Raw genomic sequence first — 53,837 nt, 5'->3', positions numbered from 1 at the left:
GTGTTCGGCGACGAGCTGGGCGGCGGCTCCGCGCCGACCTGCGACCGGGACACGCCGCGGACCAAGGGCGCGGACGCGATCTACGACCTCGTGAACGGCCGGCTGGAGCGGCGCGGCTACTTCAAGATCCCGCGCGAGCAGGAGGAGAACGAGAACTGCGTCGCCCACAACGGCTCGCTCCTCCCGGTGCCGGGCAAGGACATCATGGTCCAGTCGTGGTACCAGGGCGGCGTGTCGATCTGGGACTTCACCGACTCCGCCAACCCCAAGGAGATCGGCTACTTCGACCCGGTGCCGTACGACGGGGTCGCGGGCTCCTGGTCGGCCTACTACTACAACGGCTACATCTACTCCAGCGACATCCGCGGCGGCCTGGACGTCATCGAGATCGACGACCCGCTGACCGACCCGGCCAAGCAGGTCAAGATGGATGACTTCAACGTGCAGACCCAGAAGTCCTACTGAGGTGCCGTGATGCTCCCCGCCCGCCAGTTGGCGTAGGTGGTGACGAAGGAGGAGGCCACCCGGCCGGTCTCGTTGAACGCGCGCCAGGACAGGTCGAAGAAGATCGGCCTGTCGCGCGCGTCCAGCTTCAGTTTCCAGGTGAGCTGGGTGTCGGCGAGCTCGTCGGCGGTCCACCCGCCGGTGATCTCCGAGATCTTCTGCTGGACGATCCGCGGTCCCCTGGTGGTCACCAGGGACCCGGAGTACGTCCGCGCCTCCCCGCTGATCCGCGGCGTCACGCTGATCACGTCGAGCAGGACGCCGACCCCGGCGGTCACGGGGAGCATCTCGGCGAAGTAGAGCGCGTCCGACGTCTCCTTTCCGGTCACCGGCTTGCCGTCGAGATAGACCTTCGGCTTGTCGGCGCTCTCTATGACGATCACCTGCCGGGTGTCGCCGACCGACTCGACCCGCATGTTGAAGTCCGTGGTCATGTCGTCGGTCGCGTCGAAGACGAGCTGGCCTCGGGCCTTGCCGTAGAAGGAGCTCTGGCTCAGGCCGCCCTCGTAGGTGAAGTCGGCCAGCGGCGTCACGATGGTCGCCGCCTCTATGGCCGCGACCAGCTCCGCGGGCTTGGCGGGAGGCGCGCTGACCGCGGGCTCGGGCGTGCCGGATGTGCTCGGCCCCGGCGAGCCGGTGGCGGCGGCCGTGGTGATGTTCGCGCGGCCGGCCGAGCGCGCCCAGAGCAGCGCCCCGGTGACCACCAGACCCGTCGCCGCGAGGCCCGCCCCGGTCAGCACGTTCCTGCGCGCCATCAGGACCCGGGTGGCGGTGATCGTCGGCGCCTCCGGCTCCACCGCGCCGGTAGCCGCCGGCGTGCCCTGTCCCATCGCGCCGGGGGCCGCGAGCGCACTCTGTTCCAGCACTTCGGTGGTCGCCGACGCACCCTGTTCGAGCACTTCGGTGACCGCGAGCGCACCCTGTTCCAGCACGTCGGACTCCCCCGCGCGCCGGTCCTCGCCGAGCAGCTCCAGCAGGACGTCGCGCGCCGTGGGACGGGCGGCGGGGGCCTTGGCCAGGCAGCGTGCCACGATCCCGCGCAGCGGCTCCGGCAGGTCGCCCAGGCCGGGCTCGGCCTGGAGGATCCGGTAGGCGACCGCGGCGATCGTGTCGTCGCCGAACGGCGGCCGTCCCGTGGCCGCGTACGCCATCGTGGAGCCCCAGGCGAACACGTCGCCGGCCGCCCCGACCGGCCCGTCGCCGAACTGCTCGGGCGCCATGTAGGGCGGTGTCCCGGCCATCCCGCCCTTGGTCGCGGTGAGGTCGGCGAGCCGGGCGATGCCGAAGTCGATGACCCGCGGCCCGTCCTTGGCCATCAGCACGTTGCCCGGCTTGAAGTCGCGGTGCACCACGCCCGCCCGATGGATGGCGGTCAGCGCGGTGGCCGTGCTGATGGCCAGCCGGATGAGGTCCGCGCCACGCAGGGGCGCGACGTCGGCCAGGGACGGGCCGTCGATGTACTCGCTCACGACGTAGGGCGGGTCGTAGCCGAGGTCGGCGGTGATCACCCGGGCCGTGCAGAATTCGGCGACCTGCCTGGCGGCGGCGAGCTCCCGCTGGGCCGTACGGTCGATGCCCGCCCTGCCGCCGGCCATCGCCTTGATCGCCACCTGCTCACCATCGGGACCCGTGCCGAGGTAGACGACGCCCTGACCGCCCTGGCCGAGACGGCCGGTGATCAGGTAGTCGCCGAGCCGCGGCGGATCGCCCGGCCGGAGCGCACCGGCAGCCACCTGATCAGGGGTTGAGGTCGGCGGCGGCGTGCTCGGCGAAGATCCGCATCGCCTTCGCGGTGATCGGCCCCGGCGCCACCGGCAGCTCGGTCTCGTCGACCAGCCTGATCGGCTGGATGTCGCGGGTGGTGGAGGTGAGGAACGCCTCCTCGGCGGTGTACAGGGCCGACATCGGTACGTCGGTCTCCTCGCCGCCGCACCATTGGAGCACCAGCGCCCTGGTGACGCCGGCCAGGCAGCCGGACTCGAGCGTCGGCGTCAGCAGCCGCCCGTCGCGGACGATGAAGATGTTGGAGCCGGTGCCCTCGCACAGGTTGCCCGCGAGGTTGCCGAAGATGGCCTCGCCGCCGCCGCGAGCCTTGGCGTAGGCCAGGGCCTTGGCGTTGTCGCCGTAGGAGGTGCTCTTGACGCCGGACAGGGCGCCGAGCTCGTTGCGCGGCCAGGGGACGACGGTGACGTTCGCGGTGCCGGGGAACGGCTTCTGCTCGTCGACGATCACGACCGAGGTGGTGCCCTGGTCACCGCGGTCGGAGCCGAGGGGGCCCGGGCCGCTGGTGTAGGTGACGCGGATGCGGCCGAGCGGCCAGTCGGGGGCGGCGGCCAGGCACTTGCCGATGCCGTCGGCGATGGCCTCGAGGTCGGGCGCGGGCAGGTCCATGCGCTGCGCCGACAGCGCGAGCCGGTCGAGGTGCCTGGTGAGCGCGAACGACTCACCGTGCACGATCTTGATGGTCTCGAAGACGCCGTCGCCGACCATCAACCCGTGGTCGAACACCGAGACGGTCGCGGCCGCGGGGTCGAGCAGCTCCCCGTTGACCCAGACAGGGATAGTCATCTATTTCCTCCTGAGGATGCCAGTGCGATGAGCCTGGACGCCTTCAGCTCGGTCTCGAGCCATTCACGCCGGGGATCGCTGCCCCAGGTTATGCCCGCGCCCGTGCCGAAGCGGATCTCGCCGGCGGAGATCCAGAACGTCCGGATGCCCACGGCCAGCGCCGCCCTGCGACGGTCGGCGTCGACCCAGCCCACTGCTCCACAGTATGGCCCGCGCGGCTCCGGTTCGAGCTCATTGATGATCCGCGACGCGGACGATTTGGGGGCGCCGGTGACCGAGCCGGGCGGGAACGTCGCCGCGAACAGCTCCGGCCAGCCCGCCCCCGGCGCGAGCCTGGCCCGTACGGTCGACACGAGGTGGACCAGCCCGGGATGCTCCTCGACGGCGCAGAGCGACGGCACCTCGACGGAGCCGACGGCGGCGACCCGGCCGAGGTCGTTGCGGACCAGGTCGACGATCATGACGTTCTCGGCGTAGTCCTTCTCCAGCAGGTCGTCCGCGGTCACCCCAGTGCCCTTGATCGGCCTGGACTCGACCAGGTCCCCGTCACGCGACAGGTACAGCTCGGGCGAGGCCGACACCACGCTCAGCCCGGGCACCTGGACGACGGCCGCGTAGGGGGCCGGGTTGCCGACGGCCAGGCGGGCCGCCAGGGCCAGCGGGTCGGCGTCGTGGGGCACCGGCGCGGTCAGGACGCGGCAGAGGTTCGCCTGGTAGACCTCGCCCTGCTCGATGTAGTCGCGGATGGCCTGGACACCGCGCTCGTAGGCGGCCTGATCGAGGGAGCTGTGCCACCGGTCGGGCGCGGGCCCGTGCCAGGCGGTCCTGGGCGTGGGCAGGGGTGCCGGCCGTACGTGGTCGAACCGGGCGCACGTCACCTTGCCCTCGTAGCCGACCACCACCGCCCACCAGCCGTCGCCGTCGAGGGCGGCGAGGTCGGTCGTCAGGTCGCGCAGGCCGGTGGCAAGGAGGTTGCCTACACGGGCGAAGCCGTCGTACACACCTGCCATTCTCCCAGCAATCGGACGAACTCCTGCGCGGACGCCAAAGGCGCCTCGGGCAGGGCCGCGTAGACCTTCCGCGCGGGGGCCAGCCCGCGCAGGGGCCGCAACACCAGATCCGCCGGTACGGCCCGCGCCGCCAGCTCCGGCACCAGCGTCACCCCGAGCCCGGCGGCGACGAACCCAAACTTCCCCGTCCATTCCGCCACCCGCAGCCCGCTGCGCGGCGTGAACCCGGCGGCGGCGCAGGCGGTGACCAGCAACGTCGGCTGCCCGCGCGGCGCGGCCTCGATCCACGTCTCGTCGGCCAGGTCGCGCAGGTCCACGTCAGGCTCCGCGGCCAGCCGGTGCGACCGCGGCAACGCCACCAGCAGCCGGTCCTCGCGCAGCGGCACGACCCGGTCGCATTCGGCGGCCAGCCCCGCGGGGTAGTCGCTGATCACCGCGACGTCCAGCGCTCCCGCCCGCAGCCGCTCGATCAACCGGGCCGTCAGCCCCTCGACCAGCCGCAGGCCGACCTCCGGCCGCCGCTCGGCGAACCGTTTGAGCGTCATGGGCACGAGATCGACGTTGGCCGTGGCGAACGCGCCGACCCGCAGCGTGCCGCCGCTGCCGCCGTGGATCGCGGCCAGTTCCTCACTCGCGCGTTCGAGCCGGTCGAGCACGGCGATGGCGTGCCGGTGCAGCGCCACGCCGGCCGGTGTCAGTCGTACGCCCCTGGCCAGCCGTTCGAAGAGCGGCCCTCCGGTGGCCCGCTCCAGGGCGGCGACGCGCCGGGAGACCGCCGACTGGGTGTATCCGAACAGCTCGGCGGCCGCGGTGAAGGAGCCGCTCCTGGCCACCTCGTCGAAGAGGCGGAGCGCTCCGGTGTCGAAGGCATTCATATCTGTCATGGCTGGTATGCAATCTAGTCGCTGGCGGAATGCCTCGCCTATCGCTTAACTGAACAGGTGATTGCATTTCTAGGACAGGGACGCATGGGCGTCCCGATGGCCCGGCGGCTCATCGAGGCCGGGCACAAGGTGACGACATGGCGGCGCGGGACCGGGGTCACGGTCGCCGAGGCGGTGGCCGGCGCGGAGCTGGTCATCACGATGCTGCGCGACCCGGCCGCCGTGCGCGAGGTGCTGACGGCCGCGCTGCCCGGGCTGCGGCCCGACGCGACGGTGGTGGAGATGTCCACGATCGGCCCGGACGCGATCCAGGAGCTGCGCGCGCTGCTGCCCGCCTCCGTCAGGCTCGTGGACGCGCCCGTGCTGGGCAGCGTCGCTCCAGCGGCCGACGGCACGCTGACCGTGCTGGCGGGCGGCGACCTGTCGGGGCTGCGCGACGTGCTGTCGGTGTTCGGCACGGTACGCGAGTGCGGGCCGCTGGGGGCGGGCGCGGCGATGAAGATCGCCGTCATGAGCGCCCTCGTGCCGGCCCAGGTGCTGATCGCGGAGACGTACGCGTACGGCGAGGCGCACGGGGTGGACCGCGACGCGCTGGCCGACGTGCTGTCGGGCACTCCCCTGGGCGTCCTGGCCGAACGGCTGCGGACGCCCGCCCCCGAGACCCGCTACGCGCTCGGTCTGGCGGCCAAGGACCTGGCCCTGGCGGCCTGGCCGGACGCCGCGCTCGCCGCCGCGGCACGCAAGCGCCTGCAGGAGGCCGAGGCGGCCGGGCTCGGCGACCAGGACGTGACGGCGATCGCCGCGTACGTGGGCGGGCGGGCCGCGCACCGGGCCGTGCCGGTCAACCCCGCGACCGTTCCGGCCACGAACGGCTTCTACTCCCATGCCGTACGGGTCGGCGACATGCTGTACGTCTCCGGGCAGGCGGCCTTCGACTCGCGCGGGGAGGTGGTCGGGGCGGGGGACATGACGGTGCAGGCCGAGCACGTGTTCCAGTGCCTGGCGCGGATCCTCGCCGATCAGGGGGCAGGGTTCGAGGATGTGGTGTTCGTCCGGACGTACCTCACGAACATGGACGATCGTGTCGCGTACGGGCAGGTGCGCCGGAAGTACTTCCCCGGGACGCCGCCCGCGAGCACGACCGTGGAGGTGTCGAAGCTGTTCATGCCCGGGTTGCTGCTGGAGGTGGACGCGATCGTCGCGCTGCCGTAGCGCGGGCCGTCGTACGCGGCTCGCGCTACGCGCCGACGCCCGCGGCCGAGACCGCGGGCGGCGTACGGCGGGCTGAAATATCGCGAAAAATTACGCCAGGGGGCCCGTGACGGACTCGGCGGCGGTGACCACGCCGCCCTCGGCGACCAGGCGGACGGCGGACTCGATCTCCGGTGCCAGGAAGCGGTCGGGCCCGGGGCCCGGGACGGTCTCGCGCAGCGCCCGCACCACCGCGCCGGTGGCCGGGGCGGGCTCCAGCGGGGCGCGCAGGTCGAGGGCGCGGGCGGCGGTGAGCACCTCGACGGCCAGCACCCTGGTGAGGCCGTCGACCGACTTGCGCAGCTTGCGGGCCGCCGACCAGCCCATCGAGACGTGGTCCTCCTGCATGGCCGAGCTGGGGATCGAGTCCACGCTGGCGGGCGCGGCCAGCCGCTTGAGCTCGGAGACGATGGCCGCCTGGGTGTACTGGGCGATCATGTGGCCGGAGTCGACACCGGGATCGTCGGCCAGGAACGCCGGCAGCCCGTGGTTGCGCGCCACGTCCAGGAAGCGGTCGGTGCGACGTTCGGACATCGAGGCCAGGTCGGCGGCGACGATGGCCAGGAAGTCCAGCACGTAGGCGACGGGGGCGCCGTGGAAGTTGCCGTTCGACTCGACGCGGCCGTCGGAGAGCACGGCGGGGTTGTCCACGGCACTGGCCAGCTCCCAGGTGGCCACGTTCGCGGCGTGGGTGATCGTGTCGCGGGCGGCTCCGGCCACCTGGGGAGCGCAGCGCAGGGAGTAGGCGTCCTGGACACGGGTGCACGCGGTCGGGTCGCGGTGACTCGCCATGATGCCCGAGTTATCCAGAATTTTCGTCATATTGGCGGCGGAGAGGGCCTGGCCCGGCTGCGGCCGGAGCGCCTGCAGCTCGGGGGCGAAGACGCGGTCGGTGCCCAGCAGCCCCTCGACGCTCATCGCGGCGCTCACGTCGGCGGTCCTGACGAGCCTGGTCAGGTCGTCGATGGCCAGGATGAGCATGCCGAGCATGCCGTCCGTGCCGTTGATGAGCGCGAGCCCCTCCTTCGCGGCGAGCTCGACGGGCTCGATGCCCGCCTGCTTGAGCGCCTCCTCCGCTGCGGTGATATTTCCGTACTTGTCGCGCACTACGCCCTCACCCATCAACGTGAGCGCCACGTGCGCCAGCGGCGCCAGGTCGCCGGAGCAGCCGAGGCTGCCGTACTCGTGGACGACCGGCGTGATGCCTTCGCTGATGAGCGCGGCCAGCGTCTTCGCGGTGGTCGGCCGGATGCCGGTGTGACCGGTGGCGAGCGTGTGCAGCCGCAGCAGCATGAGCGCGCGCACCACCTCGGTCTCGACCTCGGGGCCGTTGCCCGCGGCGTGACTGCGCACCAGCGAGCGCTGGAGCTGGGCGCGCAGCGCCGGGTCGATGTGCCGCGTGGCCAGCGCCCCGAACCCGGTCGAGATCCCGTAGGAGGGCACCGGGCTCTCGGCCAGCTCGTCGACGCGCTGACGGGCCGCGGAGATCGCGGCCATGGCGTCGTCGGTGAGCCGCACGGCGGCGCCGTGACGGGCCACCCTGATGACGTCGTCGAAGGTGAGGGGTTCAGGACCGACGTTCACGACTCCGTTGTCGCCCATGATGTGACTCTCTCGCTTAGGTAACCGGCGTATGCGATGTTAGCTCCTTACCGGAGAACAGCGCGGCCAGCCCCTCCTTGCCTTCGTCGGTCAGCACCACCGCCCGGGGAACCGTCCCCTGCCGGTACCACCCGCGCTCGAACAGCACGGCGGTCACCGCCGCGCCGAGAGCCCCGCCGAGATGGGCCCGCCGCTCGGTCCAGTCGAGGCATTCGGGGGCGAACCGGCGCCTGGCCTTCCGCACCCCCGCCACGTCCACCCCGAGCCGGCCCAGCAGCCGCTCGCCCTTGTCCGTGACCTCCTGGTTCACCAGGAACCCGCCCTGGACCAGCTGATCGAGCAGCGCCACCCCGGCCCGTCCGGCCAGGTGGTCGTAGCAGGTACGGGCCTCCTCCAGCAGCCTGGCCTGGCGCGACTGGCGCAGGGACCGGATGGGCGGCCGGGCGCTCACCCTGGCCAGCACCTCCAGCACCTCGGCGACCTCGTGCCCGGCCAGACGGTAGTAGCGGTGGCGGCCCTGGCGTACGACATCGACGAGCCGCCCGTCGAGCAGCCGGGACAGGTGCGCGCTCGCGGTGGCGGCGCTCACGCCGGAGAGCCGGGCGAGCTCCCCCGCGGCCAGCGCGCGACCGCCCAGCAGGGCGGTGAGGATGGCCGCCCTGGTCGGATCGGCTATGAGCGCCGCGACGGGCGCGATGTCGGAGTCGTGCGCGATGTATTCGGCGGCCATACCTGACGCTAACCCACGGACACTTCGCCGCCCGTCGAAGCATCGCCTCAGGGGGTGTCCGTCCCGCTCTTCACGGTGCCGCGGGCCAGCGCGAGCCCCAGCACGACCATGCCGAGGCCGAGGACGAAGTGCAGCCAGTTGTCGGCCGTGTTGACCGGCACGAAGTTGGCCGCGCTCGCCTGGTCGACGAACAGGCCGTAGAGCCACAGCAGCAGGTAGATCGCGCCACCGCCGATGAGGAAGTACCGGGCGCCCGACCAGGTGCGCGACAACACGATGCCGGTGATGCCGTAGATCAGGTGGACGATGTTGTGCAGGATGGAGACCTGGAAGATGCCCAGCAGCATCGCGCCGGAGTGGTGGCCGATGAACACCATGGCGCGGTAGCCGGTGGTGATGCCGGGAATGAATCCCAGCACGCCGGCCAGCAGGAACACCACTCCTACGATGAGCGCCGCGACTTGCACGGCCGATCGTGCCGTCCCGGTGTGCGGGGTGTTCATGTTCGAAACCCTCCCCCGGTAGATTCTGGTTTTTCTCCGGCTACCCTCGTTGATGTCACGGAATGCTCTGCGGGCAGCCAAATCTCTCTGGGCTCCCGGGTGGGCCTAACCATAAAGGTCCCGTTGGCAGCAGGAGACGGCGTCGCACTGGTCACCGGAGCGTCCCGCGGCCTGGGCGCCGTGATCGCCCGCAGGCTGGGCGCCGACGGCCATACCGTGGCCGTCAACTACCGCTCCGAGCGCGAGACCGCCCAGCAGGTGGCCGCGAGCATCCGCGCCGCCGGTGGATCCGCCGAGGCGTTCGCCGGCGACGTCACCGACGAGACCTCGACGGCCGAACTGGTCGCCCAGGTCACCGACCGGCTGGGCCCCGTGGAGGTGCTGGTGCTCAACGCGACCGGCCCGCAGCCGAAGGTCGCGTTCGAGGATCTCACCTGGCAGACGCACCTGGACCAGCTCCACTTCTTCGTCAAGAGCCCCACGCTCCTCCTACAGGCTGCGCTGCCGGGCATGAAGGCGCGGGGCGGAGGCCGCGTGATCCAGATCGGCTCGGACATCGTGGACCGCGCCCTGCCTGGCATGTCCGCCTACATCGCCGCGAAAGCCGCCCAGTTCGAGCTCACCCGGGCGTGGGCCCGCGAGCTGGGACCGTACGGCGTCACGGTGAACCTGGTCGCGCCCGGTTTCATCCCCGTCGAACGGCACGCCGAGATCGGCGCGGAGGAGCTCGCGACGTACCGGGCGCACGTCCCGCTCGGCCGGATGGGCACGCCGGACGACGTGGCGGGCGCGGTGTCCTTCCTGGCCTCGGACGCGGCGGCGTTCGTCACCGGCGAACGCATCACCGTCAACGGCGGCCACACCATCGGCTGACCGCCATCGAGGAACCCCGCACAAGCGGCCCCTCTCTTGCGCCGCCCCAGTCAGCGGCTCCACCGTCGCGACCGCACAGGGCCGACCACGCTTAGACGCCGGCCCAACCATTACTCGGCCACGATCGACCACATGACGGACAACCCCACGCTCATCATCACCGAAGCGACAGACAACGCCGCAGCGACGGACAACCCCGCCCTGCTCGTCGCCGAAGCGGTCGGCCGCTGTCTCACCCTCGCCGAAACCTGGCTCGCCTGGGACGGCACCCCCATCGTCACCGACGGCGCGAACCTGTGGACCCCGGCCAAAGCCGTACGCCGCGTCCAGGACCACCTCATCGACCACCTCGCCGAGGTCGAGGCGCTCCTGGCGGGCGCCACCCCGCAGGAGGACCACTGGCACGGCCGCATGGTGACGCTGGACGCCGACTGGGCCCGCTTCACCGAACTCGACCTGGCCGAGGCCCGCTCCCGCTGGACCCGCCTGGGCCAGGCGTACGTGAACCGCTACGCCACGGCCCCGGACGCCTGGGACCTGCCCCGCACCCCCAACTGGACCCTGCGCGAGATCGCCGAGCACGTGGCCGGGATCACCTGGTACGCCGAACAGGTGGGAACACTCCGGTTTGGGGACTCGGCCAGGATTCGCTAGAGTTCTCTCGTCACCGCACACCAGCGGAGACGACGCGGAAGTGGCTCAGTGGTAGAGCATCACCTTGCCAAGGTGAGGGTCGCGGGTTCGAATCCCGTCTTCCGCTCGGAGCTTCCGGCTCGGTGGAGTGGCCGAGAGGCGAGGCAGCGGCCTGCAAAGCCGTCTACACGGGTTCAAATCCCGTCTCCACCTCCAAGGACGATTAGCTCAGCGGGAGAGCGCTTCCCTGACACGGAAGAGGTCACTGGTTCAATCCCAGTATCGTCCACCACACTAGTTTGACAGGCCCCAGCTCACGGCACATGCCGGGAGACTGGGGCTTTTCGCTGTTCGCGGGCCCTGTCAGCCTGCTGACCTCGCACGGAGTTGATCGGCTCTGAGGCGCGGTCAGGCTGGGTCGGGCGCGCAGGCGGTTTCGTGGGGCCGTCCGTCCTCGACCCTCGCGATCGGTTCACCGACGAGGTCTTGCAACGCGCCCTTCAGAGCGGTCCGCAGCGAAGGGGCGAGGTCGGCCAGGAGCCGGTCCTCTATCGCTTCGATGTCACTGCGGGCGGCTTTGAGGGCGCGGCTCCCTTCGGGGGTGACCTCGATGATGCGCGCTCTGCGGTCGGCGGGGTCCGGCCGGCGCCGCACCAGGCCGGCGCCCTCCAGCTCGTCGAGGATGAGGACCAGCTTGCTCTTGTCGACCGACACGGCCTGGGCGAGGACGAGCTGGGTGCGGGCGGGGACCTCGACGATCGCCATCAACACCGTGTAGCCCCACAGCGTCATGCCGTGCTCGCGCACGGCCGCCGTCTCGGCCGTGGCCAGACCCTGCTTCAGCCGCGCGAACAGCCAGTGCAGGTCCTGGTGCAACCAGCTGCCGGGCGAGCCGTCGGGGTCGGGAGAGATGGCCATGGCAGCATGATAGCAAGCCGAGATGTTCTTGACTCACAACTATCTTGCTCTATATTGATTGTGAATCCAGATCATCTTGAATGTGAGGCAAATCTTGTGACGCATCTTCTGCATCTGGACGCCAGCGGACGCAGCGACTCCTTCTCGCGCAGGCTCGGCGGAACCTTCGTGACCGAGTGGCGGGCCACCCATCCCGATGGGAGCTACACCTACCGCGACCTGGTGGCGGACCCGGTGCCGCCCATCGACGAGGACCGCGTCCACCTCGCCACCCAGTCATCCGTGAACGGGGTGCGCGACATCGAGGCCATGGACGAGGTCGCCGCCGGCGCTCCCGAGCTGGCCAGAAGCTGGGCGGCCACCCGCCCGCTGGTGGAGCAGCTGCTCGCGGCCGACGTCCTGCTCCTGGGCGTACCGATGTACAACTTCTCGGTGCCCGCCGCGCTCAAGGCGTGGATCGACCGCGTGACCCTGCCCTGGCTGCCGCTCAAGGGAAAGTCGGCCGTGGTGCTCAGCGCGCGCGGCGGAGGCTACGGGCCGGGCACGCCCCGCGAGCAGTTCGACTTCCAGGAGCCCTACCTGCGCGCCTACTTCTCCGTGCTCGGACTGGACGACGTGGAGTTCGTCCATGCCGAGCTCACCCACGCCACGGTCATGCCCTTCCTCGCGCAGTTCCGCGAGCAGCATGAGGCCTCCCATGCCGCGGCGCTCGACGCGGTGCGCACCCTGGCGACCCGGGTGCGCGCCGAGACACCGTCCTGACCCTCCACCTGATCAGCGAAGACAAAGAGGACAACCATGAACACGGATCTCAACGGCCGCGTGGCCCTGATCACCGGCGCGTCGACCGGGATCGGCGCCGCTACCGCCCGCGCCTACGGGCGTGAAGGCGCCCGCGTGGCGATCACCTATCGCGACCACCCCGACAGCGCGGAGAAGGTGGCCGCCGATGTCGAGGCCGCCGGCGGGCAGGCGTACCTCGTCCGGCTCGACCTTGAGGACCTGCCCACCATCGCTCACGCCGTCGCGAGCGTCGTCGAACACTGGGGCGGGATCGACGTCCTCGTCGCCAATGCCGTGCGCTGGGGCGGTGACGGCCCGCCCGACCCGAGCCTGCGGTTCGAAGACGTGCCACTGCAGGAGTGGGACGCGATGATCAGCGCCAACCTGATCGGAACGGCGGCCTCGGTCCACGCCGTCCTGCCGAGTATGCGCGCCAAGGGCTGGGGCCGCATCGTGCTGATCTCCTCGAGCGTCGCGGAGGAGGGCCTGCCCGGACCCGGCCCGTACGGGACCGCCAAGTCGGGCCTGTACGGCCTCGCCCGCAGCCTGGCCTGGAACGGCGGCCGGGACGGGATCCTGGTCAACGTCGTGGCGCCGGGCTTCACCCTGACCGACAGCCGCCCCGACATCCCGGCGTTCGTCACCGACGCCCTCGCCGCCGCCACCCCCACGCACCGGCTCTCCCACGCAGGCGACGTGGCCAACCTCATCGTCTTCCTGGGCTCGGGAGCCAACGGCAACCTCACCGGCGAGGTGATCCGGGACGGCTCCGCCGCCGCACGCGCACCACACATCGGCGGATAGCACCTGGCACCACGTGAATCCGCTCCCCGTCCGGCTGCGCGGGCAGGGAGCGGACCTGTCGGCTCCTCCAGTGGAGAGGCCGCTGCGTTGCCCCAGTTTGGCAGCGCAAAGACAGAAACTTGACGATTAGTCAACACGGTTGTCATGACCGCTTCATATCCTCGATGAGATGGATAAGCCGACAGGGATCGCCGGGTCGGTTGTGCTCGCCGCCCTCACCTTGACCGCTTCCGCCGTCGGCCTGAGCGGCACCGCGATATTGACCCGCGACGACGTGCCCGAAAACCCGCCGATCACCGCGTCCATCTCCGGCTCGGGTTCGAGCGCGCAGAAGGGCGCGATGGACGCCTGGCGCGCCGAGTTCCAGCGGGTCCACCCCGACCTTCGGGTGGACTACCAGGCCAACGGGTCAGGCGCCGGCATCCGCGACTTCATCGCGGGCACCACGGCGTTCGCCGGCTCAGATGTCGCGATGCAACCCCGCGAACAGGCGCTGGCCGACAGGCGCTGCGGCAGCCGCGCGGTGCACCTGCCGATGCTGGTCGGCCCCATCGCCTTGGCCTACAACCTGCCGTCCACGCCAGATCTGAAGCTCTCGCCCGCCACCCTGACCGGCATCTTCAGCGGGCGGATCACCACCTGGGACGCCTCGGAGATCGCGGCCGACAACCGCGGCAGGCGCCTGCCGCACGTCGGCATCCGGCTCGTCCACCGCTCCGACGAGTCGGGCACGACCCACAACTTCACCACCTATCTCAAGGCGGCGGGCGGCTGGCCGTACCAGCCATCGAGGAAGTGGCCCGCGCCCGGGCAGGGTGTCGGGGGCTCCTCTGGAATCACCCAGGCCGTCCAGCGCACCACCGGTTCCATCGGGTACGTGGAGTACGGGTTCGCCAGCAATGCCCGCCTGAACACCGCCAAGGTGCGCAACGCCGCCGGCCAGTTCGTCGCGCTCTCTCCCCAAAGTGCGACCAGAGCCCTGGAAGGCGCCCGGATCGTCGGCGAGAATGGCGATCTGGTGGTGGAGTTCGACTACCTGACCAGAAGCAGGGACGCCTACCCCATCATCATGATCACCTACGAGATCACCTGCTCCAAGAACTCCGACCCGCTGGTGCGCACCTTCCTGCGCTACACCGCGGGCGACGGCGGCCAGTCCTACCTGTCCTTGTACGGCTACGCCCCGCTCCCGCACGATCTCCTCGCCAAGGTACGCGCACGGCTCGGCGTCCCAAGCTGAACGAAGGAGCCGAGGCCGACATCAAGAAGGTGTTCGCCCTGATCTCCGGCCGCGTCTGAGCGGTCGGGTTCGCCTCCCGTGGCGCCGGTCGTCGGCCGGCCAGCGGCCGGTCGCCTCGCGGACGCCGCGTGCGCCGGCGCGTTGAACGGCCGCCTTCACCAGGCCGAAGACGGCGCCCTGCAGCATGGCGGACACCAGCACCTGCCGCCAGGTGTAGTCCGGGTCGTCGGCGTCAGGAGTCGCATCCTCCCGCGCGATGATCTTCCACGCCTGCTTGAACAGCAGGCCGGCGATCAGCCCGCCCAGCACGCCGAACAGCAGTGACAGCGGTTTGTACAGCAGCGTCATCGCACCTCATCCCGTTTCCACCCCCCTGCCCCGCAAAGCCCGCAGCATGCACCCGCGACATTGATGAGATGCACTCATGTTTGGGCCTTGTTGCCGGGGCGTAGGCGGCGGATGCTGACGGCAGGCCCCCCAGCCGCGTGAGGTGTCCATGATGCGCCGCCGATCCATCGCCGTCGTCCTCCTCCTGCTGACCGCCTCGCTGATCTCTCCGGGGGGCAGATCGTCAGCGGCATCCGATGTACGCGGGTTCGTCGACGCGCACAGTCACCTGTTCTCGTACGAGGCGTTCGGCGGCATGCTGCTGTGCGGCAAGCCGTTCGACCCCGCCGGCATCGCCCAGGCCCTGACGGACTGCCCTGACCACTATCCCCACGGCGAGCTGGCTTGGTTCGAGAACTTCACCCGGACCGGCTCCCCCACCGGCACCCACGACCCGGTGGGCTGGCCCACGTTCCGCGACTGGCCGGCGCACGACTCGCTGACCCACCAGCAGGCGTACTACACGTGGGTGGAGCGGGCCTGGCGCGGCGGGCTCCGGATCATGGTCAACGACCTGGTGGCCAACCGCCAGCTGTGCGCGATCTACCCGCTGCGGAAGAACTCCTGCGACGAGATGGCCACGCTCAGGCTGGAGGCGCAGCGGGCCACCGAGCTGCAGGAGTACATCGACGCCCAGTACGGCGGGCCCGGACAGGGCTGGTTCAGGATCGTGCGCGACCCGGCCGAGGCCAGGCGGACGGTCGAGGCGGGCAAGCTCGCCGTCGTCCTGGGCGTCGAGACCTCCGAGCCGTTCGGCTGCCGCCAGATCCTCGGCCTCCCGCAGTGCACCCGGGCGCAGATCGACCGCGGGCTGGACGAGATGTACGCGCTCGGCGTGCGGAGCATGTTCGTCTGCCACAAGTACGACAACGCCCTGTGCGGGGTGCGCTTCGACTCCGGCACCCAGGGCGCCATCGTCAACCTGGGCAACCTGCTCAGCACCGGCTCCTTCTGGCAGGCGCGCACCTGCACCGGACCCGAGCACGACAATCCCATCGATCCCGGCGGCGTGCTGCCCGACCAGCTCGCCGGGCTGCTGCCTCCGGGGGTCTCGCTGCCGGTCTATCCCCCCGCGCCGCACTGCAACACCAAAGGGCTGACCGCCCTGGGCGAGTACATGGTCCAGGGAATGATCCGCCGGGGCATGCTGGTGGAGATCGACCACATGAGCGCGAAGGCCGCCGGCCGTACGCTCACCCTCCTCGAAGCGGCCGGCTACCCGGGCGTGATCTCCTCCCACAGCTGGGCAGACCCGAGCTACTTCGACCGGATCTACGCCCTTGGGGGGATGATCACCCAGTACGGGCACAACGCGCAGGACTTCGTCACGGAGTGGCGCCGCACCCAGCCGCTCAGGCAGGCGCACCAGATCCCCGGGTACGGCTACGGCCTGGACGTCAACGGCCTGGGCAAGCTCCCCGGACCCCGCGCCGGCAACTCCGCGAACCCGGTGACCTACCCCTTCACCTCCTTCGACGGGAGCGTGACCCTGGACCGGCAGCGCACCGGCGACCGGGTCTGGGACGTCAACACGGACGGCGTCGCCAACTACGGCCTGGTGCCCGACTGGATCGAGGACATGCGGGTCATCGCCGGCCCGGACATCGTCCGGGACCTGGCCGCGGGCGCCGAGTCCTACCTGCGCACGTGGGCAGCCGCCACAGCCAGGCGCGCCCCATGACGGGGCGATCATCTTAGAGTGGTGGCCATGGACGCTGCCGTGCGGGTGACCATGACGGGCTCTGGCAACGCCTTCGGCGACGGTGGCCTGCTGCAGACCTGCCTGCACGTGCGGGCCGCGGGCCGTGACGGGGCGCTGCTCATCGACTGCGGAGCCACCGCCTTGACCGGTCTCAAACGCCTCGGGCACGAGCCGAACGACGTGTCGGTCGTGGCGATCTCCCACTTGCATGGCGACCATTTCGGCGGGCTGCCGTTCCTGATCCTGGACGGCCAGTTCAGGCGGCGGCTCCGGCCGTTGCACCTGGTGGGGCCGCCCGGTCTGGCCGCCCGCCTCGAACAGGCCATGGAGGTGTTCTTCCCGGGCTCGGCGTCGGTCGCCAGGCGGTTCGCGGTCGAGGTTCACGAGGTGGCGCCCGGATCGGCGGCGCACGTCGAGGGATACGAGGTCCGAGCGTTCGAAGCCGACCATGCGGCCGGCGCAGTCGCGCTGGCGCTGCGCGTCGGCGTCGCCGGCCGGACGATCGCGTACAGCGGTGACGGAGCCTGGACCGACACCCTGATCGACGTCGCCGACGGCGCGCACCTGTTCGTCTGCGAGGCGTACACCTTCGACCGGGCCGTGCCCTACCACCTGCACCTGCCGGACCTCATCGCCCACCTCGACCGGCTGCGCTGCGAGCGGCTGGTGCTCACGCACGCCGGCCCGCAGGTGCTGGGCAGACGTGCGGACCTGACGCTCGAGCTCGCCGAGGACGGCCTGGTCGTGGAGGTGTAGCCGGAGACTCAGGGCATCTTGTATTCCGCGGCCTTGCCGCAGTAGCTGACCCCGATCGGCGAGCTGCTGAACCGGCACACCTGGACGACCACGCGATCCATGGCGGTGACTCCCGCCGGATCCGACAGCGTGAAGGAGAGCGGGACCTGGGCGTCGTCCGCCTTGTAGGTCTCCGAGTCGACGAGGGTGGTGCCGTTGTAGGCGTTGAAGACGGCAGTGGAGTACATGCCGTCCCGGGTGCAGGGCGAGAGGTTGGCGTCGTCGGACAGGTACCCGTCGACCTTGACGGTCGGCCGGATCACGGGCCCCGTCAGCCAGTCCAGCGTCCCCTCTGTGATCCCGCGAAAGCATGAGTCGCCGGAGTCGGCGTAGAACGTCACCGCCGCCTGGGCCGACGCCACGGGCTGCACCGCCAGCAGACCTGCGGCGACCACGGCGCCCAGCGTCAGGAAAACAGATAAACGCATGAAATTTGACCTTCCCTGTTGATGGTGGATCCGGGCCTTCATCGTGAACGACAGACCTGCGATGCGCCACCCGCCCAGCCGGAGATCAGCTCGAAGCGACCTCTTGACAGGTGGCCTGGCCAGTGGAAGTCTGCGTCCAAGAAATTGGTCAGGCCACCTGGCAACTGCTCCTGTCTGGGGGATACGTGACGGCAGCCATACCCATGCGGGACTCGCTGGGCGAAGTGCTGGTTCCAGCGGACGCTCTGTACGGGGCGCACACGGCCCGCGCCGCGGAGAACTTCGCGATCCCCGGCCCCCGGCTGTGCGATCACCCCGAGCTGGTCCACGCGGTGGTGCACGTCAAGATCGCGGCGGCGCGCGCCAACGCCGAGCTGGGTGCAGTGGATCAGGCGGTCGCGGACGCGATCGTCGCCGCCGGGATGGAGGTGCTGGCCGGGCGGCACGACCGGCACTTCGTGCTCCCCATCCTGCAAGGCGGGGGTGGCACCTCGACGCACATGAACGTCAACGAGGTCCTGGCGCGCCGGGCGAGCCAGATCCTGCGAAACGCCGAGATCCACCCCAACGACCACGTGAACCGGGGTCAGTCCACCAACGACGTCATGCCGACGGCCATCGGGATCGCGGTCCACCCGGCCGCCATGGACGCGGTGGACGCGCTGAACCGGCTGCGGGAGGTGCTGCTCGCCAAGGCCCACGAGTACGACGAGCTCCAGCACCTGGGCCGTACCTGCCTGCAGGACGCGGTGCCGCTCCCGGTGAGCGCGGTGCACCGGTCCCAGGCGTACGGCATCGGCCAGGCGGTGGAGAATCTCGTCCTGACCGCGGAGCGGCTCCTCGCGGTCCCGCTGGGCGGGACGGCGGTGGGCACGGGGCTCGGCGCCGAGGACGGCTTCGCGGACCTGGCGGTACGGAACCTGGCCGCGGCCCTGGGAACGCCGGTACGCCGCGCGGAGGACCCGTACTACGGGCTGGCATCGCTGGAGTCGCTGGCGGCCGTGACGGAGGCGATGAGCCGGGCCGGCCGAGTCGTCGCCCGGGTCGCCACCGATCTGCGACTCCTGGCCTCCGGGCCGGACGGCGGCATCGGCGAGGTGATCCTGCCCAGCATGCAGGCGGGTAGTTCGATCATGCCAGGCAAGATCAATCCGGTCATCCCTGAGCTGGCGATGCAGACCGCCTTCCAACTGGCCGGCGCGGCGACGACGGCCCATCTGGCGGTCAGCGCGGGCGAGCTGGAGGTCTCGGCGATGGCCCCGGTGGTCACCCTGAACCTGCTGACCGGGTTACCAGCGCTCAGCGCCGCCACGCGGATCTTCGCCGATCGCTGCGTCGCCGGCCTGTCCTGGAACGAGGCGGCGGTCGCACGCAACCTTCACGGCTCGCTCGCCCCGGCCGTGACCTCCGCCACCACCAACGGCTACGAGGCGGCCGCGCGAGACGCGTACGCGCACAGAGAGGCACCCGACCAGTGACCACCCCCACCGCGGCGCCACCGCTCGCGCCGCTCATCACCGACCCGCTCTTCGACGGGGTCACCGACCCGGTCCTGGTGCGCGACCCTGCCACGTCCACGTGGTGGTGCGTCTTCGCCCACCGCCGCGCCAACGTCCGCCTGTCCGGCCCCGCCTCCATCGGCAGGTGCCACGGGACGCCGCTCGGGCTCGCGTCCTCCGACGACCACGGCGCGAGCTGGCTCTACCGGGGAACCCTCGACCTGCCCATCGAGCCCGGGCACAACACCTTCTGGGGACCGGCGGTCGTCACCTCGGACGACGGCACGTATCACCTGTTCACCACCTTCATCCGGGGCGTGCCCGACGACCCGGCATGGGACACCCATGGCCGCCCCAGCCCGTGGCTGCGCCGGATCCACCATCTGAGCAGCACCGACCTGTGGACCTGGCGGCATCACGGGCGGCTGGATCTCGGCACGGACCACGCCGTGGACCCGTGCGTGGCGCGTACCCCCGACGGGCTGTGGACCCTGTGGTTCAAGGACGAGGCGGCGGGCGGGGCCCTGCGTTCGGTCAGCACCCAAGCGCTGGCGCCCGCGTCGTGGTCCGACCCGGTGACCGTGCTACCGCAGTGGCACGAGAGCCCGGTGGTGTTCCGGCTCGGCGGCTTCTGGTGGCTGGTCGCGGAGTCGCGGGCCGGCCTGACGTCATACCGGTCGGATGACGCACTGACCTGGGAGGAGAGCGGCGCGTTCGTCGCGACCTCGGGCAGCCGGACGGGGGATGGCGGGCCGGTCCGGTCCCCCGACGTGATCCCGGTCGGCGACTCGACCGCCTACCTCGTCTACTACACCCAGTCGGGACACGACAGCTTCGGCGACCAGGTCCCGACCTCCTCCCAGTCCTCCGTCGCCCAGGCGGCGCTCGTACGCGTCGAGGACGGGCGGCTGAGCTGCGACCGCGACGCCCCCTTCGATTTCAGACTCCCCTAGGTCCCAATCACCCACCATGACGTGCGCACGAGCGCAGGAGCCTGTCTGCTTCGAGTCCCACACCCCCCAAGGAGTAAGCACCATGTCCCACAAGCGTAGGTGTCGTTCCCTGTCCTTCCTCACCGCCGCCGGCCTGCTGGCCCTGACCGCCTGCGGCTCCCCCGCCGGCAGCTCACCGGCCACCGGCGCCGCCTCGGCCACCGGATCATCGCCGGCCGCCCCGCCGAAGAACGCGGCGGTGCCCGAGGTCCAGGCGCTCGTCCCCGACAAGTACAAGTCCAGCGGCGAGCTGGTCTTCGCGACCAATGCCCCCTATGCGCCGCTGGAGTTCTTCAAGGACGACAACAAGACCCTCACCGGCTTCGACATCGACCTCGGGAACGCGATCGCCGAGACCATGGGCCTGAAGGCCCGCTGGGAGAACATCTCCTTCGACTCCATCATCCCGGGGCTCCAGGCGGCCAAGTACGACGTCGGCATGGCGGGCTTCAGCGTCGAGCACGAACGGCTGGACGCGATGGACTTCGTCTCCTACTACCTGTCCGGCGGCGGATTCCTCGTCAAGAAGGGTTCGGGCATCGAGGTCAACGCCTTCGACCAGCTCTGCGGCTACCGGGTGGCGGTCCAGAAGGGGGTCAGCCAGGTCGACGCGGTCACCGAGGCCAGCGCCACGTGTACCAAGAACGGCAAGAAGCCCATCACGGTCCTGCAGATCCCCGACCAGAACGTCGTGGTGCTCACCCTGCAGTCCGGCCGGGCCGACATCGCGGTCGGAGACAAGCCCCAGGTCGAATACGCCGCGGCTCACTCCGGCAACGCGATGTGCGTGATCAGTACGTACCAGACCAGCCACAGCATCGCCGGCATCGCGGTCCCCAAGGGCAACACACCGTTGCTCAAGGCCCTGCAGGCGAGCATCAACTCCCTGATCAAATCCGGCGGTTACGCCGAGATCGCCAAGACCTGGGGCACGGGTGTCGCCGTCGAGGGGGCCACGCTGAGCGCGGACTACGAGAAGGTCTCGGCTCCCTGGGGCGTGGGACCGGACGGGACGGTGATCGAGTCCAAGATCTTCACCGATCCCGACGAGATCAAGGCCGGCCACACGTACTACTTCCAGCCGGTGATGAAGGGCTGCGCCTAGGCCATGGCGTACCCATCAGATCGCCCCGACCTCACCATCAAGGCGGTCCCGCAACGGCACCCCTTCCGCTGGCTGGCGGCGGGGCTGACCGCGGTCCTGATCGTCGGCGTCGTGTCCTCCGCCTTCACCAACCCCCGCTACCAGTGGGACGTGGTGGCGCGGTGGCTGACGGACGGGACCATCCTGTCCGGCCTGCTGCTGACGCTCCAGCTCACCTGTGTGTCCATGGTGATCGGTGTCCTGATGGGCATCGTCCTCGCCGTGATGAAGGGGTCTGCGAACAAGCTGCTGTCCAGCACCTCAAGCAGCTACATCTGGTTCTTCCGCGGCACTCCGCTCCTGGTCCAGCTGGTCTTCTGGTTCAACATCAGCGCGCTGTACCCGAGGATCGCGGTGGGTCTTCCGTTCGGCGGCCCGGATCTGCTCTCCCTGGACGCCAACCAGGTCATCACCCCGATGACGGCGGCCATCCTGGGGCTGGCTCTCAACGAGGCGGCGTACATGGCGGAGATCGTCCGGGCCGGGATCCTGTCCGTGCCGCCCGGCCAGATCCAGGCGGCCAACGCGCTGGGCATGACCGGACTGCAGACCACCCGGAAGATCGTCCTTCCCCAGGCGATGCGGGTCATCATCCCGCCGACCGGCAACCAGACGATCTCCATGCTCAAGACCAGCTCCCTGGTCAGCGTGCTGGCCATCCCGGATCTGCTCTACAGCGCCCAGATCGTCTATTCGCGAACCTTCCAGACCATCCCACTGCTGATCGTGGCCAGTCTGTGGTACCTGCTCGTGACCTCCCTGCTCACCGTCGCGCAGAGTTTCGTCGAGCGGCACTTCTCGCCCGACGCCGACCGCCCGGACCGGCGCTTCCGCCGGTCGCGGCCTCGCCAGGAGGGACTGACATGACCGGGGAACCCCTGCTGCGGGCCGAGCGCGTATGCAAAAGCTACGGCCGTCACCAGGTGCTCAAGGGCATCGACCTGGAAGTCCGGCGCGGAGAGGTCATGTGCGTCATCGGCCCGTCCGGGTCGGGGAAGAGCACCTTCCTGCGGTGCGTCAACCACTTGGAGCGCATCCAGTCCGGCCGGATCTGGGTCGACGGCGAACTGATCGGCTACCGCCAGTCGGGAGACCGGCTGCACGAGTTGTCCGCCCGCGCGCTCAGCCGCCAACGGGCCGAGATCGGCATGGTGTTCCAGGATTTCAACCTCTTCTCCCACTACACCGCTGTGGAGAACGTGATGGCCGGCCCCGTCATGGTGCGGGGAGAGTCGCGGGAGCCCGCCCGCGACCGGGCGGTGGAGCTGCTGCGCCGGGTCGGACTCGGCGACAAGCTCGACGCCTACCCGCGCAGGCTGTCGGGAGGCCAGCAGCAGCGGGTCGCCATCGCCCGCGCCCTGTCCATGCGCCCCAAACTCATGCTGTTCGACGAACCCACCTCGGCCCTGGACCCCGAACTGGTCGGCGAGGTCCTCGACGTCATGCGCGACCTGGCGGGCGAGGGCCTGACGATGATCATCGTCACGCACGAGATCGGCTTCGCCCGCGAAGTGGGCGACACCCTGGTCTTCATGGACGACGGCGTGGTCGTCGAATCCGGGACGCCCGCGCAGGTCATCGGCAATCCCGTGCACGACAGGACCAAGGCGTTCCTGTCCAAAGTGCTCTAGCACCACCAGGAGTCCTCTCTCATGACCATCCGCAACACCTACGACATAGCAGTGCTCGGGCTCGGCGCCATGGGCTCCATGGCCGCCTGGCGCGCGGCCGCCCGGGGCGCCTCGGTGATCGGCATAGAGCAGTACGGCATCGCCCACGACCGAGGTTCCTCGCACGGCGGTTCGCGGATCTTCCGCAAGACCCTCTTCGAAGGCCGCGAGTACATCCCGGTCGTCGAGCGGGCGCACACCCTCTGGCAGCGGCTGGAGGCGGAGTCGGGGACCACGCTGCTCCGCCGCTCCGGCGGGCTGTGCATCGGCCCCCGCGACGGCGCGCTCATCGACGACGCGCTGCGCTGCGCGAAGGAGGCCGACATCGAACACCTGCTGCTGGAGCCGGACGAACTCGCCGCCCGCTACCCCCAGCACGCCACCATCGCCGGCGATGTGGCCGTGCTGGAGCCCGGAGCCGGGGTCCTCGACCCCGAGGCGGCCATCGCCGCCGCCCTGAGCCGTGCCGCGGCGGCCGGCGCCCGGCTGCACTTCCAGACCCAGGTGACGGCGCTGCGCCACGACGACGGCGGCGTACGGGTGGAGACCGGCGACGGCACCTTCAACGCCCGGCGCGCGATCGTGGCCACCGGGGCCTGGTTCACCGACCTGCTGCCTGACCTGGCCCTTCCCCTGCGCGTGCAACGCTCGCTGCTCTCCTGGTTCACCGGCCCGGACCGCGAGTCGTACCGGCCCGAGGTGTTTCCGGTCTTCATCCGGGAGAGCGGGACGGTCGACGGCTGGGGCATTCCGGACGTCGACGGCAGAGGGGTGAAGGTGGGCGCGGGTCCCACCGCGCCCAAGCGGTGGCTCGACCACGCCCGCGACAACGACTACCCGGTGAGCGAGAGCGACCTGCTCCCGGCCGAGGAGTTCTGCCGAACCGCGTTCCCCGGCCTCACCCCGCGTGCCGTCGCCGCCGCCGCCTGCATGAACTCCAAGACTCCCGACGGTGACTTCGTCATCGGCGTTCCCTCCGGCGCGCCCGCCCTGGTCCTGGCCGGGGGGATGTCCGGCCACGGCTTCAAGCACGCCGCCGGGATCGGGGACATCACCGTCGACCTCGCCCTCGACGGGGCCTGCGACATCCCTCTCGACCGGTTCTCACCGGATCGCTTCGCCGGGAAGGAGAGCTGACCGTGGAGTACCGCCCTCTCGGCCGCTCGGGGCTGCGCGTCAGCCCCATCGCCCTCGGCACCATGAACTTCGGCCCCGAGACCTCCGAGGACGACGCCCGCCTCATCATGGACGAAGCCGTCGAGGCGGGAGTCAACCTCTTCGACACCGCGGACGTCTACGGCGCCGACGCGAACCGCACCATCGCCGACCACGATCCCGCCAAGGGGCTCACCGAGCAGATCATCGGCCGCTGGCTGGCCGACCGTCCAGGCCGGCGCGACCAGATCGTGCTGATCTCCAAGGCGTACGGCCGCATGGGACCGGGCCCGAACGACATGTACCTGTCGGCCCGGCACATCCGGCGAGCCTGCGAGGCGTCGCTACGCCGGTTGAACACCGACCACCTCGACATCTTCCTGCTGCACCACGTCGACCGCGCCACCGGCTGGCCGGAGATCTGGGAGGCGCTCACCGACCTGCGGCAGGCGGGCAAGATCCGGTACGCGGGCACCAGCAACTTCGCCGCCTGGCAGATCGTGCAAGGGCAGGAGGCCGCCCAGGCCCGCGGGCTGTTCGGCCTGGTGGCCGAGGAGAGCATCTACAACCTCATGGAGCGCGCGGCGGAGCTGGAGGTCCTGCCCGCCTGCCGCGCCTATGGCATCGGCGTGCTCCCGTACAGCCCGCTCAACTCCGGGCTGCTCGGCGGGATCCTCGCCAAGACCCGCACCGCCGCCCGCAGCGCCAGCTCGCGGGCCACCACCCAGCTCGACCGGTGGGGCGACCGCATCGCCGCCTATGAGGCGCTGTGCGGCGAACTCGGTCACCCGCCCGCCACCGTCGCCCAGGCGTGGCTGTGCCACCAGCCCGGAGTGACCGCTCCCGTCGTCGGCGCCCGCACCCTGGCGCACCTGCGGGACGGGCTGGCCGCCGCCGAACTGAACCTGTCCCCCTCAGACCTGGCCGCGCTCGACGCCGTCTTCCCCGCGTCCGGCCCCGCACCGGAGGCATACGCATGGTGAACACCTCGCCGCCCTACCAGCGCTTCGAACTGGAGAACTGGCAGTCCGACTACGAGCAGACCGTACGGTTCAACCTCTCCGACAGCACCATCGACCCGGTCTCGCTCGCCGAGCTCCTCGGCCCGGAAGCCGACCTCGGGGCGCTGCTGGCCACCGAGCTGTACTACCCCGAGGTCAACGGCGAGCGGGAGCTCCGCGAGCTCATCGCGGCCGGTTATCCCGGCGGTGACCTCACGGCGGACAACGTCCTGGTCACCGTCGGCGCCTCCGAGGCCAATGCCGCCATCGTCGACGCCTACTGCCCGCCCGGCTCCCGGGTCATCGTCATGGAGCCGGGATACCAGCAGGTCTGGGGTCTGGCCAGGAACCGGGGCTGTGACGTGCGCGCCTTCCGGCTCGATCCCGAGCGCGGCTGGCGGCCGGATCTGCGGGCGCTCAGCGACCTGGCGGTCCCCGGCACCTCGGTCATCTACGTCTGCAACCCCAACAACCCGGTCGGCTACATCCTCGACGAGGACGAGATGACCGCCATCGTGGAGATCGCCGAACGCTGCGGCGCCTGGCTGGTCGCCGACGAGGTCTACCACGGCAGCGAGCACGACCCGGCCGCCCCCGCCCGTACCTTCGTCGGCCGCTATGACCGGGTCATCGGCGTCAACAGCATGTCCAAGTCGTACGGACTGTCGGGCCTGCGCGTCGGCTGGGCGGCCGGTCCGCCCGACGTCATCCGGAAGCTGTGGCGGCGTCACGAGTACGCGGCCATCGCGACCGGGCGCCTGGACAACGTCCTGGCCGCCCTCGCGCTGCAAACGGACACCGCGGCCCGCATCCTCGGCCGCAACCGCGCGGCGATGGGCGAGGGATGGGCCCTGTTCGAGGACTGGAAGCGGTCACTCGGGGGCCTCGTCACGGCGCACCGGCCGATGGCCACTCCCCTGGCCTTCGTCCGCTTCGCCACCGCGCTTGACTCCGTCGAGGTCGGGCATCGTCTACGTGTCGACGCCTCCACGCTGATCTGCCCGGGGGTGTATTTCGGGTGCGAAGGTTATCTCCGGATGAACGTCGGATTCGGCCTCGACTACGTGGCCCAGGCACTTGAGGCCATGACACCGGTGGTGCGCGCCATGGCCGAACAGGATCCCGCCCATGACTGAGACCCCGCGCGTGAGCTTGCGCGTGCTTCCCGAGACGTACGCGGTGTGCCGCATGGACCCCGCGGCCGAGCACACCGTCCCGGTCACGGGAACGGGCTCGCTCTACTGCCTGACCAGGACCGCCGACGAGCTGTCCCTCGTCTGCCCCGAGGCTCTCGCCCCACGGGCGGAGGCCAGGGTCGAGCCCGGCTGGACCTGCCTGGTGGTGGCGGGTCCGCTGGACTTCTCCCTGACGGGCATCCTCGCGTCGATCGCCGGGCCACTCACCGAAGCCAATATCCCGATCTTCGTGGTCTCGACCTATGACACGGACTACGTTCTGGTCAGGTCCGAACAGGCGGATGCCGCGTTCGCGACCCTGGCCGCAGCGGGTCACACCGTCACCCCGGTATAGCCAGGCGTACCCTCCCTTCACGATGGATGTGAGATGAACACCGAACCCCCTGACGATCTGTTCGCCCCGGTCGTGGTACGCAGTGCGGCCGCGCAGGTCGCGGACCGGATCGTCACGGCCATCCGGGACCAGCCGATCGAGCGCTATGAGCGCCTGCCCTCGGAGCGCGACCTCGCCCAGCGGCTGGGGGTCAGCCGCCCCACGCTCCGCGAGGCGCTCGCCGCCCTCGAACTCGCCGGCATCATCCAGTCCTATCAGGGGCGGGGCAACGTCGTCGTCGCCACCGCCTCGCATGTGGAGAACTGGGGCATCGAGCTGCTGCCGACCCAGGTCTTCGAGGCCCGGCTCGCCGTGGAACCACAGCTCGCCGAGCTCGCCGCGGCCAAGCGCTACCCCGAGGACATCGAACAACTGAAGGCCATAGGCCGAGCGCTCGAAGAGGAGTTCCGCACGACCGGCCACTACCAGAGCGACCTGCCGGTTCACCGGGCCATCGCCCGCGCCGCCCGCAACCCCATCCTGGAGCGGGCCCTGGAGGAAGCACTGCGCTACACCGAGTCGCCACGCTGGGTGGCGCTCCGCTCCCAGGCGCTGATCCCCGACCACACCCGCAAGGGCCACATGGACGAGGCGCGGATGGTGATCCAGTACATCGAGGACGGCGACGCCGAGCGGGCGGGCGAGATCTGGCGGCAGCACCTGAGGTTCTTCCGTGACGAGATGCTCGCCGGCCTCAAAGCCCGCCCCTTGCCCGTGGACGACGCGGCCGGCCCCTAGGGACACCTCAGGCCAGGAGTTCGCGGGCCAGCGCCTCGCTCCACCACCGCTGGACTCGATCGGGTGACCAATCGCGTTCGGTGGTGAGCGTGGTGTAGACGTCGATGTTGCAGACGGCCGCATAAATGTCGACGGCCGCCCGCACGTCCAAGCCGGATCGCAGGACGTCGGCCGGCCAGGAGGAGAACACCTGGACCCGGGTCTCGTCGCCCCGGCCGCGGGCGTCGCGGTAGGTCGTCGCCAGTTCGGGCTCGGTACGGCCGGCCTCGCGCACCAGCGTGATGATGTCGCCCGCGCGTTCGAACAGCCGCCGGTCATAGGCGGCCATCGCCGCGAGCTGCCGCCCGGGGTCCGTCGCCGGGGCCTCCAGCTCCGCGAGCATCCGCGGCACGTCGGCCGACAGGTCGGCCGCGTCCGCCAGGGCCCGGGTCAGCCCGGCCTTGTTCCCATACGTCGAGTAGACCGTCGGCACGGAGACCCCCGCCTCGCGGGCCACGTCGCGTACGGTCGTCGCCGCCCACCCCTGGGAGACGAAGAGCCGGCGGGCGGCCTGGGCGATCTCGGCCCGCGTCTCCTGCGCCTGTGTGGTCCGGCGCAACGAGTCGTAGCGGCGCCGGCCCGGCTCTGCATCCATGATTCACTCCACATGACTTTACGCTGTTTATAATGAATACATGCTACGACAACCCACCATGGGCTTCCCCCAGATCAGCGGTATCGCCGCCCTCGGCTTCGCCGGGCTGATCGTCCTCAGCAACGTGATCGCGGTCCCCGCCGGCCTGCCGCTCACCGGCGCCGAGATCGGCGAGGTCACCGCGTTCTTCGGCGCGAAGGGCGGCATCGTCGGCATCTCCTCCGCGCTCACCCCCGCCGCCTGGGTGCTGGCCACGCTGTTCGGCGCGGGCGCGGTCTCCGCGCTGCGGCGGTCCGAGCACGACCGGGGCGAGGCCTGGTCGCTGCTCGGATTCACCGGCCTGGCCCTGCAGAACGCCGCCTTCGCCGGGATCATCGCGATCCGCCTCGCGCTCGCCCACGACAGCACGGCGAGCTCGGGGCTCTGGGGGTTGCACGGCGCGCTGTTCACCCTCAACGGCACCTTCCTGGCCCTCGCCATGCTCGGCCTGTCGATCGGCGGCCTGCGTGCCGGTCTCCTCCGGTCATGGCATGGCACCTGGGGGCTGGTGTCGGCCGCGCTGATGTTCGGCTCGGCCACCCTCGCCCCCTTGGTCATCGACCACGCCGGTCCGCTCGGCCTGCTCGGTCTGCTCGGCTGGCTGATGTGGGTGGTCTGGATCATCACGTACGGCATCACGCTGATCCGCCTCAACCGCGACCAGACGCGTTAGCGCCGCCGTACGGCCTGGACGGCGACATCTCGGGTGAGCGCGGCGGCGCTGTCGTAGGCCGAGGCGAACGCCGCGTCGCCGAGCAGGGCGCGGGCGCGTTCGGCGGGCCGCAGCAGATTGTCGAACCCGCTGAGGTCGGCGGTCCCGCGCAGCGCGGTGGCCAGGCCGAGCAGGTGGGCGGCCCGCGCGGGTTCGCCGTCGGCCAGCGCGAGCGCGGCGCACAGGTGTGCCGCGCCGGCCAGGGTCGGCATGTCCGCCGCGTCGGCGGCCAGCTCGATCGCGGTGTCGAGCAGCGGCCGGGCGCCGGCCACGTCGCCGTCGAGCAGGGCGGCCATCGCCCGGTAGCAGCCGGCCGACGCGCGGACCGCGGAGTAGGGGGTCGCGGCTTCCACCGCGTCGAGCTCACGCCGGGCCGCCGCCCGCTCGCCGCGTCTGAGCAGGACCTCGGCCCGCGCCAGCCGGACGTACTCGATGCCCTCCTGCTTACGCAGCCGCTCCACGAACTCCCAGGCCGCCTCCATGTCGGCCTGGGCCAGGTCGAGCTCGCCGAGCCGGGCGCGCGAGATCGCGAGGTAGGCCAGGATGGCGGCCTGATCTTCGAGGATGCCGAGCTCGCCGGCCAGGCGGAGCGCCTCCAGCCGCGCGTCGATCGAAGCGGCCAGGTCGCCTTGGCGGGCCTGGTGTTCGGCGAGCATCCGCAACGCCGAGGACAGGGCCCAGCGTTCGCCGAGGGCCCGCAGCCCTTGGCGGGCCTCCTCCAGGAGGGTGAAGGCCCGGGTGATGTCGCCCTCGCTCTCCGCCATGATCGACAGCATCAGCAGCGTCGTCGCCCGTTCCCAGCCGGTGAGCCGCGGCAGCATCCGTCCGGCGGCCCGCGCGGCCCCCGCCGGATCGCCCAGCCACACGGGCGCGAACAGCAGCAGGACCCGCCCGGACAGCTCGCCGTCCAGCCGGTCACGCAGCTCGATGCCGGTGTCGACCGCCTGCCGGGCCGCCTCGGCCGCGCCGAGCCCGTGGTGGGCGAACCCCTCCAGCACCAGCCGCACCGGGCGCTGCGCGTCGGGCACCTCGCCGGGCAGGTCCAGGATGCCGCGCGCCCAGTGCATGCCCTCGATGTTGCGGCCCTGCAAATACCAGAACCACCACAGGGCCGCCAGGAGCCGCACGCCCAGCTCCGCGTCCGCGGCCTCGGCCGCGTACCGCAGCGCGGCCAGGAGGTTGTCGTCTTCGGCCCGCAGCCGCGCCATCCAGTGGAGCTGGTCCGCCGCGCGCAGCTCGGCGTCGGCGGTTTCGGCGAGCCGGAGGAAGTGGCGGGCGTGCCGGTCGCGGACCGCCCGGTCGTGTCCGGCCTCGATCAGCCGCGCCATCCCGTACGACCGGACGGTCTCCTGCATGCGATAGCGCTCGCCGGAGAGCTCGACCAGGGACTTGTCCACCAGCGCGGTGAGGGCGTCGAGCACGTCGGCGGCCTCCGGCCCGCTCACCGCTTCGAGCGCGCCGAGCGTGGCGCCACCGGGGAAGGCGGCCAGGAGCATCGCGAGTTCGCGTTCGCGGCCGGACAGCAGATCCCAGCTCCAGTCCACGACGGCCTGCAGGGTCCGGTGCCGTGGCAGGGCCGTACGGCTGCCGCTGGTGAGCAGGCGGAAGCGGTCGTCGAGCTTGGCCGCGATCTGCTCGACGCTCAACGCGCGCATCCGCGCGGCGGCCAGCTCGATGGCCAGCGGCATCCCGTCGAGCCGTGCGCAGATCTCGATGACGGTGGCGAGGCTGCCCTCGTCCGGCACGAAGCCGGGACGGACCGAGAGCGCGCGCTCGATGAAGAGCCGTACGGACGGATAGGTCCGCGGATCGTGGACCGTGGCCGCCGGCCACTCCAGGGGCGGGATGGGGTAGAGGCTCTCGCCGCCGATGGCCAGGGACTCCCTGCTCGTGGCCAGGATGCGCAGGTCGGGGCAGGCGCCCAGCAGGCGGTCGGCCAGCACGGCGACGGCCGACACGACGTGCTCGCAGTTGTCCAGGACCAGCAGCACACGCCGGCCCTCCAGCGCCTCGGCCAGCCGGCCGGTCGCGTCACGGTGCGCCGCTGCGCCCTCGGACTCGAACCAGCCGGCGTCCCTGGCGCCGATCGCCGTGAGCACCGCGTGGGCGACGTCGAGCGGCTCGGTCACCGCTGCGAGCTCGACCAGCCAGACGCCGTCGGGCGCGAGCTCGGCGGAGCGGTCGGCGACCTCGGCGGCCAGCCGCGTCTTGCCCGCGCCGCCCGGCCCGACGACGGTGACCAGCCGACCGGCTTCCAGCGCCTTCGCGAGCTGCGCGAGCTCCTGCTCCCGGCCGACGAAACTGGTCACCTGGGCGCGCAGGTTGGTGCGCCGGGTCCGGCTGCGGGACTGCTGCCGCGGATCGTGGCGGAGGATCGCCAGGTGGAGCTCGGCCAGCTCCGCCGACGGATCGACCCCGAGCTCGTCGGCCAGCGTGCTCCGGGTCCGCTCGTAGGCGTCGAGCGCGTCCGCCTGCCGACCGGCCGCGTAGAGGGCGCGCATCAGCAGGCCCTGCAGGCGTTCGCGCAACGGGTGCGCGGCGGCCAGCGGCCGTAGCTCGCCCAGGATGTCGGTGCCTTCGGCCAGCTCCAGCTCCAGCCGCTCTTCCGTGGCCGACAACCGCAGCTCGGCCAGGCGTACCCCCGCGGGGGCGGCGAACGGCAGGTCGGCGAGATCCGCGAGCGCGGGCCCCCGCCACAGGCTTTCGGCCGCACGGAGCGCCGCGAGGCTGCCGGCGGTCGTCAGCCGCTCGAACCGGGTGACGTCGACGTCGTCGGGTTCGAGCGCCAGGCGGTAGCCGGGCGGTTGCGACTCGATCGCCGCGGCGCCGAGCAGCCGGCGGGAGCGGGAAACCAGGGACTGCAGGGCGTTGGCGCTGCCCGCCGGCGGCTCATCGCCCCAGATGGCCGCGGTGAGAACGTCGATCGGCACGACCCGGCCGGGTTCGAGCGCGAGCCTGGCCAGCAGTGCGCGCACCCTCGCGCCGGGGATCTCGACCGGCTGGTCTTCATCGTCGCGTATCTCGAACCGGCCGAGCAGCATCACACGCACGCCCCAAGCTTGCCACCCGGCGGACGGCGGCGGCGCCGATCATCGCGCGCGAGCCAGCCGGCGGCCGAGGCGCTGCATGGGCTGCTCCAGGAATCGGTAGGTCAGCCAGCTGCCCGGCAGGACCACGCCCATGACGAACAGGCCGATGCCGATCTGCATCGGCCAGGGCGACCAGCGCATTTCGCCCACCACCTGGATGACGAGGGTGAGGATCGGCAGGTGCGTCAGGTAGAGGGAGTAGCTGATCACTCCGAGCCAGGTGAGGACGTACGGCACGCGCCGCCTACGCCAGGCCATGCCACCGGCGAACGTCAAGGCCGCCAGGGCGATGGTCAGCGCCCACACCTGAGGCCGCACCCACCACCACCCGGCGTTGATCGCCCAGAAGGGGGACAGCGTCACCAGCGACGCGGCCAGGGCCACCGGCCACAGACCGCCCTGCCCACGCTCCCATCGATGGATCGCCGTGCCGATGAACATCACCGCGAGCATCGCGGCGCCGAACCACGGCACACGGCTGCTCAGCAGCAGCAACGCCAGCGCCATCATCCCCAGCGCGCAGCACGCGGCCGTCCGCATCCGGCCGGAGATCACACACACCAGCCCGACGGCGAACACCGCGAACGACACCCAGGCCAGCCACCCGCCGGCCAGCGGCGTGCTGGACAGCGCGAGGCCGGTGATGACGGCGGCCAGCCCGAACGCGACCGCCAGCAGCCCGCGACCACCACGGTTCCCGGTCACGAACAGAGCGGCCACCAGCAGGTAGAAGACCATCTCGTACGACAGCGTCCACATGGTGTTCACCACGGCACCGGCGCCGACCACGTCCATCAGCATGGTCGCGTGCGCGGCCACCGAAGAGGGATCCCGGGGCACCTCGGCGCGCACCGGTATCCACCACGACAGGGCCAGGACCAGGCCGACGACCGCGAGGTAGAGCGGGTACAGGCGGAAGAGGCGGCCGATCCAGAAGGCCCGCACGTCGCCGTGCCGCTCCAGCGAGATCGGGATGACGTACCCGCTGACCAGGAAGAACACCAGCACGCCGTACATGCCGAGGTTGAAGGAGATGGGCCGTAACCAGGGCATGGCCCAGGTCATCAGGTGCTCACCCACGACCGCGAGCGCGCCGATGCCCCGCAGCGCGTCCAGCCAGGCGAGTCTGGGCAGCGCCGGTTGAACGACTTGGGGGGCCTCTAGGTGAGAAGTCGTCATATGGTCCAACGTATCGAAACGGTGACTCTGCCAGACACACTTGTCTTCCCCTGGTGCTAGCTTTCGCCCATGGTCCTGGATGTGCTCTTCCTGCTCGGGGCGCTGGCCTTGATCCTGGCCAACGGGATCTTCGTCGCGGCGGAGTTCTCCCTGGTGACCGTCGAACGCGTACGGGTCCACCAGCTCGCGCAGGCCGGGGATCGGGGCGCGCAGGGGATCGAGGCCGCGGTGCGGCGGTTGTCGTTCCACCTGTCCGGGGCGCAGCTCGGCATCACCGTCACGTCCCTGCTGCTCGGCGTCGTGGCCGAGCCGGCCATCGCCGACCTGCTCGAACCGCTGCTGGACGACGTTCCGGCCGGTCGTGGCGCCGCCGTCGTCCTGGCGATCGTCATCTCCACGGTGGCGCAGATGGTCCTGGGCGAGCTGGTGCCCAAGAACGCCGCCCTGTCGAGGCCGATGGCCGTGGCCAGGCTGGCGACGCCGCCGCAGCGGGTGTTCTCCGCGGCGTTCGGACCGCTGATCAAGGTGTGCAACGCGGTGGCCAACGGCCTGGTCCGCCGTCTGGGGGCCGAGCCGCAGGAGGAGCTCGCCTCGGCCCGCTCCCCCGAGGAGCTGGGCCTGCTGGTGCGGCTCTCGGCCGAGGCCGGGGTGCTGCGGCCGAGCACGGCCGCCATGCTCCAGCGGGCGCTGCGCTTCGGCGGCAAGATCGCGGCCGAGGCGATGACCCCGCGTACGGATTGCGTGACCATAGCCGGATCCAGCAGCGTCGCCGAGTTCCTCAAGCTGGCCCGCCGCACCCGGCACCTGCGCATCCCGGTGGGCGGCGCGGAGCTGGACGACATCCTCGGCGTGGCCAGCGTCCCCCGCGCGTGCGCCGTGCCGGTGGCGGAGCGGGAACGGACACCGGTGACCGCGATCGCCAGGCCGGCGGTCACGGTGCCGGAGTCGGTGAACCTGGAGGTGGTTCAGGAACGGCTCAGCTCGACGGGTGTCGAGATGGCCGTGGTGATCGACGAGTACGGCGGCTTCGCCGGCATCGTCACCGTGGAAGACCTGGTGGAGGAGCTGATCGGCGACATCGCCGACGAGTACGACCTACCCGAGGAGGAGTCGGCGGAGCCCACGGCCGCGCTGCTCGCGCCGGGCGCCTCGATCAGCGCGCCGGCCGTGCTGCGGGCGGACGAGGTCGAGGAACGCACCGGGTTCCGCATGCCCGAAGGGCCTTACGAGACGCTCGCGGGCCTGGTCATGGCCCGGCTCGGCCGCATCCCCGATCCAGGCGACGAAGTCGACGTCGACGGGTGGACGCTCCGGGTGGAGTCCATGCGTAACCGGCGCATCGAGCAGATCACCCTCACCGCGCCGAGTCAGGACCTCTCATGACCATCACCGACGGCTTGGTCCTCGTGCTGCTCCTGGCCGTCAACGGGTTCTTCGTGGGCGCCGAGTTCGCCCTCATCTCCGCGCGCCGTACCCAGCTCGATCCGCAGGCGCAGGCGGGCTCGCGCCGGGCGCAGGCGGTGCTCGCCGCCATGAACACGATGCCCACGATGCTGGCGGCGGCCCAGCTCGGCGTGACGCTGGCCTCGCTCATGCTCGGCGCCTTCGGCGAACCGGTCGTGGCACGTGCCCTGGAGCCGCTCTTCGCGGCCGTGGGGCTGCCCGAGAAGATGGTGCATCCGGTCGCCTTCGCCCTGGCGCTGCTCCTGGTGGTCTCCGCGCACGTGATCATCGGTGAGATGGTGCCGAAGAACCTCGCGCTGTCCGGCCCGAACACGGCGGCGCTGTGGCTGGTGCCCGCCCTGTTCGTCCTCGCCCGAGCGATACGCCCGCTGCTCACCCTGATCAAGGCCATGTCGGATGTGGTGCTGCGGTTGCTGCGCATCCCGCCGACCGACGAGATCCGCACCGTCTACACCTCGGAGGAACTCCCGGTGCTGATCGAGGAGTCTCGCCAGCACAAACTGCTCCGCCAGGACGAGCGCGACCGGATGATCGCCACGCTCGCGTTGCACGCTCGCCCGGTCGCCACGGTCATGGTGCCGATCGACGAGGTGGTGAGCGTGCCCGCGACGATCGACAGCCTCGGGCTGCAGGAGTACGCGGGCCGCTACGGTCACTCCCGGTTCCCGGTGCACGGCGACAGCCCCGCCGAGCTGCGCGGCTACCTGCACGTCCTGGACGCGCTCAACGGGCACGGCTCGCGTCAGCCGCTGCCGATCCGCCCCCTGCCGCTGATCGGCGAGACGGCGACGCTCGCGGACGTCCTGGCGACCATGCGTAAGCGACGGGCCCAGCTCGCCGCCGTGACCGATGCCGGCGGGCAGATGCTCGGCGTGGTCACCCTGGACGACGTACTCAGCGGTATCGTCCGCCAACCTCCGAATTTGTGACAAACATACGAACAGACACAGTTTTGTGGGTGACAGCGGGATATATGGCCGGGAGACTGGGCTGGACACCACATAGGCGACAAAAGAGGAGAAGGTTTCGTGTCTGATGAACCCTCGCAATCCGATCCGGCACTGCCCTCCAAAATCGACGCCACCAAGCCGCATCAGGCTCGGGTGTGGAATTACTGGCTGGGCGGAAAGGACAACTACCCGGTAGACCGCGAGCACGCCGAACAACTGCGGCAGATCTACCCGGGCATGGAGGACATCGCCCGCCACGCACGCGCTTTCCTGGGACGCGCCGTCCGATACCTTGCCGAAGAGGCAGGTATCAGGCAATTCCTGGACATCGGCACTGGACTGCCGACCGTCGACAACACCCATGAGGTCGCCCAGCGCGTCGACCCGGCCTCCCGCGTCGTCTACGTCGACAACGATCCCCTGGTGCTGGTGCACGCCCAGGCGCTGCTGACCAGCGATCCCCGGGGCGCCTGCGACTACATCGAGGCCGACGTGCGCGACCCCGACACGATCCTCGACTACGCGGCCAAGACGCTGGACCTCACCCGGCCCACCGCGCTCATGCTCCTCGGCGTCATGGGCACGATCTTCGACGACGACCAGGCGCACGCCCTGACGCGGCGGCTGCTGGACGCGCTGCCGTCAGGCAGCTTCCTGGTGTTCGAGGACGGCACGAACACCATCAAACCCGATGCGGCCGCGGAAGCCGGACGGCTCCACGACGAAGAGCAGTCCTACTCCTACCGCCTGCGCACCCCCGACGAGATCGCCCACTTCTTCGACGGCCTCGAACTGGTGGATCCGGGCGTCGTCTCGGTCTCCCGCTGGCGGGTGGAAGCCGCCGTGTTCGGCGTCCCCGACGAGGTGGACGCCTTCTGCGCCGTGGCCCGCAAGCCGTAGGCCTACTCCTCGTCCGGTTTGCCGATGATCTGATCGAGGATCGCCCGGGTCGCGGCCGACGGCTGCGCGTGGATGCCCAGCTCGTCCATCAGATGGTGGTACGGGTGCACGTCGGATCGCCTGGTGAGGTACTGGGCGCTGGCGATCTGTTCGAGGTAGACCATGTCGTCGAGGTCGGCCTGGGCGAAGCGCAGGATGGTGATGGGGCCGACCCCGCCGATGTGACCGCAGTAGCTGAACGGCAGCACCTGGATGGTGACGCGGGGGCGGTCGGCCATCTCCTTGAGGTGCTCGAGTTGCGCGCGCATCGTGGCGGCGTCGCCGACCTGACGGCGCAGCGCCGCCTCATCCAGCACCACCCAGAGCGTGGGCGCCGTGGCCGCCTGGAGGAGCCGCTGGCGGCGCATCCGGAGCGCGACCCGGCGCTCGATCTCCTCCTGCGGGCTGTCCGGATCGCCACACGTGATCACCGCGCGGGCGTAGTCCTCCGTCTGGAGCAGGCCGGGGATGTACTGGACCTCGTACGTACGGATCATCGCCGCGTCCTGCTCCAGCCCGAGGTAGTCCTCGAACCAGTCGGGCACCACGTCGCGGTGGTCGTGCCACCAGCCGGGAGCGTTGGCCTGCCTGGTCAGCGAGAGCACGACCGCGCGCTCGGCCTCCTCGACCACGCCGTACAGGGTGAGCAGATCTTCCACGTCGCGCAGCTTGAAACTGGTCCGCCCGCATTCCAGGCGGCTGATTTTGGAATGCGAACTGCGGATCGCGTATCCCGCGGCGTCACGAGTGATACCCCGTGACTCCCGCAGCCGGCGCAGTTGCCTGCCCACCAATATCCGCAGCGCTGTCGGCCCGGACTGACGATACTCCAAACCGGAAATTTCGGTCAGATCATCAATCTCCCGAGCATTCGGCATATACGCTCCTAGATCGGCAAACTGTAGCAGTCTGACGCTTCAGACAATCCTGCCACGCTAGCCAGCTTTGCCGCCATGAGGCGGGTTAATAGCGGGAATACCAGGTCGCGACACCGGATTCGCGGCACACTCCCCAAGCCGCCGACGAGCGCTGTACGCCCCTTGCGACGGGACGGTCCGGAACGGGCGGCGCCACCCCGAACCCACGGCCAGCTCACGAACCTCCGCGACTACGGGGTTGCAGCTTGCCTTCATTCCACAGAGGAGATAACCTGCAACTGAACATAGAGGTTCCAAGATCCCGCAGGGAGGTTCGGAAAGATGCTGCTCACTTCGATCGACCCGTTCTTCCAGGAGTTCGAGCGCCAGTTCAACCGCCTGGCTCGGCAAGCCGCCGACCAGGGCGCCATCATGCCCATGGACGGGTTGCGCCGCGACGACGACGTGGTCCTCCGCTTCGATCTGCCGGGGATCGACCCCGACTCCATCGAGGTGACCGTCGACCGTGGCGTCCTGAGCGTCAGCGCCCGCCGCGAGGAGGAGATCGGCGAGGACGAGCGGCTGTTCGTCCGCGAACGTCCGATGGGCACCTTCACCCGCCGCGTCTACCTGTCCGAGCACCTGGACAGCGAAAAGATCGACGCCGGCTACGCCAACGGTGTCCTGACCCTCCGCATCCCCGTCCTCGACCGCGCCAAGCCGCGCAAGGTGGAGATCCACCGCAGCGACACCAAGGCCATCCGGGCGTGACGCGGCCATCCGAGGGGCGGGCCCCGAGCGCGTCTCGGACCCGCCCCTCGGACGAACCAGGAGACCCCCATGCCTGAGCTGCCCTTCGACGACGAGCACGCGCCGCTCTACTCCCTGGGCCAGGTGGCCGACATGCTGCAGGTCCAGCAGGCATACCTACGCCGGCTGGACCAGCACGACGTGCTCAGCCCGAGCCGCTCCACCGGCGGCCAGCGCCGCTACTCACGTCATGACATCCTGATCGTCCAGCACATCACGCGGATGGCGGACGAGGGCATGACACTCAAAGCCATCCGCCGCATCCTCGAACTCGAACGCGAGCTCGCCCGGCTGCGCGCCGAGCTCAAGCAAGCCCGCGCCGTCCTCACCGAACTGGGCCTGGCCTGACCTCCGCCGACGAGCTAACGCTGCTCCATCCCGTGCAGGCGGAGCAGGTTCTGGCCGAGGATCTTGCGTTTGGCCTGGTCGGTGAGTTGCGGGTAGCCGTAGCCGTCGCACAGGTCCTGCGGGATCTGGAAGTCCTTGAACGCCCGCAACGCCCACTGCGGATGGAAGATCGGCGCCTCCGACCCGTACACGATCTTGTCTTCGCCGCACCAGAACAGCAGCTTCCCGATGATCTCGGCGAACATCCTGGGCGCCCTGACCACGAAGTTGATCGTCGCCGCCAGCGAGGCGTACAGGTTGGGATAGCGGATGAGCTGCCAGCACGTCTCGTCGAGGAACGGCAGCCCGACGTGGAAGATGACGAAGTTGATGTCGGGGAAGTTGGCGGCGGCGCCGTCCATGTCCCAGGTCTGGGTGTGCTCGATCGGCTGCGGCCCGAGCGGGACGCCCTTGTGCACGCCGATCAGGTTCACCCCCAGGTCGCGGGCCTTCTCGAAGATGGGGAAGGCCACCCGTGGGTCGTCCATCCGCCACGGGTAGGGCGCTCCGTAGTCGTAGCGGACGTTGTACAGCTTGAAGGCGCGCGCGTTGTACTCACCGACCTGACGTTCCATCAGGTCGAGCGCCTTGCGGCCCTCCAGGGGGTTGACCGTGCCCCAGAACACCGTGCGCTCCGGGTCACGGGCGGCCAGCTCGGCGCACTCCGTCCAGGGCGACAACCCGTCGTGGTAGAGATCGGTCAGCGGTAACGGCATCGCGACCAGCATGTCCGTGTCCGACTCCTCGTACACCATGCGCCGGATGTCGCCGACCGTCCACTGACGCAGGAACTCCTCCGGCGACAGCTTGGTCTCCCCGTCGGGCGTGAGCGTGGTGTGGAAGGCGTAGAGGTGGTTGGAGAACATCTGGCCCGGTGTGCCGTACGCGTTCTTCGGCTCGAAGTTGAAGATGTGCGCCACGCTGTCGAACACGAAGACGTCGTCGATCATGTCAGCTCCACCCTCGCCCACCCGGCCGTCACCTCGACCGACCTGACCAGCCCCATCTCGACGACCGAGATGCCCTTCTCCCTGCAGCAGGGGTCATAGACCCCGGCCAGCGCCTGACTCGCCCACTGCGGTATGTCCGCCATGGCCACATCGTCCGTCCGACGCCCGGTCACGGGTAGACCGCCGGTTTTCAGATGGCGCACATTGGAAGCATGGCTGCCGCACCCAGCGACTTGATCCAGAGCGTCTCCCGCGCGCTACGCGTCCTGGAGGAGGTCGCGCGGGCAGACCGGCCGCTGACGGTCAAGGTCATCGCGCGCCGCTGCGGGCTGAACCTGTCGACGTCCTACCACCTGGTACGGACGCTGTGCTACGAGGGCTACCTGCACCGGCGGCAGGACGGCGACTACGTGCTCGGCACGAAGGTGGCCGAACGCTTCCACGAGATGCTCGGCGCCTTCGGCCGACCGCCGCGGGCCGGGGCCGTGCTGCGTCACCTGGCCGCGAGCACCGGCCACACCGCCTACCTGGCGCGGCTGTCCGCCGGGCGGGTGGTCGTGGTGGAGGTGGCCGAGGGGCCGTGGGCATCTCGGCGCGCGGGCTGGCCATCCCGGCTGCCGCGACCGCGGCGCTGCGCCTCGCCGCCGCCGATCTGGCGATAGCATTCGGGCCGGGAACGGAGCTCGCATGAGGGTCATCATCTTTGGCGCCACCGGCATGGTCGGGCAGGGCGTGCTACGGGAATGCCTGGTCGACGACCGGGTGGAGGCCGTTCTCACGGTCGGCCGCACCCCCACCGGCCGTACCCACGACAAGCTGCGCGAGATCACGCACGGCGACCTGCTCGACCTCACCCCGATCGAGGCAGACCTGTCCGGCTATGACGCGTGCTTCTTCTGCCTCGGCGTCTCCTCGGCGGGCATGAGCGAGAAGGACTACCGGCGCGTCACCTACGACTACACGCTGGCGGCAGGCGACACTCTCGCGCGGCTCAGCCCCGGCTCGACGTTCGTCTACGTGTCCGGGGTGGGCACCGACGAGCACGGCCGGGCGATGTGGGCCCGGGTCAAGGGCCAGACCGAGAACGCGCTGCTGGCACTGCCGCTTGAGGCGTTCATGTTCCGGCCCGGCTACATCCAGCCCATGCACGGCGTCACCTCGCGGACGACCTGGTATCGGCTGGCGTACGTGGCGATGGCGCCGCTCTATCCGGTGCTGCGGCGGCTCTTCCCCAAGGCGGTGACCACGACCGAGCAGATCGGCAGAGCCATGATCACCGTGGCCGAGCGCGGAGCGCCCCGGCGGGTGCTCGGACCACTGGAGATCAACGCCCTCTGACCGTACGGAATAATCCCGGGCCACCTGCTGCTTGGGCGGTTGTTGAACTTTCAATAGTAAGGGCGGTGAGCGATATGCAGTTCGGGATCTTCAGTGTGGGCGACGTGACCATGGACCCCACCACCGGCAGGACGCCGACGGAGCATGAGCGGATCAAGGCGATGGTGGCCATCGCGCTCAAGGCCGAGGAGGTGGGGCTGGACGTGTTCGCGACCGGCGAGCATCACAACCCGCCGTTCGTGCCGTCGTCGCCGACCACCATGCTCGGCTACATCGCGGCCAGGACCGAGCGGCTCACGCTGTCCACGGCCACGACGCTGATCACGACCAACGACCCGGTCAAGATCGCTGAGGACTTCGCGATGCTGCAGCACCTGGCCGACGGCCGGGTCGACCTGATGCTGGGCCGCGGCAACACCGGCCCCGTCTACCCGTGGTTCGGCCAGGACATCCGGCAGGGCATCCCGCTGGCCGTCGAGAACTACGCGCTGCTCCACCGGCTCTGGCGCGAGGACGTCGTCGACTGGGAGGGCCGATTCCGTACGCCGCTGCAGGGCTTCACCTCCACGCCGCGGCCGCTGAACGGGGTGCCGCCCTTCGTGTGGCACGGCTCGATCCGCAGCCCGGAGATCGCCGAGCAGGCCGCCTACTACGGTGACGGGTTCTTCGCCAACAACATCTTCTGGCCGAAGGACCACTTCATCCGGCTGATCACCCTCTACCGCCAGCGGTTCGCCCACTACGGTCACGGCACGCCCGAGCAGGCCATCGTGGGGCTCGGCGGCCAGGTGTTCATGCGGAAGAACTCGCAGGACGCGGTCCGCGAGTTCCGCCCGTACTTCGACAACGCGCCCGTGTACGGACACGGCCCGTCGCTGGAGGAGTTCGCCGAGGAGACGCCGCTCACGGTGGGCAGCCCGCAGCAGGTCATCGACAAGACGCTGACGTTCCGGGAGTCGTTCGGCGACTACCAGCGGCAGCTGTTCCTCATGGACCACGCGGGGTTGCCGCTGAAGACCGTCCTGGAGCAGCTCGACATCCTCGGGGAGGAGGTCGTGCCGGTGCTGCGCCGGGAGTTCGCCGCGAACCGGCCGGCCGACGTCCCCGACGGCCCCGTCCACACCACCCGAGTCGCTGAGGTGAGTTCATGAAGCTCGTCGTCGTCACGGCGGGTCTGACCCAGCCGTCCTCCACCCGCCTGCTCGCCGACCGCCTGACCGAGGCGACCGTGCGGCGGCTTGACGACCCCGCGCCCGAGGTGCGGGTGATCGAGCTGCGCGACCTGGCCGTGGACATCGCGAACAACTTCGTCACCGGCTTCCCCGGCGCCCGGCTGCGGGAGGCGATCGAGGCGCTGACGGAGGCCGACGGCCTGATCGCGGTCACCCCGGTCTTCAGCGCCTCCTACAGCGGCCTGTTCAAGTCGTTCTTCGACGTCCTGGACCCCGCCGCGCTGGCGGGCAAGCCGGTGCTCATCGCGGCGACCGGCGGGACGGCGCGGCACTCGCTGGCGTTGGAGCACGCGTTGCGCCCGCTGTTCGCGTACTTGCGGGCCGTGGTGGCGCCGACCGCCGTCTACGCGGCGTCGGAGGACTGGGGCGGCGGTGGTGACGACTTCACCGACGGCCTGGCGGAGCGGATCGACCGCGCCGCGGGCGAGCTGGCCGACCTGTCGCGCAACCGCACCCCGGCACGAGAGCCCGTGGAGCCGGTCGTCCCCTTCGAACAGCAACTCGCCGCGCTACGCCGGTAAGGGGCCCAAATTTCACAACATAGGCCCCATAAGATGACTCCTGTGAGTATGGTTCGTTAGGAATCTTTCCTAACGAAGAGCAGGAGATCACGTTGCTCCGAACCACTCTCGTCGCCATGGTCACCTTAGCCACCACTCTCGCGCTCACGGGCACCAGCCAGGCCGCGGTCGACCTCACCGATCCGCACAAGAAGGACATCGCCATGCAGCTGGTGTCCAGTGCCGAGAACTCCTCGCTCGACTGGAAGGCCCAGTACGGCTACATCGAGGACATCGACGACGGCCGCGGCTACACGGCCGGGATCATCGGCTTCTGCTCCGGCACCAGCGACATGCTCGCGCTCGTCGAGCTCTACGCCGCCCGCAAGCCCGGCAATGTCCTGGCCAAATACCTGCCCGCGCTCCGCAAGGTCAACGGCACCGACTCGCACACGGGCCTCGACCCGAACTTCACCAAGGACTGGAAGACCGCCGCCAAGGACACCGTCTTCCAGACGGCGCAGAACGACGAGCGCGACCGCGTGTACTTCAACCCGTCGGTCAAGCAGGCCAAGACGGACGGCCTGCGGGCGCTGGGCCAGTTCATCTACTACGACGCGATCGTCATGCACGGCCCCGGCAGCGACAAGCTCAGCTTCGGCGGCATCAGGAAGACCGCGATGTCCAAGGCCAAGACCCCCGCGCAGGGCGGCAACGAGACGACGTACCTCAACGCGTTCCTGGACGCCCGCAAGGCCGCGATGAAGGCCGAGGAGGCGCACGAGGACACCACCCGCGTCGACACCGAGCAGCGCGTCTTCCTCAAGAACGGCAACCTCGACCTGAACCCGCCGCTGACCTGGAAGGTGTACGGCGACAGCTACACGATCAAGTCCTGATAGACGGACGACCGGCGCCTCTGCCACGCTCTGACCATGACCCACGCTGGCACGGTCTTATTGACAGGGGCGACGGGTGGCATCGGCTCGGCCATCGCCAAGGCGCTCCTGGACGCGGGCTACCGGGTCTTGGCCGTGGTCCGCGACCCCGCCCACCTGGGCGCCCTCGACGAGCACTGCGGGGTGGACGACGTCACCGGGCCGGGCGGGCGCGTGCACAAGGCCATCGGCTCGGGCCTGCCCGGCGCGGTGGGCGAGGTCGCCGGTCTGGGGGAGATCACCCCGATGGCGGCGAACCTCCCGTGGCCGGACATGATGACCCCGGCCGCTCCGTCCGCCGACGCCACCCTCACCGGTGTCGCCCCCGCAGGTGTCACCATCGTCGTGGCGGACCTGGCCCGGCCGGAGGCACTGGCCGCGGCGTTACCGGTGATCGGGGAGCTGGACGCGTTCGTGCACTGCGCGGGGATCGCCGAGGTCGTGGCCACCGCCGACAGCTCGGTGGAACTGTGGCGCGACACGTTCAACGTCAACGTCGCCTCGGCCGCCGAGCTCCTGCGCCTCCTCCTGCCCGCCCTGCGCACGCGCCGGGGCCGGGTGGTCCTCATCAACGCCGCACCCGGCCTGAGCCCCCGCGGCTGGCCCGCCTACGCGGCCAGCAAGGCGGCCCTGCGCGAGCTGGGCGACGCCGTACGGGACGAGGAACACCGGCACGGCATCCGGGTCACCACGATCTACCCAGGCGGCACGGCAACCGAGCTGCTGCGCAAAGTCCGGGCCGAGTTCGGCTCGCCGTACGACCCCGACCAGTGCCTGCGCCCGTCCACGATCGCCTCGCTGGTCCTGACCGCCCTCACCACCTCACCGGACGCCCACCTCACCGAACTCTCCGTCGGCTCGGCCGGCTGACCGGCGACCACAGGCGCCTGCGGGGCGTACGAGCCGTCCACCGCCTCAACCGGCGGCCCCATGCGGCCCATCCGCTACTTCGACCGACAGACCGGGCGGGAGGCCTGTCACCTCGGCCCTGCCGGAGCGGTCGATCGACACCGTGACGTCGGCGCCCGCCACTCGCAGGCCCCGCACCGTGACCGCGCCGAGCGGGGCTCCAGCGAGTGGGCGCAGGAGCACCTTGCCGCCGGGTACGTCCGGATACAGGCCCACAGCCGCGTGCAGCAGTGTCACGGCGGCGGCGGCCGACCACGCCTGGGGGCGGCAGGCCGCCGGGTAGGCCACCGGGCGGCCGACCGTGTCCCGGTCGTCGCCCGCGTGGAGTTCGGGCAGGCGGTAGTCGAAGCCCTCCGCCGCCGCCAGCAGGCCCTGCCCCAGGTCCGCCGCCAGCCGCCCATGACCGGTCCTGGCCAGGCCGGCGAGAACGATGGCGGTGTCGTGCGACCAGACGGACCCGCAGTGGTAGGACAGCGGGCTGAACGCGCCGTCATCGGCCGACATCGTCCGGAGCCCGAAGGCGCCGGACATCGCCGGGGCGCCGAGCAGCTCCGCCACTCTCGCCTCCTCCCCCTCCGACAGCAGCCCTGTGCCGAGCAGATGGCCGATGTTGCTGGTCAGCGAGTCGACCGGCCGCTTGTCGCGATCGAGCGCCAGCGCGGGATAGCCGCCCTCGCGACTGGCGACCGACGCGGACTGACCGCTCCCCCTGTCTGTGGCCGACGCGGGGTGGCCAACCCAGAAACGGGCGCGGAAGCGGTCGGCCATCGTGCCCGCGTAGTCCAGCCACCGCTCGGCCCCCGGGCGGCCGAACGCCGTCAGCAGGGCGGCCCCCTGGTGGGCGGCGGCGCAGGCGTACCCCTGGACCTCCGACAGCGCGATGGGCGGTTCGGCCTGGCGGCCGTCGTGGAAGCGGACGGCGTCGCCCGAGTCTTTCCACCCCTGGTTGGCCAGGCCGTGGCCGGTCAGGTCGATGTACTCCAGGAAGCCGTCCCCATCCGGGTCCGCGTGGTCGCCGAGCCAGCCGAGCGCCGCCTCCAGGGCCGGGAGCAGGGGTTCGACCTGGTCGGCGGGCATGCCCCAGCGCCAGGCGTCGTACAGCAGGCCGATCCAGAGCGGGGTGGCGTCGATGGTGCCGTAGTAGGCGGCGGGCAGCCGCAGCCCGCCGCCGCTGTGCTCGTGGCGGCGCAGCTCGTGCATGATCTTGCCGGGCGCCTCGCCGGTGGCCGGGTCGACGTGGGTGCCCTGCCGTCTGGCCAGCACGCGGAGGGTGCTGGCCGCCAGGTCGGTGCCCAGAGGCAGCAGCATTCTGGCGGCCCAGAGGCTGTCGCGCCCGAACAACGTCAGGAACCACGGCACCCCCGCCCCCAGGAACGTGTCCCCGGGCTCCCCGGGCTCGGCCAGCCTGAGGGAGCGCAGGTCTTCGAGCGAGCGCGCCGCCAGCCGGACGAGCCGGGTGTCGTCGGCCGTCACCTCGGGGACGCTCCACTCCAGCGGCTTGGCCGGCGCGGTGACCACCGCGTCCGGGTCGTCGATCACGGCGGCCCACCGCAGCGTGACGCGCTCACCGGGCGCGAGCGAGATCTCCCACCGCAGCCGCCCGCCCGAAGAGCCACCTCCTTGGTACGGATTGCCGTCGAAGGAGCCTTGACCTGCAGGCGAGCCTCCGTCTTCCAGCGGGCCGGGATGCGGCTCCACCGTCGCGTTCTCGCCGGTCACCCGCACCCGGATGCGGCCGGATCGCCACTCCAGGGACCCACCGCCGGCGGACGGGACGAGCGAGGCAGGGGCCGGAGCGGCGGTGCCGCCGGACTTCACCAGCTCGATCGGGGCGAAGTCGCAGCTCAGGTCCACTGTGACGGTGGCCGTCACGGGTCGGGTCGCGGTGGAGGCGATCTCGATGAGCTCCGCCATCCGTCCGGGGGCGACCTCGCGAGTACGGTCGACGCGGACCGTGGGGTCCGCGATCGGATCGCCCAGCCGGCGGACCAGCGACACGAATCTGGTCCGGCCCGCGGCCTGCGCGGCATGCCCCACGGCCTCCGGCTCCCAGCCGTCCACGGCCAGCGTGACCTGGGACAATGCCCGCGCGTCCGCATGGAACAGACCCTGCACCCCGGCTGCCCTGATCTGCCCGTCGGTGCCGCTCAGCGCGGTCGTCGGTGCCAGGACCGTGCTGACGAGGTCGTGCAGCAACGGCTGCAGGCGGTGCGTGGCTTGGTCGAGCACAAGCGGCCCCCAAATCTTGACAGGCGAATCGTCCAAGGGAGATAGTGCGTAACACTCCGTTTACTTGAACGATCCAATCCTGCCATACGGCGATTTGAACGTTCAAACCATTAGAAAGCGACACGATGCCCGAAAAGGTGACGATCGCCGACGTCGCACGGCGGGCCAGCGTCTCCCGGCAGACCGTCTCGAACGTGCTGAACTCCCCCGACCTCGTCCGCGAAGAGACCCGCGAGCGCGTACGGCAGGCGGTCGAAGAGCTCGGCTACCGGGTGAACCAGGCCGCGCGGCGCATGCGGACCGGCCGGTCGCGGCTGCTGGCCGTCCGGATCGAGCAGACGCAGGATGGCATGAACGTGTTCGACCGGTTCCTGCACGGGCTGAGCGGCTCGGCGGCCAAGGCGGGATATCGGGTGATCCTTTACACGGCCGACGACGACCGGTCGGAGATCGCCACATTCGACGACCTGCTGGGGGCGTACGAACCGGATGCGTTCGTGCTGACCGGCACGCATTACGGCGATGTGCGTACCTCGTGGCTGGCCGAGCGGGAGCTGGCGTTCGTCACGTTCGGGCGGCCGTGGGGCATGCCCGAGGGCGGCGCCCATCCGTGGGTGGACGTGGACGGCGCGGCGGGGACGGCCGCCGCCACCCGGCACCTGCTCGGCGCGGGTCACCGGCGGATCGGGTTCATCGGCTGGCCCGAGGGCTCCGGCGTCGGCGACGACCGCAGGAGCGGCTGGGCTCGGGCGCTCGAAGACGCGGGCCTGAGGCCGCGTACATCGACCGCGAAAGACGCGAAGGACGAAGAGAGCGGCGAGGCGGGCGCACTGGAGCGGCGGACCGATGGGTCGGCGGCCGAGGGTGAGGCGGCGGCGCGGGAGTTGATCGCCGCCGGCGCCACCGCCCTGGTGTGCGTGAGCGACTCCGTCGCCCTGGGGGCGTTGCAGGCCGGGCCGGTGCCCGTGATCGGGTTCGACGACACGCCCGTGGCGGCCGCGATCGGCCTGACCAGCCTCAGCCAGCCGTTGTCGGACGCCGCCGCGCGCTGCGTCGGCGTCCTGACCCGGCTCCTCGAAGACGACAGCCCGGACAAGCCGGATCACGTCCTGCTTGAGCCCTCCCTGGTCATCCGGCGTACAGCGTGAAAGGAAACGCGATGAAACACCTCCCCCTGGCGGCGCTGGGCGTACTGGCGCTGGCCGCGACCGCGTGCGGCAGCGGCTTCGAGGACAAGCCGGCGGCCGCGCCGCAGAGCAGCGGCCCCGTCTCGCTGCGGATCCTCATCGCCTCCTCCGGCGACCCGGAGACGGCCGCGGTCAAGCAGGCCGCGGACGCGTGGGCGAAGGCGAGCGGCAACCAGGCCACGGTCACCCCGGCGCAGGACATCCACCAGCAGCTCGGCCAGGCGTTCGCGGGCGGCACCCCGCCCGACGTCTTCTACGTGGACGCCTCGCGGTTCGCCGACTACGCCAGCGTCGGCGCGCTGGAGCCGTACGGGGACAAGATCTCGAACCCGGACGACTTCTACCCGAGCCTGCGCACCACGTTCACCCGGGACGGCAAGTTCTACTGCGCGCCGAAGGACTTCTCCACGCTGGCACTGATCGTCAACGACGGACTGTGGAAGAAGGCGGGCCTGGCGGCGGCCGACGTGCCGACCACCTGGGAACAGCTCACCGCGGTGGCCGGCAAGCTCAAGGCCAAGGGCATCACCCCGCTGGCGATCGGCGACACCCGCGACCGGATCGGCGCGTTCATGGTGCAGGCGGGCGGCTGGATCACCAGCGCCGACGGCAAGCAGGCCACCGGCGACAGCCCGGAGAACCTCAAGGCCCTGGAGTACGTCAAGACGCTGCTCAAGGACAAGCTGGCCGAATACCCCAAGCAGCTCGGCGCGTCGTGGCCCGGTGAGGCGTTCGGCAAGGGCAAGGCCGCGATGACGATCGAGGGCAACTGGATCAAGGGCGCGCTGAAGGCCGACTACCCGGACATCCAGTACACCGCCCACCCGCTGCCCGCCGGGGCCAAGCAGGGCACGCTGTCGTTCACGAACTGCTGGGGCATCGCGGCCAAGAGCGCGAGCAAGACGGCGGCGATCGCCTTCGTCGAGGCGATGACCAAGGCCGACCAGCAGCTCACCTTCGCCAAGGCGTTCGGGGTGATGCCGTCGCGGCAGTCGGCCAAGGACGCCTACGTCAAGGAGTTCCCCACGGACACGGCGTTCGTGGACGGCGCCGGCTACGCCCAGGGCCCGGTGAACGCCGCCAAGATGGACAGCGTCCTGTCCGACTTCGACGCCGGCCTCCAGCAGCTCACCACGCAGGACCCGAAGGCACTGCTGGCCAGGCTGCAGAAGAACACGCAGTCCGCGCTGGGTGAATGATGCGCCGCAACCGGCTCAGGGATGACCTGACGGGGTGGCTGTTCGTCGCGCCGGTCGTGGTGATCCTCGGGGTGTTCCTGCTGCTGCCGATCCTGATGGCGATGTGGGTCAGCCTCACCTCGTGGAACGGCCAGGGCAGCCCGTTCACGAGCGGCGTGCCGTTCGTCGGGCTGGACAACTACAGCCGGCTGTTCACCCGCGACGACCTGGCCCGCGAGAACTTCATGATCAGCATCAGGAACAACGCCTACTACGTGGCGATCGTCGTACCGCTGCAGACGGCGCTGGCGCTCGGCCTGGCCCTGATCGTGAACAGCCGCCTGCTCAAGGGCAAGTCGTTCTTCCGGAGCGCGTTCTACTTCCCGTCGGTCACCAGTTCGGTGGCGATCAGCGTGGTGTTCCTGTTCATCTTCAGCAACTCGGGGGCGCTCACGCAGTTGCTCGGCTTCTTCGGCATCCAGGGGCCGCAGTGGTTCTCCGACGCCAGAGGGGTCATCCACCTGCTGCTCGGCATGGACACGCCGCCTGCGGCGCTCGCCGGGGCGGGGCCGTTCGGTCTTTCGTGGTGGGAGTGGCTGTCGGGGCCGAGCGTGGCGATGTGCGCGATCATCGCGCTGGTCGTGTGGACGACGTCGGGGACGTTCATGCTGATGTTCCTGGCGGCGTTGCAGGACATCCCGGTGACGCTGGAGGAGGCGGCCGTGCTCGACGGGGCCGGGCGGTGGCAGCGGTTCCGGTACGTGACGCTGCCGATGCTCAAACCGACGATGTTCCTGGTGCTGACGCTCGGGCTGATCGGGACCTGGCAGGTGTTCGACCAGATCTACGTCATGAGCCAGGGTGCTCCGGCCAAGACGACGCTGACCCCGGCGTTCCTGTCGTACCGGACGGCGTTCCGGGACTTCGACTATGGGGCGGGGACGGCGATCTCGTTCGTGCTGTTCCTCATCATCGTGCTGCTGACGCTGTTCCAGCGCCGGGTGATGCGCGAGAGGAGGGGCTGAGGTGCGCAAGCTCGCGAGCGTCTTCACCGGCTACGCGATCCTGATCTTCTTCGCGCTGGTGTTCATCTACCCGTTCGTCATCCAGATCGCGAACTCGTTCAAGACCGAGCCGGACGCGGCCGCCTCCCCGCTGTCGCCTATCCCGCACCCGGGGACGCTGGCGGGGTTCGAGCGGGTGTTCAGCGGCACCGACCTGCCGGTGTGGCTGGGCAACTCGCTGCTGGTGACCATCGTGCTGACGGTCGGGCGGGTGTTCCTCGACTCGCTGGCCGGGTACGCGCTGTCCAGGCTGCGGTTCCGGGGGCGGTCGGCGCTGTTCGGGGCGGTGATCGCGGTGATGGCCGTACCAGGCGTCGTCCTCTTTATCCCGAAATTTCTGGTCCTCAATCAGTTGGGGATGTATGACAGCTATCTGGCGTTGATCCTGCCGGTGATCGTGGACGCGGCGGGCGTGTTCATCATGAAGCAGTTCTTCGACTCGATCCCGGCGGGGGTGGAGGAGGCCGCGCGGATCGACGGCGCGGGCGCGTTCCGCACGTTCTGGTCGGTGGTTCTGCCGATGGCGCGGCCGGCGCTGATCACGCTGACGATCATCTCGTTCCAGGGATCGTGGAACGAGTTCCCCCACACGCTGGTGGCCGTCCAGGACCCGGCACTGTTCACGCTGCCTCGGGGGCTGGCCGACCTGGTCAGCGGGTCGCTGGGGGGTGGCACGCAGTACCCGCTCAAGCTGGGCGCGGCACTGCTGGCGACGATCCCGGTGGCGGTGATCTTCGTGATCTTCCAGCGCCGGTTCGTCCGCGGCGCCAACGAGGGCAGCGACAAGGGCTGAACCCGCACCTGCCCGGGCGCCGACGCACAGGAGGCTGGGTGGTCAATGGTCGGTGATGAGGGCGTCCAGAGCGGCGGCCTTGTCGGCTTCGGTGGGCAGGGCGTAGCGGCGGGTGGTGTCCAGCGAGCCGTGGCCGAGGAGTTCGGCGACCAGGATGGGGTCCTTACCGTCGCGGATGAGCTGGGTGGCGAAGGTGTGGCGCAGGACGTGCGGGCTGAAGGGTTCGGCGGGGTCGTCATTGAGGCCGACGGCGTCGCCGAGGCCGGTGATGATGTCGCGGGCGGCGCGGTCGCTCAGGCGGCCGCCGCGCTGGTTGAGGAACACCGCGGCGTGGGTGCCGGCCCCCTTCCCATCGGCGCGGGCCTCCAGCCAGTGGGTCAGGGCCTGGCGCAGGTCCGCATGGATGGGCAGCAGGCGGATCTTGCCGCCGTCGCGGCCCTTGCCGCGGATGCGCAGTTCGCCCTCGCGGGCCGACAGTCGTACATCGGCCAGGTCGAGGCCGACGACCTCGGAGATGCGCAGGCCGGCGTAGTAGGGCAGCAGGGCGATGGCCTTGTCGCGCGGGGATGCGGTGAGCTGGACGTGGCGGACGTAGCGGCGGGTGCGCGGGGCGTCCAGGGCGCGGGGGGCGGTGGGGCGCGCGTCGCGTTCGCGGCGCGCCTGGGGCTTGCCGAGGCCGCGGCGGGCGTAGAAGTCGTCCAGAGCCGACAGGTAGCCGTCGATGGTGTTGGGGGCGCGGCGGCCGTTCTTCAGATGCCGGCGGAAGTCATGTACCGCGCCGGTGGCGGCGATGGGGTCGGTGAGCGGGTCGCCGTCCAGGATGCCGGCGTCGGCCTGGTCGGCCAGCCAGGCCAGGTAGCCGCGCAGCCGGGAGGCGTACTTGGTCTTGGTGGAGTCGGCCAGCGGGGCGTGCGCGAGTACAGCGGAGTAGTCGGCCAGGACGGCGGCGTGGGGGGCGGGGAGCGGGACGGCCAGTGACTGGCGCGTGTTTCCGGAAGCTACTCCGGCCGGTTTCGTGAGCTCTGAGGGCGTGTTTCCGGAAGTCACCTGCTCAGTCTACTTCCGGAATTGCCGAATTCCGGAAGTACGAGGTAGAGTGAAGACACCGAGGTCTTTTCGAGCGTTGGCATTCAGGTCCGCGTCGCCTCCGGCGAACCACCACCGGCCCCTTTCCGAGGGCCTGGACAGGTCAGGCGACCATGACGCCGACACTTCTTTCTCAACCCGCACCGCTCAGCTCCGCCTCGTCCGCGATCCCTCGGGTCAATTCCGCGCTACGGCTCAGTCTCTGTCCGGTGTCGAATCGGCGCGCGGTGGTGGACGGGGCCTGGTGGCCCTCCTCCCGTGACGCGGCCGCCGAGTTGCCTGGTCTCATCGCCGCCGTGGATCGGCTGCTTGGTCGAGTCACGCTCCGCGTCGGCGTCCATGGCGATGCGTGGCAGAACATCCCGCGCCGCATCCCGGCGCGCGGGCGTCAGGTCCGCGTCGACTGGTTCCGCCGCACCGACCCGCGCGTGATCACTCTCAGCTTCGCCGCCGGCGAGCCGGTCGTCCTGCTGATCACCCCTTCGGGTACCGCCGAGGCCACGGCCGACGGCTCGGCCCGCTGGGAGGACGAGGGCGGGTCGGTCATCGGGCAGATGGCGCAGCCATTCATGGGACGGCCGACGACGTCGGAATGACCCCGTGCCGCCTGCCGGCCGGATCGAGCGGTCCTGGCACCGCCCGTACTGGCGGCGGGCCGATCTTCGGCCGGCAGGCATCTCATGACCTTTCAGTTTCTCCCGTGAGGAGGACTTCCATGACCGTCATCGACACCGCCCCGCTCGCCGGGGTGAGCGCCTCGGCGCCGACCCTCGTGCAGCTGTCGGGGGACATCGACATCTTCACCACAGCCCGTCTGCGCAAGAGGCTGATCAACACCCTCGACCACAGCACCGACCTGCTCATCTTGGATCTGTCCCGGGTCACCTTCTGCGGGGCGGGCGGCTTGGGCGTGCTGATCGGCGTGCAAGGCCGTGCCCGGACACGGGGCATCACGCTGGCTCTGACCGGCGTTCCTCCGCGCATGGCCCGGCTGCTGCGCATCACCGGCCTGGACCACCGCTTCCCGATCATGGCGTGACCGGCATGCCGCCCACCCGCAAGCCCGCCGAGGCGGGCTATGACGGCAATTGCCGGCCGCCGTCTTCTACGGGGTGACCGGGCTGGGGGTGACGGTCGGCTTCCACCGGCTGCTGACCCACCGCTCCTTCACCGCCCGCCCGTGGCTGCGCGTCGCCCCGGTCGTGGCCGGGTCGATGAGCTTTCAAGCGCCCTGACGGCGTTCATCTGGGCCGGCCTGGTCCGCGTCGCCCTGCTGCAGGGTCCGCTTCTCCAGCCGGCTGCCACGCGGCAGGGTGACGACCATGATGTTGCTGGGGATGTCCAGCGCGATGCGGTGCCATCGCCCGCGCGGGACGATGGCGGCGGTTCCGGCCAGCAGCCTGATCTCTTCCTCCTCTTGTCCCGCCCGCTCCGGACGGAGGTAGAGGCGGATCTTCCCGATGAGGCAGGACACGACCTCCTCGGCCTCGGGGTGGACCTCCCAGTGGTCGGCATGGACGTCGGCGGCGGTCTTCGCGTGGAAGGCCATCAGCTGCCAACCCTCCTGGTCGGCGTCCATTTTTCTCTTCCCGGCGTGAATCGTGCCGCCTTGGTGAAGGCGGAAGGAGGACGCCAAGAGATCGATCGAGGTAACAGTCATGCCCAAACGACCTTCCTGCGGTGATGTTTCCTGGTCAATTCCGGGTGGGGAGCAGCTCGCGGTCATCGGCCCGCTCAGCCGCCCGTGATGGTGGGCTGGTCCGGCGCAGGACGGTGAGGGCGACGAGGACGGCGGCGGTCAGGAGCGCGGCGCTGAGGGTCAGGCCGAAGGCGTACCCATCGTTGAGGGTCTCGGGCGTGGCTAGCTGGCCGGTGCGGTGGGCGGCCGCGGTGCCGAGGGCGGCGAGGCCGAGTGAGGCGCCGATCTGGCGTGAGCTGTTGAGCAGGCCGGAGGCGGTTCCGGTCTCGTGGGGCGCGACGCCGCCGGTGG

Annotated in this window: 58 protein-coding genes and 3 tRNA genes (2 of these 61 only partly in view); 41 read left to right on the top strand and 20 right to left on the bottom strand. The window is 70.4% G+C overall.

Translation table 11 applies throughout. From position 1 onward, the window contains the following. A protein-coding gene (locus ACGFNP_RS31145; RefSeq protein ID WP_358325642.1) for a hypothetical protein crosses the window boundary here: on the top strand, nt 1-465 show its end. Its footprint begins 900 nt before the window's first position; 465 of the gene's 1,365 nt are visible here — the last part of the coding sequence; its start codon lies off the left edge, out of view; it ends in the stop codon at nt 463-465. Here the strand turns inward: ACGFNP_RS31145 and ACGFNP_RS31140 are convergent. The 4 genes from ACGFNP_RS31140 to ACGFNP_RS31125 are packed head-to-tail and all read right to left on the bottom strand — an operon-like array spanning nt 459 to nt 4,966. Beyond that, nucleotides 459-2,237: a protein kinase gene (locus tag ACGFNP_RS31140; RefSeq protein WP_393324932.1), complete on the bottom strand. Its 1,779-nt coding sequence runs from the start codon at nt 2,235-2,237 to the stop codon at nt 459-461. The genes ACGFNP_RS31145 and ACGFNP_RS31140 overlap by 7 nt on opposite strands. Before the next feature lie 4 nt (nt 2,238-2,241). Then, a complete protein-coding gene (locus ACGFNP_RS31135) occupies nt 2,242-3,072 on the bottom strand; it encodes an aminotransferase class IV (RefSeq protein WP_358325637.1) in 831 nt (276 codons plus the stop codon). Then, on the bottom strand, nt 3,069-4,082 hold the full coding sequence (locus ACGFNP_RS31130; RefSeq protein ID WP_358325634.1) for a chorismate-binding protein: 1,014 nt from the start codon (nt 4,080-4,082) through the stop codon (nt 3,069-3,071). Before ACGFNP_RS31130 ends, ACGFNP_RS31135 begins: the two co-directional genes overlap by 4 nt. Then, nucleotides 4,049-4,966: a LysR family transcriptional regulator gene (locus ACGFNP_RS31125; RefSeq protein ID WP_358325632.1), complete on the bottom strand. Its 918-nt coding sequence runs from the start codon at nt 4,964-4,966 to the stop codon at nt 4,049-4,051. Before ACGFNP_RS31125 ends, ACGFNP_RS31130 begins: the two co-directional genes overlap by 34 nt. Before the next feature lie 57 nt (nt 4,967-5,023). Here ACGFNP_RS31125 and ACGFNP_RS31120 point away from each other — a divergent pair, with 57 nt between their 5' ends. Next, nucleotides 5,024-6,178, top strand: coding sequence for a Rid family hydrolase (locus ACGFNP_RS31120; RefSeq protein WP_393324929.1), 1,155 nt, complete (start codon nt 5,024-5,026; stop codon nt 6,176-6,178). Between the two features lie 90 nt (nt 6,179-6,268). Here ACGFNP_RS31120 and hutH read toward each other — a convergent pair whose 3' ends face one another. From hutH to ACGFNP_RS31105, 3 genes are read right to left on the bottom strand one after another with little or no spacing between them, the layout of a single operon-like run. Continuing rightward, complete coding sequence (hutH, locus tag ACGFNP_RS31115; protein WP_393324927.1) at nt 6,269-7,819, bottom strand: histidine ammonia-lyase; 1,551 nt, start codon at nt 7,817-7,819, stop codon at nt 6,269-6,271. A 16-nt stretch (nt 7,820-7,835) separates the two neighbouring features. Continuing rightward, nucleotides 7,836-8,549 carry a helix-turn-helix transcriptional regulator gene (locus ACGFNP_RS31110; RefSeq protein WP_358325624.1) on the bottom strand — a complete coding sequence of 238 codons (714 nt, stop codon included), beginning with the start codon at nt 8,547-8,549 and terminating at the stop codon, nt 7,836-7,838. Nucleotides 8,550-8,596: 47 nt separating this feature from the next. Next, nucleotides 8,597-9,052, bottom strand: a complete 456-nt coding sequence (locus tag ACGFNP_RS31105; RefSeq protein ID WP_393324925.1) for a DUF4383 domain-containing protein — start codon at nt 9,050-9,052, stop codon at nt 8,597-8,599. 123 nt (nt 9,053-9,175) lie between these two features. On the opposite strand from ACGFNP_RS31105, the gene ACGFNP_RS31100 reads away from it, so the two are divergent. From ACGFNP_RS31100 to ACGFNP_RS31080, 5 genes are all read left to right on the top strand, one after another. Continuing rightward, on the top strand, nt 9,176-9,925 hold the full coding sequence (locus tag ACGFNP_RS31100) for an SDR family oxidoreductase (protein ID WP_358325619.1): 750 nt from the start codon (nt 9,176-9,178) through the stop codon (nt 9,923-9,925). 132 nt (nt 9,926-10,057) lie between these two features. Next, nucleotides 10,058-10,579: a hypothetical protein gene (locus tag ACGFNP_RS31095; protein WP_393324923.1), complete on the top strand. Its 522-nt coding sequence runs from the start codon at nt 10,058-10,060 to the stop codon at nt 10,577-10,579. Nucleotides 10,580-10,613: 34 nt separating this feature from the next. After that, nucleotides 10,614-10,685, top strand: a tRNA-Gly gene (locus ACGFNP_RS31090). Between the two features lie 15 nt (nt 10,686-10,700). Continuing rightward, nucleotides 10,701-10,774, top strand: a tRNA-Cys gene (locus ACGFNP_RS31085). Between the two features lies 1 nt (nt 10,775). Continuing rightward, nucleotides 10,776-10,850 (top strand) — tRNA-Val (locus tag ACGFNP_RS31080). A 116-nt stretch (nt 10,851-10,966) separates the two neighbouring features. Here ACGFNP_RS31080 and ACGFNP_RS31075 read toward each other — a convergent pair. Further along, nucleotides 10,967-11,476, bottom strand: coding sequence for a MarR family winged helix-turn-helix transcriptional regulator (locus ACGFNP_RS31075; RefSeq protein ID WP_358325615.1), 510 nt, complete (start codon nt 11,474-11,476; stop codon nt 10,967-10,969). Nucleotides 11,477-11,572: 96 nt separating this feature from the next. Between ACGFNP_RS31075 and ACGFNP_RS31070 the strand changes: the two genes are divergently transcribed. The 3 genes from ACGFNP_RS31070 (at nt 11,573) to pstS (ending at nt 14,303) form a co-directional block, all read left to right on the top strand. Continuing rightward, entirely contained in the window at nt 11,573-12,238 is a 666-nt protein-coding gene (locus ACGFNP_RS31070; protein ID WP_393324920.1) for an FMN-dependent NADH-azoreductase, read from the top strand. A 36-nt stretch (nt 12,239-12,274) separates the two neighbouring features. Beyond that, nucleotides 12,275-13,063: an SDR family NAD(P)-dependent oxidoreductase gene (locus ACGFNP_RS31065; RefSeq protein ID WP_393324918.1), complete on the top strand. Its 789-nt coding sequence runs from the start codon at nt 12,275-12,277 to the stop codon at nt 13,061-13,063. A 169-nt stretch (nt 13,064-13,232) separates the two neighbouring features. Next, nucleotides 13,233-14,303 (top strand): phosphate ABC transporter substrate-binding protein PstS, encoded by a 1,071-nt coding sequence (pstS, locus tag ACGFNP_RS31060; RefSeq protein ID WP_393324916.1) that lies wholly within the window; start codon nt 13,233-13,235, stop codon nt 14,301-14,303. A gap of 21 nt (nt 14,304-14,324) precedes the next feature. On the opposite strand, the gene ACGFNP_RS31055 is transcribed toward pstS, so the two are convergent. Next, on the bottom strand, nt 14,325-14,651 hold the full coding sequence (locus tag ACGFNP_RS31055) for a DUF4235 domain-containing protein (protein WP_358325605.1): 327 nt from the start codon (nt 14,649-14,651) through the stop codon (nt 14,325-14,327). A gap of 151 nt (nt 14,652-14,802) precedes the next feature. Between ACGFNP_RS31055 and ACGFNP_RS31050 the strand changes: the two genes are divergently transcribed. Together ACGFNP_RS31050 and ACGFNP_RS31045 are read left to right on the top strand one after the other, a co-directional pair. Beyond that, a complete protein-coding gene (locus tag ACGFNP_RS31050) occupies nt 14,803-16,371 on the top strand; it encodes a Coagulation factor 5/8 type domain-containing protein (RefSeq protein ID WP_393324914.1) in 1,569 nt (522 codons plus the stop codon). A 27-nt stretch (nt 16,372-16,398) separates the two neighbouring features. After that, entirely contained in the window at nt 16,399-17,148 is a 750-nt protein-coding gene (locus tag ACGFNP_RS31045) for an MBL fold metallo-hydrolase (protein WP_358325601.1), read from the top strand. A gap of 8 nt (nt 17,149-17,156) precedes the next feature. Here ACGFNP_RS31045 and ACGFNP_RS31040 read toward each other — a convergent pair whose 3' ends face one another. After that, on the bottom strand, nt 17,157-17,615 hold the full coding sequence (locus ACGFNP_RS31040) for a hypothetical protein (protein WP_358325598.1): 459 nt from the start codon (nt 17,613-17,615) through the stop codon (nt 17,157-17,159). A 185-nt stretch (nt 17,616-17,800) separates the two neighbouring features. On the opposite strand from ACGFNP_RS31040, the gene ACGFNP_RS31035 reads away from it, so the two are divergent. The 10 genes from ACGFNP_RS31035 to ACGFNP_RS30990 all read left to right on the top strand — a co-directional run bounded on the left by ACGFNP_RS31035 (nt 17,801) and on the right by ACGFNP_RS30990 (nt 27,383). Then, complete coding sequence (locus ACGFNP_RS31035; RefSeq protein WP_393324912.1) at nt 17,801-19,093, top strand: lyase family protein; 1,293 nt, start codon at nt 17,801-17,803, stop codon at nt 19,091-19,093. Next, nucleotides 19,090-20,067, top strand: a complete 978-nt coding sequence (locus tag ACGFNP_RS31030) for a hypothetical protein (protein WP_358325592.1) — start codon at nt 19,090-19,092, stop codon at nt 20,065-20,067. The genes ACGFNP_RS31035 and ACGFNP_RS31030 overlap by 4 nt, the downstream gene beginning before the upstream one ends. Before the next feature lie 82 nt (nt 20,068-20,149). Then, complete coding sequence (locus ACGFNP_RS31025) at nt 20,150-21,211, top strand: ABC transporter substrate-binding protein (RefSeq protein WP_358325589.1); 1,062 nt, start codon at nt 20,150-20,152, stop codon at nt 21,209-21,211. 3 nt (nt 21,212-21,214) lie between these two features. After that, a complete protein-coding gene (locus ACGFNP_RS31020; protein WP_393324909.1) occupies nt 21,215-22,117 on the top strand; it encodes an amino acid ABC transporter permease in 903 nt (300 codons plus the stop codon). Then, nucleotides 22,114-22,881, top strand: coding sequence for an amino acid ABC transporter ATP-binding protein (locus ACGFNP_RS31015; protein ID WP_358325585.1), 768 nt, complete (start codon nt 22,114-22,116; stop codon nt 22,879-22,881). The genes ACGFNP_RS31020 and ACGFNP_RS31015 overlap by 4 nt, the downstream gene beginning before the upstream one ends. A 21-nt stretch (nt 22,882-22,902) precedes the next feature. Further along, nucleotides 22,903-24,057, top strand: coding sequence for an N-methyl-L-tryptophan oxidase (gene solA / locus ACGFNP_RS31010; protein ID WP_358325583.1), 1,155 nt, complete (start codon nt 22,903-22,905; stop codon nt 24,055-24,057). 2 nt (nt 24,058-24,059) lie between these two features. Next, complete coding sequence (locus tag ACGFNP_RS31005; RefSeq protein ID WP_358325581.1) at nt 24,060-25,058, top strand: aldo/keto reductase; 999 nt, start codon at nt 24,060-24,062, stop codon at nt 25,056-25,058. Further along, the gene (locus ACGFNP_RS31000) at nt 25,052-26,212 is read left to right on the top strand and encodes an aminotransferase class I/II-fold pyridoxal phosphate-dependent enzyme (RefSeq protein ID WP_393324906.1); all 1,161 of its coding nucleotides are present in this window, start codon (nt 25,052-25,054) and stop codon (nt 26,210-26,212) included. The genes ACGFNP_RS31005 and ACGFNP_RS31000 overlap by 7 nt, the downstream gene beginning before the upstream one ends. Then, complete coding sequence (locus ACGFNP_RS30995) at nt 26,205-26,606, top strand: ACT domain-containing protein (RefSeq protein WP_358325575.1); 402 nt, start codon at nt 26,205-26,207, stop codon at nt 26,604-26,606. The genes ACGFNP_RS31000 and ACGFNP_RS30995 overlap by 8 nt, the downstream gene beginning before the upstream one ends. A gap of 33 nt (nt 26,607-26,639) precedes the next feature. Then, entirely contained in the window at nt 26,640-27,383 is a 744-nt protein-coding gene (locus ACGFNP_RS30990) for a FadR/GntR family transcriptional regulator (RefSeq protein ID WP_393324904.1), read from the top strand. 7 nt (nt 27,384-27,390) lie between these two features. On the opposite strand, the gene ACGFNP_RS30985 is transcribed toward ACGFNP_RS30990, so the two are convergent. Further along, the gene (locus tag ACGFNP_RS30985; protein ID WP_393324902.1) at nt 27,391-28,017 is read right to left on the bottom strand and encodes a TetR/AcrR family transcriptional regulator; all 627 of its coding nucleotides are present in this window, start codon (nt 28,015-28,017) and stop codon (nt 27,391-27,393) included. Between the two features lie 40 nt (nt 28,018-28,057). Between ACGFNP_RS30985 and ACGFNP_RS30980 the strand changes: the two genes are divergently transcribed. Then, nucleotides 28,058-28,729: a hypothetical protein gene (locus ACGFNP_RS30980; RefSeq protein WP_358325566.1), complete on the top strand. Its 672-nt coding sequence runs from the start codon at nt 28,058-28,060 to the stop codon at nt 28,727-28,729. Here the strand turns inward: ACGFNP_RS30980 and ACGFNP_RS30975 are convergent. Further along, a complete protein-coding gene (locus tag ACGFNP_RS30975) occupies nt 28,726-31,809 on the bottom strand; it encodes a BTAD domain-containing putative transcriptional regulator (protein ID WP_393325097.1) in 3,084 nt (1,027 codons plus the stop codon). The genes ACGFNP_RS30980 and ACGFNP_RS30975 overlap by 4 nt on opposite strands. A 48-nt stretch (nt 31,810-31,857) precedes the next feature. Then, nucleotides 31,858-33,036 (bottom strand): acyltransferase family protein, encoded by a 1,179-nt coding sequence (locus ACGFNP_RS30970; RefSeq protein ID WP_393324900.1) that lies wholly within the window; start codon nt 33,034-33,036, stop codon nt 31,858-31,860. A gap of 69 nt (nt 33,037-33,105) precedes the next feature. On the opposite strand from ACGFNP_RS30970, the gene ACGFNP_RS30965 reads away from it, so the two are divergent. The 3 genes from ACGFNP_RS30965 to ACGFNP_RS30955 all read left to right on the top strand — a co-directional run bounded on the left by ACGFNP_RS30965 (nt 33,106) and on the right by ACGFNP_RS30955 (nt 36,350). Then, complete coding sequence (locus ACGFNP_RS30965) at nt 33,106-34,419, top strand: hemolysin family protein (protein ID WP_393324898.1); 1,314 nt, start codon at nt 33,106-33,108, stop codon at nt 34,417-34,419. Beyond that, the gene (locus ACGFNP_RS30960; RefSeq protein WP_358325557.1) at nt 34,416-35,429 is read left to right on the top strand and encodes a hemolysin family protein; all 1,014 of its coding nucleotides are present in this window, start codon (nt 34,416-34,418) and stop codon (nt 35,427-35,429) included. Before ACGFNP_RS30965 ends, ACGFNP_RS30960 begins: the two co-directional genes overlap by 4 nt. A gap of 99 nt (nt 35,430-35,528) precedes the next feature. After that, on the top strand, nt 35,529-36,350 hold the full coding sequence (locus tag ACGFNP_RS30955) for an SAM-dependent methyltransferase (protein WP_358325554.1): 822 nt from the start codon (nt 35,529-35,531) through the stop codon (nt 36,348-36,350). Nucleotides 36,351-36,352: 2 nt separating this feature from the next. Here the strand turns inward: ACGFNP_RS30955 and ACGFNP_RS30950 are convergent, their stop codons facing one another. Beyond that, nucleotides 36,353-37,267 carry a helix-turn-helix transcriptional regulator gene (locus tag ACGFNP_RS30950; RefSeq protein ID WP_358325550.1) on the bottom strand — a complete coding sequence of 305 codons (915 nt, stop codon included), beginning with the start codon at nt 37,265-37,267 and terminating at the stop codon, nt 36,353-36,355. A 321-nt stretch (nt 37,268-37,588) separates the two neighbouring features. On the opposite strand from ACGFNP_RS30950, the gene ACGFNP_RS30945 reads away from it, so the two are divergent. Beyond that, nucleotides 37,589-38,017: an Hsp20/alpha crystallin family protein gene (locus tag ACGFNP_RS30945; protein ID WP_358325547.1), complete on the top strand. Its 429-nt coding sequence runs from the start codon at nt 37,589-37,591 to the stop codon at nt 38,015-38,017. Nucleotides 38,018-38,086: 69 nt separating this feature from the next. Continuing rightward, the gene (locus ACGFNP_RS30940; RefSeq protein ID WP_358325544.1) at nt 38,087-38,404 is read left to right on the top strand and encodes a MerR family transcriptional regulator; all 318 of its coding nucleotides are present in this window, start codon (nt 38,087-38,089) and stop codon (nt 38,402-38,404) included. 14 nt (nt 38,405-38,418) lie between these two features. On the opposite strand, the gene ACGFNP_RS30935 is transcribed toward ACGFNP_RS30940, so the two are convergent. Continuing rightward, nucleotides 38,419-39,393 (bottom strand): amidohydrolase family protein, encoded by a 975-nt coding sequence (locus ACGFNP_RS30935; protein WP_393324895.1) that lies wholly within the window; start codon nt 39,391-39,393, stop codon nt 38,419-38,421. Then, entirely contained in the window at nt 39,390-39,536 is a 147-nt protein-coding gene (locus tag ACGFNP_RS30930) for a hypothetical protein (RefSeq protein WP_393324893.1), read from the bottom strand. The genes ACGFNP_RS30935 and ACGFNP_RS30930 overlap by 4 nt, the downstream gene beginning before the upstream one ends. 69 nt (nt 39,537-39,605) lie before the next feature. Between ACGFNP_RS30930 and ACGFNP_RS30925 the strand changes: the two genes are divergently transcribed. From ACGFNP_RS30925 to ACGFNP_RS30900, 6 genes are all read left to right on the top strand, one after another. Beyond that, nucleotides 39,606-40,055, top strand: coding sequence for a helix-turn-helix domain-containing protein (locus ACGFNP_RS30925; RefSeq protein ID WP_393324891.1), 450 nt, complete (start codon nt 39,606-39,608; stop codon nt 40,053-40,055). A gap of 25 nt (nt 40,056-40,080) precedes the next feature. Continuing rightward, on the top strand, nt 40,081-40,731 hold the full coding sequence (locus ACGFNP_RS30920) for an NAD-dependent epimerase/dehydratase family protein (RefSeq protein WP_393324889.1): 651 nt from the start codon (nt 40,081-40,083) through the stop codon (nt 40,729-40,731). 74 nt (nt 40,732-40,805) lie between these two features. Beyond that, nucleotides 40,806-41,882 carry an LLM class flavin-dependent oxidoreductase gene (locus ACGFNP_RS30915; protein ID WP_358326028.1) on the top strand — a complete coding sequence of 359 codons (1,077 nt, stop codon included), beginning with the start codon at nt 40,806-40,808 and terminating at the stop codon, nt 41,880-41,882. Next, the gene (locus tag ACGFNP_RS30910; RefSeq protein WP_358325530.1) at nt 41,879-42,484 is read left to right on the top strand and encodes an FMN reductase; all 606 of its coding nucleotides are present in this window, start codon (nt 41,879-41,881) and stop codon (nt 42,482-42,484) included. The genes ACGFNP_RS30915 and ACGFNP_RS30910 overlap by 4 nt, the downstream gene beginning before the upstream one ends. A 92-nt stretch (nt 42,485-42,576) precedes the next feature. After that, nucleotides 42,577-43,362, top strand: coding sequence for a chitosanase (locus ACGFNP_RS30905; protein ID WP_358325527.1), 786 nt, complete (start codon nt 42,577-42,579; stop codon nt 43,360-43,362). A 36-nt stretch (nt 43,363-43,398) separates the two neighbouring features. Then, nucleotides 43,399-44,271, top strand: coding sequence for an SDR family NAD(P)-dependent oxidoreductase (locus ACGFNP_RS30900; protein WP_358325524.1), 873 nt, complete (start codon nt 43,399-43,401; stop codon nt 44,269-44,271). A gap of 45 nt (nt 44,272-44,316) precedes the next feature. On the opposite strand, the gene ACGFNP_RS30895 is transcribed toward ACGFNP_RS30900, so the two are convergent. Further along, a complete protein-coding gene (locus ACGFNP_RS30895; RefSeq protein ID WP_358325521.1) occupies nt 44,317-46,539 on the bottom strand; it encodes a glycogen debranching N-terminal domain-containing protein in 2,223 nt (740 codons plus the stop codon). Between the two features lie 125 nt (nt 46,540-46,664). On the opposite strand from ACGFNP_RS30895, the gene ACGFNP_RS30890 reads away from it, so the two are divergent. The 4 genes from ACGFNP_RS30890 to ACGFNP_RS30875 are packed head-to-tail and all read left to right on the top strand — an operon-like array spanning nt 46,665 to nt 50,761. Continuing rightward, nucleotides 46,665-47,687 (top strand): LacI family DNA-binding transcriptional regulator, encoded by a 1,023-nt coding sequence (locus ACGFNP_RS30890; RefSeq protein ID WP_393324886.1) that lies wholly within the window; start codon nt 46,665-46,667, stop codon nt 47,685-47,687. Between the two features lie 11 nt (nt 47,688-47,698). Continuing rightward, on the top strand, nt 47,699-48,925 hold the full coding sequence (locus ACGFNP_RS30885) for an extracellular solute-binding protein (RefSeq protein WP_393324884.1): 1,227 nt from the start codon (nt 47,699-47,701) through the stop codon (nt 48,923-48,925). Further along, the gene (locus ACGFNP_RS30880) at nt 48,922-49,929 is read left to right on the top strand and encodes a carbohydrate ABC transporter permease (protein ID WP_393324882.1); all 1,008 of its coding nucleotides are present in this window, start codon (nt 48,922-48,924) and stop codon (nt 49,927-49,929) included. The genes ACGFNP_RS30885 and ACGFNP_RS30880 overlap by 4 nt, the downstream gene beginning before the upstream one ends. A 1-nt stretch (nt 49,930) precedes the next feature. Continuing rightward, a complete protein-coding gene (locus ACGFNP_RS30875; RefSeq protein ID WP_358325509.1) occupies nt 49,931-50,761 on the top strand; it encodes a carbohydrate ABC transporter permease in 831 nt (276 codons plus the stop codon). Nucleotides 50,762-50,803: 42 nt separating this feature from the next. On the opposite strand, the gene ACGFNP_RS30870 is transcribed toward ACGFNP_RS30875, so the two are convergent. Further along, entirely contained in the window at nt 50,804-51,808 is a 1,005-nt protein-coding gene (locus ACGFNP_RS30870) for a tyrosine-type recombinase/integrase (protein WP_393324880.1), read from the bottom strand. A 152-nt stretch (nt 51,809-51,960) separates the two neighbouring features. On the opposite strand from ACGFNP_RS30870, the gene ACGFNP_RS30865 reads away from it, so the two are divergent. The 3 genes from ACGFNP_RS30865 to ACGFNP_RS30855 all read left to right on the top strand — a co-directional run bounded on the left by ACGFNP_RS30865 (nt 51,961) and on the right by ACGFNP_RS30855 (nt 53,082). Then, nucleotides 51,961-52,443 (top strand): DUF5994 family protein, encoded by a 483-nt coding sequence (locus ACGFNP_RS30865; RefSeq protein ID WP_393324878.1) that lies wholly within the window; start codon nt 51,961-51,963, stop codon nt 52,441-52,443. Between the two features lie 119 nt (nt 52,444-52,562). Beyond that, nucleotides 52,563-52,886, top strand: a complete 324-nt coding sequence (locus ACGFNP_RS30860; RefSeq protein WP_393324876.1) for an STAS domain-containing protein — start codon at nt 52,563-52,565, stop codon at nt 52,884-52,886. Nucleotides 52,887-52,935: 49 nt separating this feature from the next. Next, entirely contained in the window at nt 52,936-53,082 is a 147-nt protein-coding gene (locus tag ACGFNP_RS30855; protein ID WP_393324874.1) for a hypothetical protein, read from the top strand. Here ACGFNP_RS30855 and ACGFNP_RS30850 read toward each other — a convergent pair. Together ACGFNP_RS30850 and ACGFNP_RS30845 are read right to left on the bottom strand one after the other, a co-directional pair. Then, a complete protein-coding gene (locus ACGFNP_RS30850; protein WP_393324872.1) occupies nt 53,070-53,426 on the bottom strand; it encodes a cupin in 357 nt (118 codons plus the stop codon). The genes ACGFNP_RS30855 and ACGFNP_RS30850 overlap by 13 nt on opposite strands. A gap of 115 nt (nt 53,427-53,541) precedes the next feature. After that, nucleotides 53,542-53,837, bottom strand: partial view of an MFS transporter gene (locus ACGFNP_RS30845; protein WP_393324870.1) — the end only. The gene runs 1,156 nt beyond the window's last position; the window shows 296 of its 1,452 coding nt (coding positions 1,157-1,452); its start codon lies off the right edge, out of view — the gene reads right to left on this strand; it ends in the stop codon at nt 53,542-53,544.

It is taken from the genome of Nonomuraea sp. NPDC049269 (genome assembly GCF_043197155.1).
GTDB lineage: Bacteria > Actinomycetota > Actinomycetes > Streptosporangiales > Streptosporangiaceae > Nonomuraea.
Note: the sequence above shows the minus strand (reverse complement) of the source record. Positions and strands in the feature narration are given on the sequence as shown.

Excerpts from the sequence above, each read along its gene's own strand:
- ACGFNP_RS31135 (WP_358325637.1), bottom strand. The coding sequence starts at position 3,072 with ATGACTATCCCTGTCTGGGTCAACGGGGAGCTGCTCGACCCCGCGGCC.
- ACGFNP_RS31130 (WP_358325634.1), bottom strand. The coding sequence starts at position 4,082 with ATGGCAGGTGTGTACGACGGCTTCGCCCGTGTAGGCAACCTCCTTGCC.
- ACGFNP_RS31125 (WP_358325632.1), bottom strand. The coding sequence starts at position 4,966 with ATGACAGATATGAATGCCTTCGACACCGGAGCGCTCCGCCTCTTCGAC.
- hutH (WP_393324927.1), bottom strand. The coding sequence starts at position 7,819 with ATGGGCGACAACGGAGTCGTGAACGTCGGTCCTGAACCCCTCACCTTC.
- ACGFNP_RS31110 (WP_358325624.1), bottom strand. The coding sequence starts at position 8,549 with ATGGCCGCCGAATACATCGCGCACGACTCCGACATCGCGCCCGTCGCG.
- ACGFNP_RS31105 (WP_393324925.1), bottom strand. The coding sequence starts at position 9,052 with ATGAACACCCCGCACACCGGGACGGCACGATCGGCCGTGCAAGTCGCG.
- ACGFNP_RS31095 (WP_393324923.1), top strand. The coding sequence starts at position 10,058 with ATGACGGACAACCCCACGCTCATCATCACCGAAGCGACAGACAACGCC.
- ACGFNP_RS31075 (WP_358325615.1), bottom strand. The coding sequence starts at position 11,476 with ATGGCCATCTCTCCCGACCCCGACGGCTCGCCCGGCAGCTGGTTGCAC.
- ACGFNP_RS31065 (WP_393324918.1), top strand. The coding sequence starts at position 12,275 with ATGAACACGGATCTCAACGGCCGCGTGGCCCTGATCACCGGCGCGTCG.
- pstS (WP_393324916.1), top strand. The coding sequence starts at position 13,233 with ATGGATAAGCCGACAGGGATCGCCGGGTCGGTTGTGCTCGCCGCCCTC.
- ACGFNP_RS31055 (WP_358325605.1), bottom strand. The coding sequence starts at position 14,651 with ATGACGCTGCTGTACAAACCGCTGTCACTGCTGTTCGGCGTGCTGGGC.
- ACGFNP_RS31050 (WP_393324914.1), top strand. The coding sequence starts at position 14,803 with ATGCGCCGCCGATCCATCGCCGTCGTCCTCCTCCTGCTGACCGCCTCG.
- ACGFNP_RS31045 (WP_358325601.1), top strand. The coding sequence starts at position 16,399 with ATGGACGCTGCCGTGCGGGTGACCATGACGGGCTCTGGCAACGCCTTC.
- ACGFNP_RS31040 (WP_358325598.1), bottom strand. The coding sequence starts at position 17,615 with ATGCGTTTATCTGTTTTCCTGACGCTGGGCGCCGTGGTCGCCGCAGGT.
- ACGFNP_RS31025 (WP_358325589.1), top strand. The coding sequence starts at position 20,150 with ATGTCCCACAAGCGTAGGTGTCGTTCCCTGTCCTTCCTCACCGCCGCC.
- ACGFNP_RS31020 (WP_393324909.1), top strand. The coding sequence starts at position 21,215 with ATGGCGTACCCATCAGATCGCCCCGACCTCACCATCAAGGCGGTCCCG.
- ACGFNP_RS31015 (WP_358325585.1), top strand. The coding sequence starts at position 22,114 with ATGACCGGGGAACCCCTGCTGCGGGCCGAGCGCGTATGCAAAAGCTAC.
- solA (WP_358325583.1), top strand. The coding sequence starts at position 22,903 with ATGACCATCCGCAACACCTACGACATAGCAGTGCTCGGGCTCGGCGCC.
- ACGFNP_RS31000 (WP_393324906.1), top strand. The coding sequence starts at position 25,052 with ATGGTGAACACCTCGCCGCCCTACCAGCGCTTCGAACTGGAGAACTGG.
- ACGFNP_RS30995 (WP_358325575.1), top strand. The coding sequence starts at position 26,205 with ATGACTGAGACCCCGCGCGTGAGCTTGCGCGTGCTTCCCGAGACGTAC.
- ACGFNP_RS30990 (WP_393324904.1), top strand. The coding sequence starts at position 26,640 with ATGAACACCGAACCCCCTGACGATCTGTTCGCCCCGGTCGTGGTACGC.
- ACGFNP_RS30985 (WP_393324902.1), bottom strand. The coding sequence starts at position 28,017 with ATGGATGCAGAGCCGGGCCGGCGCCGCTACGACTCGTTGCGCCGGACC.
- ACGFNP_RS30980 (WP_358325566.1), top strand. The coding sequence starts at position 28,058 with ATGCTACGACAACCCACCATGGGCTTCCCCCAGATCAGCGGTATCGCC.
- ACGFNP_RS30975 (WP_393325097.1), bottom strand. The coding sequence starts at position 31,809 with ATGCTGCTCGGCCGGTTCGAGATACGCGACGATGAAGACCAGCCGGTC.
- ACGFNP_RS30970 (WP_393324900.1), bottom strand. The coding sequence starts at position 33,036 with ATGACGACTTCTCACCTAGAGGCCCCCCAAGTCGTTCAACCGGCGCTG.
- ACGFNP_RS30965 (WP_393324898.1), top strand. The coding sequence starts at position 33,106 with ATGGTCCTGGATGTGCTCTTCCTGCTCGGGGCGCTGGCCTTGATCCTG.
- ACGFNP_RS30960 (WP_358325557.1), top strand. The coding sequence starts at position 34,416 with ATGACCATCACCGACGGCTTGGTCCTCGTGCTGCTCCTGGCCGTCAAC.
- ACGFNP_RS30950 (WP_358325550.1), bottom strand. The coding sequence starts at position 37,267 with ATGCCGAATGCTCGGGAGATTGATGATCTGACCGAAATTTCCGGTTTG.
- ACGFNP_RS30945 (WP_358325547.1), top strand. The coding sequence starts at position 37,589 with ATGCTGCTCACTTCGATCGACCCGTTCTTCCAGGAGTTCGAGCGCCAG.
- ACGFNP_RS30940 (WP_358325544.1), top strand. The coding sequence starts at position 38,087 with ATGCCTGAGCTGCCCTTCGACGACGAGCACGCGCCGCTCTACTCCCTG.
- ACGFNP_RS30935 (WP_393324895.1), bottom strand. The coding sequence starts at position 39,393 with ATGATCGACGACGTCTTCGTGTTCGACAGCGTGGCGCACATCTTCAAC.
- ACGFNP_RS30930 (WP_393324893.1), bottom strand. The coding sequence starts at position 39,536 with ATGGCGGACATACCGCAGTGGGCGAGTCAGGCGCTGGCCGGGGTCTAT.
- ACGFNP_RS30925 (WP_393324891.1), top strand. The coding sequence starts at position 39,606 with ATGGCTGCCGCACCCAGCGACTTGATCCAGAGCGTCTCCCGCGCGCTA.
- ACGFNP_RS30920 (WP_393324889.1), top strand. The coding sequence starts at position 40,081 with ATGAGGGTCATCATCTTTGGCGCCACCGGCATGGTCGGGCAGGGCGTG.
- ACGFNP_RS30915 (WP_358326028.1), top strand. The coding sequence starts at position 40,806 with ATGCAGTTCGGGATCTTCAGTGTGGGCGACGTGACCATGGACCCCACC.
- ACGFNP_RS30910 (WP_358325530.1), top strand. The coding sequence starts at position 41,879 with ATGAAGCTCGTCGTCGTCACGGCGGGTCTGACCCAGCCGTCCTCCACC.
- ACGFNP_RS30900 (WP_358325524.1), top strand. The coding sequence starts at position 43,399 with ATGACCCACGCTGGCACGGTCTTATTGACAGGGGCGACGGGTGGCATC.
- ACGFNP_RS30890 (WP_393324886.1), top strand. The coding sequence starts at position 46,665 with ATGCCCGAAAAGGTGACGATCGCCGACGTCGCACGGCGGGCCAGCGTC.
- ACGFNP_RS30885 (WP_393324884.1), top strand. The coding sequence starts at position 47,699 with ATGAAACACCTCCCCCTGGCGGCGCTGGGCGTACTGGCGCTGGCCGCG.
- ACGFNP_RS30880 (WP_393324882.1), top strand. The coding sequence starts at position 48,922 with ATGATGCGCCGCAACCGGCTCAGGGATGACCTGACGGGGTGGCTGTTC.
- ACGFNP_RS30865 (WP_393324878.1), top strand. The coding sequence starts at position 51,961 with ATGACGCCGACACTTCTTTCTCAACCCGCACCGCTCAGCTCCGCCTCG.
- ACGFNP_RS30860 (WP_393324876.1), top strand. The coding sequence starts at position 52,563 with ATGACCGTCATCGACACCGCCCCGCTCGCCGGGGTGAGCGCCTCGGCG.
- ACGFNP_RS30850 (WP_393324872.1), bottom strand. The coding sequence starts at position 53,426 with ATGGACGCCGACCAGGAGGGTTGGCAGCTGATGGCCTTCCACGCGAAG.